General features: G+C 66.3%; 37 protein-coding genes. 14 read left to right on the top strand and 23 right to left on the bottom strand.

The annotated features are described in order from the left end of the window. Nucleotides 1-116: 116 nt before the first annotated feature. From FMZ75_RS17230 to FMZ75_RS17220, 3 genes are all read right to left on the bottom strand, one after another. Nucleotides 117-1,493 (bottom strand): glycosyltransferase family 1 protein, encoded by a 1,377-nt coding sequence (locus FMZ75_RS17230; protein ID WP_166144556.1) that lies wholly within the window; start codon nucleotides 1,491-1,493, stop codon nucleotides 117-119. A gap of 429 nt (nucleotides 1,494-1,922) precedes the next feature. Then, the gene (locus tag FMZ75_RS17225; protein ID WP_166144553.1) at nucleotides 1,923-2,522 is read right to left on the bottom strand and encodes a copper chaperone PCu(A)C; all 600 of its coding nucleotides are present in this window, start codon (nucleotides 2,520-2,522) and stop codon (nucleotides 1,923-1,925) included. A gap of 68 nt (nucleotides 2,523-2,590) precedes the next feature. Continuing rightward, complete coding sequence (locus tag FMZ75_RS17220) at nucleotides 2,591-3,160, bottom strand: hypothetical protein (protein WP_166144549.1); 570 nt, start codon at nucleotides 3,158-3,160, stop codon at nucleotides 2,591-2,593. Nucleotides 3,161-3,390: 230 nt separating this feature from the next. Between FMZ75_RS17220 and FMZ75_RS17215 the strand changes: the two genes are divergently transcribed. Together FMZ75_RS17215 and FMZ75_RS17210 are read left to right on the top strand one after the other, a co-directional pair. Further along, entirely contained in the window at nucleotides 3,391-3,888 is a 498-nt protein-coding gene (locus tag FMZ75_RS17215) for a MarR family winged helix-turn-helix transcriptional regulator (RefSeq protein WP_246729041.1), read from the top strand. Nucleotides 3,889-3,968: 80 nt separating this feature from the next. Continuing rightward, entirely contained in the window at nucleotides 3,969-4,265 is a 297-nt protein-coding gene (locus tag FMZ75_RS17210; protein WP_166144546.1) for a hypothetical protein, read from the top strand. 149 nt (nucleotides 4,266-4,414) lie between these two features. On the opposite strand, the gene FMZ75_RS17205 is transcribed toward FMZ75_RS17210, so the two are convergent. Further along, complete coding sequence (locus tag FMZ75_RS17205; protein ID WP_142862028.1) at nucleotides 4,415-5,113, bottom strand: hypothetical protein; 699 nt, start codon at nucleotides 5,111-5,113, stop codon at nucleotides 4,415-4,417. 218 nt (nucleotides 5,114-5,331) lie between these two features. Here FMZ75_RS17205 and FMZ75_RS17200 point away from each other — a divergent pair, with 218 nt between their 5' ends. Beyond that, entirely contained in the window at nucleotides 5,332-5,793 is a 462-nt protein-coding gene (locus FMZ75_RS17200) for a hypothetical protein (RefSeq protein ID WP_246729040.1), read from the top strand. A gap of 36 nt (nucleotides 5,794-5,829) precedes the next feature. Here FMZ75_RS17200 and FMZ75_RS17195 read toward each other — a convergent pair whose 3' ends face one another. Then, the gene (locus tag FMZ75_RS17195) at nucleotides 5,830-6,927 is read right to left on the bottom strand and encodes a polysaccharide deacetylase family protein (RefSeq protein ID WP_207783491.1); all 1,098 of its coding nucleotides are present in this window, start codon (nucleotides 6,925-6,927) and stop codon (nucleotides 5,830-5,832) included. 97 nt (nucleotides 6,928-7,024) lie between these two features. Here FMZ75_RS17195 and FMZ75_RS17190 point away from each other — a divergent pair, with 97 nt between their 5' ends. Further along, on the top strand, nucleotides 7,025-8,149 hold the full coding sequence (locus tag FMZ75_RS17190) for a GNAT family N-acetyltransferase (protein WP_166144540.1): 1,125 nt from the start codon (nucleotides 7,025-7,027) through the stop codon (nucleotides 8,147-8,149). A 3-nt stretch (nucleotides 8,150-8,152) separates the two neighbouring features. Here the strand turns inward: FMZ75_RS17190 and FMZ75_RS17185 are convergent, their stop codons facing one another. Further along, nucleotides 8,153-10,333, bottom strand: a complete 2,181-nt coding sequence (locus FMZ75_RS17185) for an exopolysaccharide transport family protein (RefSeq protein ID WP_166144537.1) — start codon at nucleotides 10,331-10,333, stop codon at nucleotides 8,153-8,155. 192 nt (nucleotides 10,334-10,525) lie between these two features. On the opposite strand from FMZ75_RS17185, the gene FMZ75_RS17180 reads away from it, so the two are divergent. The 6 genes from FMZ75_RS17180 to FMZ75_RS17155 all read left to right on the top strand — a co-directional run bounded on the left by FMZ75_RS17180 (nucleotide 10,526) and on the right by FMZ75_RS17155 (nucleotide 15,843). Next, on the top strand, nucleotides 10,526-11,092 hold the full coding sequence (locus FMZ75_RS17180; protein ID WP_207783490.1) for a polysaccharide biosynthesis/export family protein: 567 nt from the start codon (nucleotides 10,526-10,528) through the stop codon (nucleotides 11,090-11,092). A 9-nt stretch (nucleotides 11,093-11,101) separates the two neighbouring features. Beyond that, nucleotides 11,102-12,331 carry a glycosyltransferase family 4 protein gene (locus FMZ75_RS17175; protein WP_166144534.1) on the top strand — a complete coding sequence of 410 codons (1,230 nt, stop codon included), beginning with the start codon at nucleotides 11,102-11,104 and terminating at the stop codon, nucleotides 12,329-12,331. A 16-nt stretch (nucleotides 12,332-12,347) separates the two neighbouring features. Next, nucleotides 12,348-13,865, top strand: coding sequence for an undecaprenyl-phosphate glucose phosphotransferase (locus FMZ75_RS17170; protein ID WP_108917955.1), 1,518 nt, complete (start codon nucleotides 12,348-12,350; stop codon nucleotides 13,863-13,865). A gap of 108 nt (nucleotides 13,866-13,973) precedes the next feature. Then, nucleotides 13,974-14,348 (top strand): DUF423 domain-containing protein, encoded by a 375-nt coding sequence (locus tag FMZ75_RS17165; RefSeq protein ID WP_166144531.1) that lies wholly within the window; start codon nucleotides 13,974-13,976, stop codon nucleotides 14,346-14,348. 106 nt (nucleotides 14,349-14,454) lie between these two features. Next, on the top strand, nucleotides 14,455-14,847 hold the full coding sequence (locus FMZ75_RS17160) for a response regulator (protein ID WP_166144528.1): 393 nt from the start codon (nucleotides 14,455-14,457) through the stop codon (nucleotides 14,845-14,847). Between the two features lie 153 nt (nucleotides 14,848-15,000). Continuing rightward, complete coding sequence (locus FMZ75_RS17155; protein WP_166144525.1) at nucleotides 15,001-15,843, top strand: DUF2865 domain-containing protein; 843 nt, start codon at nucleotides 15,001-15,003, stop codon at nucleotides 15,841-15,843. 260 nt (nucleotides 15,844-16,103) lie between these two features. Here the strand turns inward: FMZ75_RS17155 and FMZ75_RS17150 are convergent, their stop codons facing one another. After that, nucleotides 16,104-18,356, bottom strand: a complete 2,253-nt coding sequence (locus tag FMZ75_RS17150; protein WP_246729039.1) for a ComEC/Rec2 family competence protein — start codon at nucleotides 18,354-18,356, stop codon at nucleotides 16,104-16,106. Nucleotides 18,357-18,575: 219 nt separating this feature from the next. On the opposite strand from FMZ75_RS17150, the gene gltX reads away from it, so the two are divergent. The 4 genes from gltX to FMZ75_RS17130 all read left to right on the top strand — a co-directional run bounded on the left by gltX (nucleotide 18,576) and on the right by FMZ75_RS17130 (nucleotide 24,325). Next, a complete protein-coding gene (gltX, locus tag FMZ75_RS17145) occupies nucleotides 18,576-20,003 on the top strand; it encodes a glutamate--tRNA ligase (protein WP_166144519.1) in 1,428 nt (475 codons plus the stop codon). 341 nt (nucleotides 20,004-20,344) lie between these two features. Next, nucleotides 20,345-21,631, top strand: a complete 1,287-nt coding sequence (gene gltA / locus FMZ75_RS17140) for a citrate synthase (protein ID WP_108917962.1) — start codon at nucleotides 20,345-20,347, stop codon at nucleotides 21,629-21,631. 144 nt (nucleotides 21,632-21,775) lie between these two features. Then, a complete protein-coding gene (locus FMZ75_RS17135) occupies nucleotides 21,776-22,423 on the top strand; it encodes a hypothetical protein (protein WP_108917963.1) in 648 nt (215 codons plus the stop codon). A 492-nt stretch (nucleotides 22,424-22,915) separates the two neighbouring features. Beyond that, complete coding sequence (locus FMZ75_RS17130) at nucleotides 22,916-24,325, top strand: PAN domain-containing protein (RefSeq protein ID WP_166144516.1); 1,410 nt, start codon at nucleotides 22,916-22,918, stop codon at nucleotides 24,323-24,325. Between the two features lie 202 nt (nucleotides 24,326-24,527). Here FMZ75_RS17130 and FMZ75_RS17125 read toward each other — a convergent pair whose 3' ends face one another. The 16 genes from FMZ75_RS17125 to hpnA all read right to left on the bottom strand — a co-directional run bounded on the left by FMZ75_RS17125 (nucleotide 24,528) and on the right by hpnA (nucleotide 41,111). Further along, the gene (locus tag FMZ75_RS17125; protein WP_108917966.1) at nucleotides 24,528-25,184 is read right to left on the bottom strand and encodes an iron-containing redox enzyme family protein; all 657 of its coding nucleotides are present in this window, start codon (nucleotides 25,182-25,184) and stop codon (nucleotides 24,528-24,530) included. Next, nucleotides 25,177-25,884 (bottom strand): hypothetical protein, encoded by a 708-nt coding sequence (locus FMZ75_RS17120; RefSeq protein ID WP_166144513.1) that lies wholly within the window; start codon nucleotides 25,882-25,884, stop codon nucleotides 25,177-25,179. Before FMZ75_RS17120 ends, FMZ75_RS17125 begins: the two co-directional genes overlap by 8 nt. A gap of 126 nt (nucleotides 25,885-26,010) precedes the next feature. Continuing rightward, nucleotides 26,011-27,093 carry a lipid-A-disaccharide synthase gene (lpxB, locus tag FMZ75_RS17115; protein ID WP_246659749.1) on the bottom strand — a complete coding sequence of 361 codons (1,083 nt, stop codon included), beginning with the start codon at nucleotides 27,091-27,093 and terminating at the stop codon, nucleotides 26,011-26,013. A gap of 73 nt (nucleotides 27,094-27,166) precedes the next feature. Further along, nucleotides 27,167-28,000 carry an acyl-ACP--UDP-N-acetylglucosamine O-acyltransferase gene (gene lpxA, locus FMZ75_RS17110; RefSeq protein ID WP_142862043.1) on the bottom strand — a complete coding sequence of 278 codons (834 nt, stop codon included), beginning with the start codon at nucleotides 27,998-28,000 and terminating at the stop codon, nucleotides 27,167-27,169. 16 nt (nucleotides 28,001-28,016) lie between these two features. Next, entirely contained in the window at nucleotides 28,017-28,478 is a 462-nt protein-coding gene (gene fabZ / locus FMZ75_RS17105) for a 3-hydroxyacyl-ACP dehydratase FabZ (RefSeq protein WP_166144510.1), read from the bottom strand. 75 nt (nucleotides 28,479-28,553) lie between these two features. Beyond that, complete coding sequence (gene lpxD / locus FMZ75_RS17100) at nucleotides 28,554-29,597, bottom strand: UDP-3-O-(3-hydroxymyristoyl)glucosamine N-acyltransferase (protein ID WP_166144507.1); 1,044 nt, start codon at nucleotides 29,595-29,597, stop codon at nucleotides 28,554-28,556. Nucleotides 29,598-29,770: 173 nt separating this feature from the next. Beyond that, entirely contained in the window at nucleotides 29,771-32,260 is a 2,490-nt protein-coding gene (gene bamA / locus FMZ75_RS17095) for an outer membrane protein assembly factor BamA (RefSeq protein ID WP_142862045.1), read from the bottom strand. Between the two features lie 352 nt (nucleotides 32,261-32,612). Continuing rightward, nucleotides 32,613-33,755 carry an RIP metalloprotease RseP gene (rseP, locus tag FMZ75_RS17090; RefSeq protein WP_185966429.1) on the bottom strand — a complete coding sequence of 381 codons (1,143 nt, stop codon included), beginning with the start codon at nucleotides 33,753-33,755 and terminating at the stop codon, nucleotides 32,613-32,615. Nucleotides 33,756-33,831: 76 nt separating this feature from the next. Next, the gene (gene dxr / locus FMZ75_RS17085) at nucleotides 33,832-35,073 is read right to left on the bottom strand and encodes a 1-deoxy-D-xylulose-5-phosphate reductoisomerase (protein WP_166144504.1); all 1,242 of its coding nucleotides are present in this window, start codon (nucleotides 35,071-35,073) and stop codon (nucleotides 33,832-33,834) included. 6 nt (nucleotides 35,074-35,079) lie between these two features. Further along, the gene (locus tag FMZ75_RS17080) at nucleotides 35,080-35,946 is read right to left on the bottom strand and encodes a CDP-archaeol synthase (protein ID WP_142862048.1); all 867 of its coding nucleotides are present in this window, start codon (nucleotides 35,944-35,946) and stop codon (nucleotides 35,080-35,082) included. After that, a complete protein-coding gene (locus tag FMZ75_RS17075; protein ID WP_108917975.1) occupies nucleotides 35,943-36,722 on the bottom strand; it encodes an isoprenyl transferase in 780 nt (259 codons plus the stop codon). Before FMZ75_RS17075 ends, FMZ75_RS17080 begins: the two co-directional genes overlap by 4 nt. 65 nt (nucleotides 36,723-36,787) lie before the next feature. After that, nucleotides 36,788-37,348 carry a ribosome recycling factor gene (gene frr / locus FMZ75_RS17070; protein ID WP_108917976.1) on the bottom strand — a complete coding sequence of 187 codons (561 nt, stop codon included), beginning with the start codon at nucleotides 37,346-37,348 and terminating at the stop codon, nucleotides 36,788-36,790. 134 nt (nucleotides 37,349-37,482) lie between these two features. Further along, complete coding sequence (pyrH, locus tag FMZ75_RS17065) at nucleotides 37,483-38,211, bottom strand: UMP kinase (protein WP_108917977.1); 729 nt, start codon at nucleotides 38,209-38,211, stop codon at nucleotides 37,483-37,485. Nucleotides 38,212-38,304: 93 nt separating this feature from the next. Continuing rightward, on the bottom strand, nucleotides 38,305-39,585 hold the full coding sequence (locus FMZ75_RS17060; RefSeq protein ID WP_166144501.1) for a glycosyltransferase: 1,281 nt from the start codon (nucleotides 39,583-39,585) through the stop codon (nucleotides 38,305-38,307). Further along, nucleotides 39,582-39,920, bottom strand: a complete 339-nt coding sequence (locus tag FMZ75_RS17055) for a hypothetical protein (protein WP_166144498.1) — start codon at nucleotides 39,918-39,920, stop codon at nucleotides 39,582-39,584. The genes FMZ75_RS17060 and FMZ75_RS17055 overlap by 4 nt, the downstream gene beginning before the upstream one ends. 75 nt (nucleotides 39,921-39,995) lie before the next feature. Next, nucleotides 39,996-41,111 carry a hopanoid-associated sugar epimerase gene (hpnA, locus tag FMZ75_RS17050; RefSeq protein ID WP_370464741.1) on the bottom strand — a complete coding sequence of 372 codons (1,116 nt, stop codon included), beginning with the start codon at nucleotides 41,109-41,111 and terminating at the stop codon, nucleotides 39,996-39,998. Between the last annotated feature and the right edge of the window lie 186 nt (nucleotides 41,112-41,297).

Below are 41,297 nucleotides of genomic sequence, written 5' to 3'. Positions count from 1 at the left end.
CGCCCACAACTCCAGCGTCGTCTCGATCGAAGCTCCCGCCATCCCATGACCCCCGAACCGAATCATGGTGGCTCAGTGAGTCAGAAACCGTTAAAATACGCAACTGTAATGTTAGGCTAGCGCGCCTCGAGAGCCTCCTCGAGCCGCAGCGGATAGCCGCCCGTGCGCAAAAGGCCCGCCAGCGTCTCTGCGGAGCCCGCCCAGGACAAAATGTCGCAGGCAGGCGCGGCAGGCGGCGCGGCGAGCGTCTCCTTCAGGCGGGCCAGCAGAGCCTCGCTGTCGCCGGGCGCGAAATAGGAGACCCAATCGCCGCCGACCTCCCGAAAGACGCGAATGTCGCTCGCGATGGCGCGCGCGCCGAAATGCGCGGCCTCGACCAGCGGCAGGCCGAAACCTTCGGCGATCGAGGGAAACACCAGCGCGCGCGTGCGCTCGTACAGATAGCGAAGATCGGCGTCGCTCGCGTCCTGGAGCCAGAACAGGCGCCGTCCGAATTCGGGATGCTCCAAAATGCGCCGCTCGAGCGCGCGCACATTCCAGCCCTTCGAGCCGACGATGACATAGCGGACGTCGGCGCCCTCCCCCCACCAGCGATCGAAGGCGCGAAGCGCGATCGCATGGCCTTTGCGCGGCTCCAACGTGCCGACGCTGAGATAGAGCGGCCGATCGTCACCCGCGGCGGCGATGGCGCGCGGCGACGGCGCAGCGTCGCCGGGCGCGCGAAAATCCGCGCCGAGCGGCCACCAGCCGAGCCGCAAGCCGCGCTTGCAGGGCAGAGCCTTCGTCCGGGTGTAAGCCGCGAAATCATCGATGACGGCCTTGGAAATGCCGACGATCGCATCGCTCTCGCGGACGAGAAGATCGAACCATTCCACAAAAGCCAGATGCGCCGAATGCGTCACCACCGACGGATAGAGAATTGGAATGAGGTCATACAGGCAGCCGATGGTCTCGCCGCCCGCCCGCGCCACCTTGTCGATCATCTGCGAATATTCCGCGGTGAGATGCCAGCCGGCGTCGAGCAGCAGAAATTTGTCGCCGGCCGCAGGCGTCACCTCGTCGGGAAGATTCGCATGGGCGAAATGGGAATAGAGGCGCCCATTCTCCATGAAGACCGGAATTGCGGCGCCGCTCTCGACCATAGCGCGCGCGATTTCCCGCACGACGCGTTGAATGCCGGTGCGGCCGATGGTGCGATGAGTCGCCGTCATATCGACGAGCAGACGCGCGCGCGTCGCCGGCGCCGGAATATCGCCCGACAAGGCCGTGCGCCACGCCCTGGCCGCATCGCCGCCGGGCTTTCGCCAGACGCCGTCATGCAGCCGGCCGAGACCGACGACGCGTGTCACAGTCCAATAGAATTCACGGGCCCGCGCGTAGAGAAATTTCGTGACGTCGTCGACCTCGCTGCGCGCGAGCTCGTCGATCTCCGCCTTCATCTCTCGCAGAAGATAGGCCTCGATTTGGCCATCGCCCGGCGTTCTTTCGACCATATGTCCGCGACCTCGCTGCCGTCGTCGTGACAATAACCGGAGGGCCGAGCAAATCCAAACGCGCTTTCAGCGCCGGCGGGGCCCCGGATGTGCGGGCCTCGAATACGAAGACGCCGACCGTGATCCACTGACGGATCGCGGCCGGCGTGGCGAGAACGAGAGTGTCCCGCTCAACCCCCGTGGGAGATGATGGGGGCGAAGTGGATCAGGGTGACGATCAGCACGATCGCGCCGATGAACCACGCCAGAGACTTGACGATGTCTTTCCCAGAAGTCTGCAGAGCCATTTTCTTCTCCATTAGACGCCGCCGCTCGTTTTTTCGAATTGGCTGCGCGCAGAGGCGTCGAGACGTCGCAGCTTGACCTATCGAATGGCGACATATTGCGTCGCGCGCAAGTTAATTTTTCGAGCAGCGCGATGAAAGCGGCTCACTGCGCCGGCGGCGCCTCGCCGCCGCCCTTCATGTCCTCATGGCCAGAGCGATGATCCTCGCCCTGCGCGGCGCCTTCCTGTGGCGTATCTGTGACGCCGCGGCCATGCGCTTTTTCCCAACGCTCCATCGCCTCGGCGTCATGCGCATGTGCGGCGTCGGGCGCGTCGATGGACGCTTCTATCGGCAGTTCGCCTGCCTTTTCGAACACGAGAGTAACCTCGAACCCCCAGCCGACCGGATTGATCTTCTTGATGCCGGAGAGTCGAATGAAAGAGCCTCCAGGCGCGAGAGCGACTTTCGAGCCATTGGGAAAGAAGATCGCATCCGTCGCGACGGCGAAATGAGGCGCGACATGCAGAGCGAAACCGCCGATCTCGGGAGATTTTACCGCGATGAGACGATCGGCGGCGTCGCCGCGATTGTAGACCGCCATGAAGAGATCGGCCTCGCTCTCGCCGTCCCGCGGCGCGCGCAGCCAGGGGTGCTCGACCTCGAGCCCACCCTTTCTATATTCGTGCGCGCTCGCGACGCCGACGCTCGCCGCCAATGCAGCGCCTCCGGTCAGCAATAGAACGCGCCGTCGATCGATAGACATGCCCGCCTCCTTTTCGGCGAGCCGCAATGTCGCGGCGCGCTCGCAACGACGAAGATGATCCGCCGCGATCAGGCTCGCGGCGGCTTCGTCTTGAAGGAATTCTTGTACCAGAGTCCGAATCCGACCAGTCCCAGCCCCGCAAAAAATGCAGCGATGGTGATGTCGCGGCTCTCTGTCTCGCCGACCGAGAAAGGAAAGCGCGAAACATACTCTTTCGTCCCGTCATCGCTTCGCGCCTTCACCAAGCCGATGAACTTGCCCTTTTTCTTGAAGTCGTATTCGAAATTGAGCGTGCCGGTGCGATATTTCTTCGGCTGCACATAGGTCTCGGTGTTCTGCTCGAGATTCTCGTCGTCGCGCGACTGACCGACGTCGCGCAGAATGCGGATTTCCAAATTCATGTCGCGCAGCTCGTCCTGCACGGCGTCGAGAACGATGATGGTCGGGCCGACATCGGGAATGTCGTCACAAAATTGCTCGCGCGACTTCAGCGGCTGATAGCCGGTGAAATTCATTTGATCGGGTCCGATCTTCATCTTGCATTGGCCTTCGTCGATGCTGACGCCGCCATGCGCCTGCGCCTGCGTCGCCAGACCGATGCTCGCAAAAATCACGGCGGCTGAAATTCGGATGATCATGGATTCCCTCCCGGCTTCGCGCGTCGTTCGCACGCATGTTTTTTTTGCGAGCCGCCGCCGCCCGGCGCTCAATCGTTATACGATGGATATGTATCGTATAGCGATATAAATGCAAGACCGTTCTGAGCCCCCACGGATGCGCGCCCCGGCGGACGCCTTGACCGCGCGCAGGGCGAAGGCCATCATGCGCTTTCGGCCGGGGAAGGCCGGATGCGGGGAGAGCAAAAACAATGTCGACGGCGCTCGAGAGCCGCGCTCAGGAAGCCGACGAAAGCCGTCCCTCCGAGGAAGAGCTTCGCGCGCTCGCGAATTTCCGCTATGCGCTACGGCAATTTCTCGCATTCAGCGAGCAGGCGGCGGCCGACGTCGGCCTCACCATGCAGCGCTATCAGGCTCTGCTCGCCATAAAGACCTTTCGCGCCGGCGCGCATATCAGCGTCGGCGAACTCGCCGAGCAATTGCTGATCCGCGACCACAGCGCCGCGGAGCTGGTGTCGCGTCTCGAGCAGGCCAAGCTCGTCAAACGCAAGAACGACCCTCTCGATCGGCGCCGCTCGCTCCTCGTGCTGACGACGCTCGGCGACCGCCGGCTTTCGCAGCTCGCTTTCGTGCATCTCCGTAAGCTGCGCGCCGATAGAAGCGCCTTTCTGCGTCTCTTCGAGACAGAGCACGCGGGCGACGACGCTGCGCAGGGTATTGCGCCCGACGAGCCTGCGCAACGCCGATGAGACGCGCCGGCCGTCTCGCACTCTCGCTTTCGCTTCTATTCGCATCGCTCTGCGACGCGGCTGCGGCGCAGGAAGCGGCGATGCGCCCCAATTTATTCGTCAAGCGCGGCGCCGTCGTCTGCCAGCGGCGACAAGATTTGATGAAGATCGAGCGCGCGACCAACAGTCTGCGCTATTTCGGCCAGCTCCGCGCGCTCGTCGCCGAGGGACGCTGCCGACGCTCTGTCGAGCGCGAAAAAATCGTCGCGATCGTCGCGATCGAGCAAATCGAGCGGCATTCGATCGCCTCGATCCGAACCGACGAAAAGCCCGACGCCATTCGGTGGATCTCGGCGCACGGCATTCGGCCGATCGAGCGCCGCTGGCGCCGTCGCTAGAATCGCTCTGTGCTTCATCGAACGCAGATCCGAGCTCTCGTTTCGACGCGTCTCCAACGGCGAACCGGCCTCCCGCTTCGGCTGTAAGCGCTGGCGAGCGCCTCCCGGAGCCGTCTCGAGACGACGACTCCGAGTGACGAGCGGCCGGGTCAAGGCTGCGACGACGACCAAGGACGCATGAAACTCAGCACGGTCGCGCTCAGCGTGCTGCCGGTGAGCACGACGGTCGCGCCGAGCGCCAGAAGAGCGACGAGATTGAGCACGAGATCATTGGTGTTTCCCGCGACAGCGAGAACGCCGAGCACGATCGCGGCCAGACCGGCGAGCGCCTGAATGCCCGCAGAGCCAGAGGCCATCTCGCTCGCCAGAAACTCGCCGCTGAGGTTCTGCGATTGCGTGGCTTCGCTCTTCGCCTGCGCGTGGCGCAGCGTGTAGAGATGCCACACCGCATTGCTGCTGAGCACGAGCGCAGTGCCGAAAGCGATCGCCGCGATCGGCGTCAGAACGCCGGAGTTGATGCCGAGAAGCGAGAGCACGCCGAGCACAATTCCCGCCGCTCCGACGAGGAAGACAGCCGAGAGGCCGCCGGCGCCGAAATGTTCGAAATTCCCGGATTTCGCGCCCGCGGGGAAGATGATCTGCGCATATTCGGACAGCATGGCGCCGCCTTGAATGAGCAGAGCGACGCCGAACACGATCGTCGCGATTCCGGCCATGAGCGGCGGATTGACTCCGGCGAGCCCACAAACGGCGAGGACTATTGTTGCGATGCCTCCCACTGCATCGACGAGACCGCCATAAACTGCAGCGTTTTCTTGCGCTGTCGCCTCTCGGAAGGTCATGGACATGAGGACTCTCCATTCCTGCAGCCCGGTTGCAACCCCGCGATCCATCTAGTTGCGCTGGCCGAGCCGGCAAGAGCGACGATCGCGCCGTCGCCGAAAGCGTCGCCGATCCGTGCGCCGACATCGATCGAGGCGCAGGAACCAATCCGCTTTGAACGTGTTCAGGGGAGTTGGGGATTTGTTTTGTCGGGCGGATGGCCCCATTGGCGACGGAGGGCGTGATGAAATACAGAACTCTCGAAGAAATAACTAAACTTGCAGGAGTCGAGCCCGTCGAGGCGCGGCGCGAGCAAGCCTCGCTGCGGCGCGCCCGATTGCAGCGGCTCGCGACTTTGATCGAAGCGCATGTCGGACGCATCCGCCTCTTCTCGATGATGGAATACGTGCCCGTGAAGGAGCGGATCAAGCTGCGGCAGGACGAGTCGCCGCTGTACATCGCCTTTCGTGACGCGCAATTTCGTGAGCAGGGCTTGAAAGGCGACCGTCTCGGCGACGCGATCGATTTCTTCCAGCTGTCCATGCGGGAGGCGCATCATATTTTCTGCGATTGCAATTATTCCGGCGCGATCACGCCCGGCGCAGTCGCCGCCCGCGCGCGCTCGATCGCCGAAAAGAAATCGCTCGGCGAGCTATGGCGCAGCTTCACGCAGCGTCTCGGCCTCTGGAGTCTCGGACCGGCGTAACGCCCGGCGCCGCGCCAAAAGTCAGGCCGCCAAAAGTCAGGCCGTCGCCATGACGCGGCGGCCTGCGTTCATCAGGGCGAAAGGCGCGCCGGACAAAAGAATGTCCAGCGCGGCGAGCGATTGATGCCGTCCGTTCACCGAGAGCCGCGGCAGCGCCAGGAGATGATCGCGGTGCGCGGGAAAAATCATGCCCGGACGCGTCGTCGCCGCGCTCGCGAAGCCGAGCAGCGCGGCGAGTTCGAACTCTCTTCGTCCCGCCGACGTCGGATCGCCGACCGGATAGCAAAAATGCCGAACCGGACGCTCCAGCTCGGATTCTATGCGCAGCCGACTCTCGGTCATCTCATAGATCGCCGCAGCGCAGTCGACCTTGGCGAGCCGGGCGTGGGTGACGGAATGCGCGCCGATCGTCGCCAGCTCATGACGCGAAAGCGCGCGCAGCTCGCTCCATCCGAGGCACAGGCGCCGCGTCAGCGCCAGAGGCTCGAGCCGCGCTTCGGCGGAGAGCGCGGTGACGACGCGCAGCAGCTCCGCCTCGTCCCCGGCGCGCAATTGCGCATAGATTTCTGCGAAAGCGGCGCGCTTTTCTTCCGCCGTCGCCGCGACGCGCGAGACGCGCTTGCCGCCCGCGACGACGTCGACGCGATCGAGACGGCGGATCGCTTCCTCGAGCTCGACCCACCATAGCCGCGCCGACGCATCGGCGTAGCCGGCGGTGATATAGAGCGTGAAAGGCGCGCCATGGCGTTCCAGCACGGGCAGCGCATGTTCGACGAAATCCCGATAGCCGTCGTCGAAGGTGAGCACGGCGAAGGGCGCCGCCGAAGCGCCGTCACGCAGCCGCGTGAGCGCCGTCTCCAGAGAGACGATCGCAACGCCGCGCTGGCGCAGCCATAAGATCAGCGCGTTCAAGAACTCCGGGGTGATCTCCAGCGGCTGATTGGGCTCGAAAGCCTGCTCGAGCCGCGGCCGCACGCGATGAAACATCAAAATCGCGCCGAGTCCGCGCGTAAACGGCTCGGCCAGCCGATGAGCGCCGCTCGCGCGGAAAAACTCCATCCCCGCCTCGATCGCAAATCGACGCCATTTCGTCACAGCCGCGCCTCCCGCGCTATTTTTCTCATCCCGCACCATCTCGAGGTCTCGTTGACCTTTCCTTGCTAGTGTCGCGAAGAAGCGCAAACATCAGCAATGCGGCGGCGGTATGGTTAACGCAAGAGCAGAAAACGTCATGGAGCTTTCGCGGTTCGAAGCGGCGGTCGACGACGTCTCGCTCGACGTCTTCTCTTCTTTCGAAGACGCGCGCGACGATTGGGAGACGCTCTTCGCCAATGCGCCGGCGAGCCCCTATCAATCTTTCGGCTTCGCGCGCGGTTGGTTTCAGGCCTTCGGGCACGCCCGCGGTCTCGAGCCGATGATCGTCGTCGCGCGCAACTCCGCCGGCGCGCGCCCGCTCGCGCTTCTCGCGCTCGGCGTTTCGCGCCACGGGCCGCTGCGGATCGCGCAATTCCTCGGCGGCAAGGAGAGCAATTTCAATCTCGGTCTCTTCGCCGCCGACGCGCGCCTCGACGCGGCCGCGATCCGCGCCGCGTTGCGCCGCGCCGCGCATTCGGCGGGCGTCGATCTCTATCGCCTCGGCAATCAGCCGCTCGCCTTCGATGGCGTCGCCAATCCGCTCGCTTTGCTCGGCGCGACTCCGAGCCCGAGCTTCGCCTATGGGACGAGCCTGCCCGTGACAGTGAGCGAGCTCGACGCGCGCTTCTCGAGCGATGCGCGCAAGAAGCTCCGCAAGAAGCAGGCGCGGCTCGAGAAAATGGGCGCGCTCGTCTTCGAGCATCGCGCGACGGGCGCGCGCGCGGGAGAGATTCTCGAGGCGCTTCTCGCGCAAAAGGCCGAGCGATTGCAGGACCCCTCCTTCGCGAAGGACGCCATGCGCGACTTCGTGCTCGGTCTCTGCGGCGGCGCGCTCGAGGCTCACGCTGTGACACTCGACGGACGCATCATCGCGACCTATGCCGGCATCACCCATCGCGGGCGCTTTTCGGCGATGCTCAATTCCTTCGTGGCGGATGAAGAAATCGCGCGTTCGTCGCCTGGCGATCTGCTGCTGCATTCGCTGCTGCGCGATCTCGTCGCGCGCGGCGTCACGCGCTTCGATCTCGGCGTCGGCGAAGCGCGCTATAAGAACGCCGTCTGCGACGAGACCATCGCGCTGGTCGACGTCCTCGTTCCCGTGACGCCGCTCGGCGCGCTCGCCGCGCCGATCCTTTCCGCGCTCACGCGCGCAAAACGCGCCGTGAAGCAGAATCCGCGCCTCCTCGCTTCGCTCACGCGGCTGCGCCGCCTCGCGCGTTAGGGCTCAGGCGGCGGAAGCGTCGGCGGCGGCGCTCTCCTCCTCGAGCAGGTAAGCGTCGGAGACGCCGGCCTGCGCCAGCTCGTCGATCACTGCCTCCGCAGCGGGCTCGGCGCCGCTCACCAGCACAATGTCGAATGAGGGCGCGAGAAACATCGCGCGCTCATAATCGCGCGTCGCGAAAACGATGAAATCATAAGTCTGCGCCAGCGCCTCGAGCACGGGCTCGACGTCTTGATCATACTCCGCGGCGGAGCGGCCGCCCGGCATGACATGCAGGCGCGACTCCTGATCGCGATGAATCGCCTCGCCGAAGGTCGCGGCTCCGCTGGCGAGATCGGCGAGTCCGGGCGGCCGCGCGCGCTCGAGATCGGGAATGAGCCGATCATAAAGTCGCCCTTGCGCCTGCGCATCGGCCGCCACGATTATGGCGAGGCCGCGCCGCGCCAGAGCGCGAGACAATGTCACGGCGCTGTCGAAGCTGCATTCGGCGTCGGCGCAGCCGACCATCAGAACTTTCACCGAAAGCGTCGCCATGCGCGCCGCGTCGATCTTGCCGACGATGCCCGAACGAAATGTCCGCGGCGAGCGATTCTCGAGCTCCGGCGTGCGCCGCTCGGGAGCGAGGGCGAGGTTCGTCTGTGGCTCCTCCTCCTCTTCCGGCTCGTCGAAAACAGGCTCGCGCCGACGCGCCGCGATGCGAATCTGCGACGGCGCCTCGAGCGCCTCCTCCTCGGGCGGAGCCGGAAGCGGCGCCGGCCCGAGGAGGCGCGCGCGTCCGCTGAGCAGCTCGATCGCGACGATCGAGCCGGCCGAGAGAACAAAGGCGGCGATCGTCGCGAAGGCGGTGATCGGAACCTTTTTCGGGAAGGAGGGAATCGGCGGCGCCACGGCGCGCTGAATGACGCGCGCGTCGGCGGGCGAGGCCTTCGGCCCTTCGCGCGCCAGCGCTTCTTGATATTTTGCCGAATCCGCCTCGAGCTGGTCTTTGAGCACGCGCGCGGCGCGCTCGAGCTCGCGCAATTGCACCTCATCCGCGCCCGCCGCGCCGGCGACACGCTTTTGCTCCTCCATCGCGCGGGCCAGATTTTCGACGCGCGCGGAAGCGATATGGGCCTCATTCTCCAGCGTGCGCGCAGTGCGCTCGGCGGCTCGGCGCCAATCGGCGTCGAGATCGGCGAGTTGCGCCTGCAGCTCCTTTATGCGCGGATGGCCGGGCAGCAGCGTGCGCGATTCGAGCGCGAGCTGAGCGCGCAGCGACACGCGCTGCTCGCCGATGCGGCGGATCATCTCATTATTGGCGACATCGGGAATCTCGCCGACGCGATTTTGCCGCAGCATGTCGCGCACAAGCCTGCCCTTGGCCTCGGCGTCCGCCTGGGCGGTGCGCGAAATGGAGAGCTGATTGGCGAGATCGCCGAGCTGCTGCGTGGCGATCGTCATATTGTTCGTGCCGGCGAAGAGGCCCGAACGCGAGCGGAAAGCCTCCACCTTGGCCTCGGCTCTGCTCAGTCGCTCGCGCAGATCGGCGACCAGCGGGCTCAGCGATTGCGCGGCGTCGCGCGCATTCTCGCGCTTCGCCTCGCGCTGAATGTCGATATAGAAGGAGGCGATTGCGTTGGCCGCCCGCGCCGCGAGATCGGGATCGCGGGACGAAAATTCGATCTGCAGCACGCGCGTCTTGGTCGGCGAGAGCACGAGCAATTTGTCGAAATATGCGTCCAACATGCGCTCTTCCGGCGCGAGCTTGGACGGATCCCGGCTCAGCCCCAGCATGACGCCGATCTTCGCGCCGAGCCCGAGGCCATTGGCGATCGGATCGAACTCCGTATTGCCCTGGAGATCGAGCGACTTCAGCACGCGGCGCGCGAGATCGCGCGAGGTGAGCATTTGAATCTGGCTCTGCACCGCCTCGGCGTCCGGCGCCGCGGTGGGATCGGCGCGCTCCTTGTCGGCGCGCGTCAGATAGCTCTCCTGATTCTCGAGCAGGACGCGCGCTTCGGCCGTGTAGCGCGGCTTGACGACATTGACGAAGACGAGAGCGCCGAGAAAAGCCGCGAGCGTCACGCCGATCACGATGCGACGGCGCCGCGACAAGGCGCCGGCGATCTGCCCGAGATCGATCTCGCCATTCGAGATCTCGCCCCGGACGCTTCCCGCGTCGTCGTGAGAGTGGCCGAAACTCATCTGCGAACTCCTTGTAGCGCACAGACCATGTACAGAGATTATGGTTTCCGCGCGGTTAACCACGGCGACACGGCGCCCTCGGCGTGGCGATCCGCGTGACGGAGCGTCCAATCAGGCTTTGTTAACCATAGGCCGTTAAAAAATTTCCGCGGAACGTCGTTCTTAAGCTGTTCCTCGAGCCCGAGATTCTAAATGCCGAGATATGGCTTTCTCCTATTCTGGCTGATGATGTGCGCGACATTGTCGAGCTGCGCCCTGCCCGGCGCCTATGTTCCAGAGCTGCTGGCGTCCTCGACCGAGGAGCCCTACACGCTCGCGGCCGGCGACCGGCTTCGCGTCATCGTGTTCGGCCAGGACGCGATCTCCAACAGCTACACTGTCGACGGCTCCGGCCATATTGCGATGCCGCTCATCGGCATCGTGCCGGCGGCCGGCCTCACGACCCAGATGCTGCAACATGAAATCGCCGCACGTTTGCGCAACGGATTCATCCGCGACCCCCGCGTCTCGGTGGAAGTCGAGGCGTATCGGCCTTTCTTCGTGCTCGGAGAAGTGATGACCGCCGGACAATTTCCATTCGTCGAGGGTCTCACCGTGCAGAAGGCCATCGCCATAGCCGGCGGCTTCAGCCCGCGCGGCTATCAAGGCGAGGTGGATCTGACGCGCGACTTCGGCGGCGTCTCGGCCACTGGCCGCGTGCCCCTGCTGCAAGCGGTTCGGCCCGGAGACACGATCACGGTTCGCGAGCGGATATTTTGAAGACGGAAGATGCGAGACGAGCGGCAGAGCCTTTCGAGCGACGATAAAGCCCTAGGGCGGCTGCGCATCGTGCATGTGATGCGCGCGCCGATCGGCGGGCTCTTTCGTCATGTCGTCGATCTCGCCGGCGCGCAGGCGGCCCGCGGCCATGCGGTGGGGATCATCGCCGATTCCTCCACTGGCGGCGAGCGCGCGGAGGCGACCTTGCGAAGGCTCGAGCCCGCGCTCGAGCTCGGCGTCACGCGGCTCTGCATTCGCCGTCTGCCGAGCTGGAGCGATCCGATCGTCGCCTTTCGCATCGCCACGGCGCTGAAACGGCTCGCGCCCGATGTCGTGCATGGCCATGGCGCGAAAGGCGGGCTCTATGCGCGCCTGCCCGCTCTGCTGCCGTTTTTTCCGTCGCCGCCGCATCGACATATTCGCGTCTACACGCCGCATGGCGGCAGCCTCCATTTCGATCCGGACGCGCTCGTCAATCGCCTCTATCTCTCGGTCGAGCGCGCGCTCGAGCGGGTGACGAATTTCATCCCCTTCGAAAGCGCCTATGCGCAGAAGCGCTTCGCCGAGGCGATCGGCTTTTCCGGCTCCATGACGCGCGTCGTGCCCAATGGACTGCGTCCGGAGGAATTCGAGCCCATCGCGCCCAGCGACGATGCGGCGGATTTTCTCTATGTCGGCGAGTGGCGCCGCTTCAAAGGCGTCGACACGCTGATCGAAGCGCTGGCGCTCATACGCGACGAGACCGGCGCGGCGCCGCGGCTCGCCCTCGTCGGTTCAGGACCGGACGAAGCGGCGTTGCGCGCGCTCGCCGAAGCGCGCGGCGTCAGCGAGCGGCTCTCCTTCGCGCCGCCCATGCCGGCCCGCGAGGCGCTGCGAACGGGACGCATATTGGTGGTGCCGAGCCGCGCAGAATCGCTTCCCTATATCGTGCTCGAGGCGATCGCCGCGCGCACGCCGCTCATCGCCACCAATGTCGGCGGCATTCCCGAAATCTTCGGCGATCACGCGGATCGTCTCGTTGCGAGCGACGATCCGCGCGCGCTCGCCCGCGCAATGATCGCCGCCGGCCGCACGGATGCGGCGCAGCGACGTCTCGCCGCCGATCAACTCGCTGATCGAGTAGCAGAAAATTTCTCTTTGAGTGCGATGGACGAGTCGGTGCTGCGCGGCTATCGCGACGCGCTGGAGGCCGTAGGACATCGCTACGCCGCGGAGGCCGTCCTACCGCAGCGAGCCTGATGAGTGGAGTAGCGTCATGTGTGCTTTCGCCCTACGCGACATAAAGGCGGCGCCGCCCGTCAATGACGACAGTCGCGCGGCCTCGAGGCTCGCGGAAATCTCCGCCGACGCCCGGCCGACTCCGGCCTATTCGCCGATCGTCCTCGCCGGCCTCGTCCGCAGTCTCGAATTTCTGCTGATCACCGCGGTCGGCTTCGCCGTGCATCGGCTGCATGTCGCGCCCGGCTATGGCTATGGCGTCGAATATTTCGTCGTCATTCCGGGCATGGCGCTGCTCTCGGTCCTCGCCTGGCAGGCGTTCGACCTCTATACGCCCGCCGCATTTCGCGCGCCGATCGGCCATGGCTCGAAGCTCGCCGCCGGCTGGACCCTGGTCTTTCTCGCCGCTCTGGCCGCGATCTTCTTTTTGAAGCTCGACAACGCCCTGTCACGCGTCTGGCTGCTCGGCTGGTATGCGGGCGGGCTCGGCGTGCTGGCGGCGGAGCGCTTCGCCGTCTCGGCGATCGTGCGCACGCTGACGCAGCAGGGCAAGCTCGACCGCCGCACCGTCATCGTCGGCGGCGGCCCGATGGCCGAGCCGGTGCTGCGCGATCTCGCCGCCGCGCAGCAGGACAGCGATCTGCGCATTCTCGGAATCTTCGACGATCGCCGCGACGATCGCTCGCCGGACGTCGTCGCCGGCTATCCCAAGCTCGGCACGATCGACGATCTCGTCGAATTCGCGCGCCATACGCGGCTCGATCTCGTCATCTTCACGCTGCCGATCTCGGCGGAGGCGCGGCTGCTGCAAATGCTGCGCAAGCTCTGGGTGCTGCCGATCGACATTCGCCTCGCCGCCCACACCAACAAGCTGCGCTTTCGCCCGCGCTCCTATTCCTACATCGGCAATGTCCCGGTGCTGGACGTCTTCGACAAGCCGATCGCCGATTGGGACGTGCTGGCCAAATCCGCCTTCGACAAAGTCGTCGGCGCGCTCTGCCTCATTCTCTTCGCCCCGGTGATGGCGGCGGTGGCGCTCGCCATCAAGCTCGATTCGCGCGGCCCCGTGCTGTTCCGCCAGACGCGCTACGGCTTCAACAATGAACGCATAGAGGTCTATAAATTCCGCTCGATGTATGCGGACAAGCTCGACCCGGCGGCGGCCAAGCTCGTCACCAAGGGCGATCCGCGCGTCACCCGCGTCGGCCGCTTCATCCGCAAGACCTCGCTCGACGAATTGCCGCAGCTCTTCAATGTCGTGTTCAAGGGCAATCTGTCGCTGGTCGGCCCCCGCCCGCACGCCATGCACGCGAGAGCCGCCGAGCATCTCTACGACGAGGTCGTCGACGGCTATTTCGCCCGCCATCGCGTCAAGCCCGGCCTCACCGGCTGGGCGCAGATCAATGGCTGGCGCGGCGAGACCGACACGCCGGAGAAGATTCAAAAGCGCGTCGAATGCGACCTCTATTACATAGAGAACTGGTCGATCCTGCTCGACATCTATATTCTCGCGCTCACGCCGATCGCGCTGCTGAAGACCGAGAACGCCTACTGACCCCAAAGCCTCGCCGCGGCGCGCGAAGGGATCCACGGCCACGATCGCGCGGAACTTCAACATGAGCAGAATTTTCCTTATTCTGCTTTAGTTTACCAAGAGAAGCTGATGCAGCGCTCGAATCTTCTCATCGTCGCTTTCGCCGCGCTCGAAGGAGCGGCTGGCGTCGCTCTCTCCGCCGCGGCGGCGCATATTTCGAGCGCCGCCAACCTCGACACGGCGAGCCGCTTCCTGATGATCCACGCCGCAGCGGCGCTCGGTCTCGGCGCGCTGCTCGCGGCGAAGCCGCCGCTGGGGCGCTGGCTGACGGGCGTCGGCTTCGCCCTCCTCGCCGGCGTCGCGCTGTTTTCCGGCGATCTCGTCGCCCGTGCTTTCGCCGGCGATCGGCTGTTCCCCTATGCCGCGCCGATCGGCGGCTCGCTGACGATCGTGAGCTGGCTGGCTCTGGCGATCTGGGCGCTCGCCGCCCTGCGCGCGAAATAGCGGCGGCGGCGCCGCAAGCGGGATGAGGCTATCCCGATCTGGACAGGCGCCGGAATCGCCCCCACCATCCGCGAGACTGAAAGCCTTGGCGTGGGGGCGAAGGGCGATGGAACATTGGCGCGCGGAGGCGGCGCTCGGTCGGCGCGTGCTCGTCGTCGAGGACGAGCCGCTGATCGCGTTGGCGCTCGAGGAGATGCTCGCCGAGCATGGCTACCGCGTCGTGGCCTCGGCCCAGACCGTCGCCGTCGCACTACGACACGTCGCCGAGACGCAATTCGACGTCGCTCTGCTCGACCTTCGCATCGGGGCCGAGAGCGTCGAGCCGGTCGCCGATCGGCTCGACGCGATGGGCGCGGCTTTCGTCTTCGCGACCGGCTATGGCCGTTCGGCCCTGCCGCCGGCGCATTCGGCGCGCCCGATCGTCGAAAAGCCGTTCCGCACCGAGGCGCTGATCGCCGCCCTCGCCGCAGCTGCGCGCCGCGCCGCCCAAAAAGCCTAAAAGACCAAGACGCCGAGACGAGGCTTGTCTCTCGCGATCACGCTCCATGTAAGGGGGGAGTTGCGTCAAAACGGGTGCCGCGTCATGTCTTCGCGTAAAAGCGGCGATCGGGAAGCTCCCCGTCGTCGCCTCGCCGCCCTCGGCGGCCTGATCTTGAGTTTTTTCCTCATGGGGCTCGAGCCTCGTCCCGCTTTCGCCCAGGATTTTTTCCAGCAATTGTTCGGCGGCGGAGGCGGCGGCTATTCGGACTATGGCGGCGGCTCTTATCCGAGCTATCGGCGTCACGCCCACGCTAGGCGCCATGGCTATGCCCCGCAGGAGCGGCGCGTCTATGTCCCGCAAGCGCGACGGGGCGAGCCGCAGCTGCGCGCGCGTCGAGCCGCCCCCGGCGGCGAGCCGCAACGCGCGGTCTACGCCGAAGCGGCGGGCGGCGGGCGCTCTTACTGCGTGCGTGAATGCGACGGTTATTTCTTTCCCGTCGGCCTCTATTCCAGCTCCAGCGACACGGCCAGCCATCAGCGCGCCTGTGGGCGTCTGTGCCCAGGCGCGCGGACGACGCTCTATGTGATGCGCGGCGGCTCCGACAATATAGAGGAGGCCCTGGCGGCGCGCGGCGGCGCCAGCTATTCGCGGCTGATGGCCTCTCTCCAGCGCAAGAGCGAAGGCAAGGGCGAAGGAGAGAAGGACAAGGAATGTTCCTGCCACGCCGGCCAGTCTAGCGAGAGCTCGATCGAGGCCATCTATCTCGATCCGACGCTGCGCCGCGGCGACGCCGTCATGACGGCGCATGGCGTCGAAATTTTCCACGGCGCCAGCCGCTATCCCTATTCGAAGAACGACTTCCGCCCCCTCGCCCGCTCGCCCGATCTCGACGAACCGGTCCGCCGCCGCCTCGCCGCGATGGAGCGCGCCAGCAAGCCCGGCCGGCCGAGCGTCGAACGTCGCGCCGCGCGGCCGCTCGACGAGCGCCGCAGCCAGTCGGGTGGACGCAGATAGGGCGGCAGCTTCTCTCCTTTCAGCAAGATTTCATTTGGAGAGCTACGTGGCGGATGGCGTTCATGTGAACGCGAGCTATGCGCTCGAATTCATCCCGTTCATGCTCGGCGAACTCGGCAGAACCGTCGCGTCGAGCCGACGGGGCCGCTGATTTCGCGACAGCTTTTTCGAGCATGGCGCCTGGTCCAGAACGCGATAATCGACGGGATCGCGCCTCTGGCGACGCGCGTCGCGTCGAAATGGTTCGATGATCCGCAGCCTCAATCCATTGGCGCGGCATCGTCTGACGCGAGATCGCCGGGCGCCGGCGGCGCGCTCGCCGGCCGTCGCCGCGGCGCCCGCGACCAGGGCCGATCCTCGCCGGGGCTGCGGGCGGTTCGCCATTGCGCCGCCTCGCCGGAGAAGCGCAATGTCACAGCGCCCGTCTCCGCCAGCTTGCGGCGATCGAGAAGGATCGGCGCGCCGCAGCCCTCGGGCGCGTAAAAGGGCGCGATGACGATCGCCGCTTTGCCGCAATCCTCGATCAGCGCCTTGCGATCCGTCACCAGCGCGACGGCGCGGCCGTCGATCGCTCTCGCCACGCAGCCGAACTCGTCGCAGGAGACGCCGCCGCGCGCGTCCGCTGGCGCTCTGACGTCGGCGTCGGCGCGCAGCCATTGCTCGCCGACGAAGGAGAGCTTCCCGCGGCCGAGCAGAGCGAGCTCCCCCGAGGGCAGCCGCAGAGCCGCGGCGTCGCCGCTCGGCGCGACGGCGAGATCGAAGCCCTCGCCATTCGCCGCGCCGAACAGGCCGAGCGCGGCGAAGGGAATGGCCATCGCCCGGAACAGCCACGTCCGCCACAGAACGAGCGATAGAACCGCGAGCGACAGGAAAACCATCGCGAAAGGCGCGAAACTCTTGACCGGCAAGCTCGACCCCGGAGCGGCGGCGATGAGCCGCGCTATGGCCGTCACCAGATCGATGCCGAAGCCGACATAGCGCCAGACCGGGCCGTCGAGACCGAAAGGATAGAGAAAGGCGCCGACGAGCGCTCCCGGCACGGCGAAGAATTCGATGATGGCGAGCGTCAGCGGATTGCCGATCAGCACATAGGGGCTCAATTCGTGGAAATCGCCCGCCATGAAGGAAGCCGTCGCCGAAGTGGCGCAGAGCGTCGCGAAAATCGGCGCCGCCGGCCCATGCAGCAATAATTCGCCCGCGCTCTCCCGCCAGCGCACGAAACGGGAGGGCGCGCGGCCGAAGGGCGGCGTCTCGCGCCGGCGCTCGATCGTCGCGCCACGCGCCTCATAGACGGCGACGAGCGCCGCCACCGCCGCGAAAGAGAGCTGGAAGCTCGCGCCGAGCAGCGCCTCCGGCTGGAAGGCGACGATGACGCCGACCGCCAGAGCGAGATTGCGCATCGACAATGAGGGGCGGTCGAAGAGGACCGCGACCAGCATGATCGTCGTCATGATGAGCGCGCGCTCCGTGCCGACGCGCGAGCCCGTGCCGATGTCGTAGAGAACAGCGCCGACGATGGCGAGCGCGGCCGCCCATTTCTTGATCGGATAATTCAGCGCCAGCGCGCGCGAGAGCGCCAGCAGCCGCCGAAAGCCGACGAAGAAAATGCCGGCGACCAGAGTCATCTGCACGCCGGAAATGGTGATGATGTGAAAAATGCCGGCGCGGCGGATCAGCTCTTTCGCCTCCTCGCTCAGAAAATCGCGCTTGCCCGTCACCATTGCGGCGGCGATGGCGCCGGTGTCGCCGCCGAGCGCGCGATAGACCCGCGCCGAAAGATCATTGCGCAGCCGATCGACGGCCGCGAAAAATCGCAGCGACAAAGGCGCCGGATCGGGCGGCGGCATGACGTCGATGCGGCCGAGCGCATTGCCGACGCCCCCGAGCCCCGCGAAATAGGCGTCGCGCGAGAAATCATAGCCGCCCGGCAGAGCGGCGTGAGCCGGCGGCAAGACGCGCGCTTTGAGGGCGATGAAATCGCCGGCCGAAAATTTCGTATCGCCGCGCGTCGTCAAGCGAACGCGCAGCGGGACGACGTCGCCCGGCAATCCCTCCGCGCTGGCGAGGCGCAGAATGAAACGCGCGCCATTGGGGCGCGGATCGAGCTCCTCGACGAAGCCGGTGAGAAAGCCGACGCCCGCGCGCGGAACAATGGGGGCGTCGACGCGCGCGGCGCGCCAGACGGAGGCGAAAAATCCGCCGGCGACACAGGCGAGGACGAGAAAGAGAGCGCCTGCGCGATGCGCGCGCGCGAGGAAGGCGAGCGCCGAGAGGATTGCGAGGGCGGCCGCCGAGACAGCGAAGGAGGGCTCGCGATCGGCCGCGAAATAGAGGAGCGCGCCGGCGCCAGCGGCGACCGGCAGCCAGAGAAACGGCCGCCGCAGCGAAATTTCTTCGTCCAGCGCCGCGCGGGCGGCGGCCGAAAGCGACGCGACGACGATCACGAAAGCGGGGCGGAAGACGCCCCTCGCCCGATCGGCCGCGCCGGCGACGGCTTTCGCGCTCCAACTCAAGAAAGGCCTCGGATGTCGCTGCTCGAATGAAGTCGAGCTCATGCTATATCCGAAACCGGCGCCGGCGCGAGCGCCGCGACGTCAAAGGCGCGTCGTCGGATCGGTCACGAGGCGGCCCGCGCCGAGGCGAGCGCGCCCCGCCCCGCGCAGTTCCCCCCTGGCCCGCAGCGTGCTAGACGGGCCTCCACTCGAAATTCTCAGGAATCACCAGCCGCGCTCATGTCTCAAGTCGTCACGCGCTTCGCCCCCTCTCCCACCGGCTTCCTCCATATCGGCGGCGCGCGCACGGCGCTGTTCAATTGGCTCTACGCCAAGCGTCACGGCGGGCGCTTTCTGCTGCGCATAGAAGACACAGATCGCGAGCGCTCCACCCAGGGCGCCATAGACGCCATTCTCGATGGAATGCGCTGGCTCGGCCTCGATTGGGACGGAGACGTCACCTACCAATTCGCGCGCGCGCCGCGCCATCGCGAGATCGCCGAGGAGCTGCTCGCCAAAGGCAAGGCCTATCGCTGCTACGCCAGCGCGCAGGAACTGGAGGAGATGCGCGAGACCGCGCGCGCCGAGGGCCGCCCGCCGCGCTATGACGGGCGCTGGCGTGATCGCGACGCCAGCGAGGCGCCGGCGGGCGTCGCGCCGGTCATTCGGCTCAAGACTCCGCAAGAGGGCGAGACCGCGATCGAGGACGCCGTGCAAGGCCGCGTCGTCTTCCCGAACAAGGATATCGACGATTTCGTGCTGCTGCGCTCGGATGGCGCGCCGACCTATATGCTCGCCGTCGTCGTCGACGATCACGATATGGGCGTCACGCAGATCATCCGCGGCGACGATCACCTCACCAACGCCGCGCGGCAAAAGCACATTTACGACGCGCTGGGATGGGAGGCGCCGAGGCTCGCCCATATTCCGCTCATTCACGGGCCGGACGGGGCGAAGCTGTCGAAGCGCCATGGCGCGCTCGGCGTGGACGCCTATCGGGCGATGGGCTATCTGCCGGCGGCGCTGCGCAATTATCTCTTGCGTCTCGGCTGGAGCCAGGGCGACCGCGAATTCTTCTCGACGCAGGAGATGATCGAGGCTTTCGATCTCGAGAGCATTCATCGCTCGCCGGCGCGCTTCGATTTCGTGAAGCTCGAGAATATGAACGGCCATTATCTGCGCAGCAGCGAGGATGCGGAGCTGCTCGCGGAGCTGATCGCGACCCTGCCCTATCTCGAGGGCGGCGCGGCGCTCGCCGCCAAGCTGGACGAGACGCGCAAGGCGCAGCTCGCCGCGGCCATGCCCGGCCTCAAGGCGCGCGCCAAGACGCTCAACGAGCTGATCGACGGCGCGGCGTTTCTCTTCGCCGAGCGGCCGCTGACGCTCGACGCCAAGGCCGCCGCGCTGCTGTCGCCGGCGGCGCGGGCGCATCTTTCCGTGCTGACGGAAAAGCTCGCCACGCTCGAAGAATGGAGCGCCGCTGCGACCGAGAATATCGTGCGCGAGACGGCGGCTGCGCAGGGCGTGAAGCTCGGCGATCTCGCGCAGCCTTTGCGCGCCGCGCTCACCGGACGCACCACCTCGCCCGGCATTTTCGACGTGCTGGCGATCCTCGGCGAGGAGGAGAGCCTCGCCCGCCTGCGCGATCAGGCGGCGCAACGCGCTTGAACCGCCTGCGGGGGATGCTATAGTTTGTGCAACGCACAAGACGCCTCCGCACGACCCTATGCGCCGCGCCGCGGCGTCTCGCCCGCCACGCGCCCGGTCCTCGCGGCGCAGCGACCGACGCAATTCCGCCGGCTATAGCAGGAGGGTTTTGAATTTAAAGCGTTTGACATTCGTTCGACGGGACCCGGCGGTCGCGCGGGCGCAAAGCGCGCCGCAGATTCGAACGAAGCTCGCTCGTCGGTCCGATCCGCGGGGAAGCGCGGCCCGGGCATGGCGCAGAATATGCTGCGGTGTTTCGCCGAAAGCCGCAAATTACACGGATAACGCGAGAAGGTGGGGCCATGACGAAAAAAGAAGCGTCCTTTCACACCGGCGAAAAAACCGTGAGCCTTCCGATCATGGAAGGAACGATCGGCCCCAGCGTCGCCGATATTCGCAAGCTCTACGGCGATACGGGCATGTTCACCTATGACCCGGGCTTCACCTCCACGGCGAGCTGCGAGTCGAAGATCACCTATATCGACGGCGACGAGGGCGTGCTGCTCTATCGCGGCTATCCGATCGACCAGCTCGCCGAGCACGGCGATTTTCTCGAGACCTGCTATCTGCTGCTCTACGGCGAATTGCCGACGGCGACGCAAAAGGCCGATTTCGACTATCGCATCACGCGCCACACCATGGTGCATGAGCAGATGGCGCGCTTCTTCCAGGGCTTCCGCCGCGACGCGCATCCGATGGCGGTGATGGTCGCGTCGGTCGGCGCGCTCTCGGCCTTCTATCACGACTCGACGAATATCGCCGATCCGGTCGAGCGCATGGTCGCCTCGACGCGCATGATCGCCAAGATCCCGACACTGGCGGCCATGGCCTACAAATATTCGATCGGCCAGCCCTTCGTCTATCCGAAGAACGATCTCGACTACACGTCGAACTTCCTGCGCATGTGCTTCGCCGTTCCTTGCGAGGAATATAAGGTCAATCCGGTGATGTCGCGGGCGCTCGACCGCTTCTTCATGCTGCACGCCGATCACGAGCAGAACGCCTCCACCTCCACCGTGCGTCTCGCCGGCTCCTCGGGCGCCAATCCTTTCGCCTGCGTCGCGGCGGGCATCGCCTCGCTGTGGGGCCCGGCGCATGGCGGCGCCAATGAGGCGGTGCTGAAAATGCTCGCCGAGATCGGCACGCCGGACCGCATTCCGATCTATATCGCCAAGGCGAAGGACAAGAACGACCCGTTCCGCCTGATGGGCTTCGGCCATCGCGTCTACAAGAACTACGATCCGCGCGCGAAGATCATGCAGCGCACGACGCGCGAGGTGCTGGCCGAGCTCGGCGTGAAGGACGATCTCCTCGACGTGGCGATCGAGCTGGAGCGCATCGCTCTGCACGACGAATATTTCATCGAGAAGAAGCTCTATCCCAACATCGACTTCTATTCCGGCATCACGCTGAAGGCGATGGGCCTGCCGACCACCATGTTCACCGTGCTCTTCGCGGTGGCGCGTACGGTCGGCTGGATCGCGCAATGGAAGGAGATGATCGAGGATCCGGGCTCCAAGATCGGCCGTCCGCGTCAGCTCTACACGGGCGAGAAGCAGCGCGACTATCTGCCGATGTCCAAGCGCTGATCTTTGGCGCTGACGTCCGAGCGCCGATCCTTTTCTCCGCGGCCTTCGCGTCGAAGATGCGATGGCCGAAAGACCCTGTGCGCGAGCGCACAGATTTCCGGCTCCGCTCCCGCCATTGTCTCCTCACCAAACGGGGAGGCGAAAATGATCGAGACGGGGTCCTATGAATTGCTCTCTTTCGAGGAGGCGCGCCAGAAGCTACGCTTCGATCGCGAGATAAGCCTCGGTCTCTTCGACCTCTCCTCTTTCCGCATCGCCTATTGTTCCGGCGACTTCGTCTATGTCGGCGACATAGAGCTCTATCAGTGGATGTGGTGCGACAAGATCGCGGGCCTCGTCGTCGATGGCGACATGACGATCGAAGGCGATCTCATGGACAATTCCTTCGACGGCGCCGCGGCCTTCGTGCTGGCGCGCGGCAATCTCAGAGCGCGCACCGTCACGCTCGGCGGCGCCGAGGTGGTCGTGCGCGGCGACCTGCGCGCGGAAGGCCCCGTCTTCAATAGCTCGACCGCGGGCCGCTGCGAGATCGGAGGCTCGCTCCACGCCAGCCATCTCGTCACCGACGATCATGCGACCGTCGTCGCCGGCCGCGCGCCGGCGCGCTCCTTCGCGCTCGGCTATGTCGATCCGACGATGAGCGAGAAGCTGCGCCCGGCGAAGTCATATCTCGATCTGTTGACGCCGGAGGCGGCGGAGGAATTCGACGCGCAGTTCCGCGGCGCCGGCCCGGAAATCGTCATGCGCATCGTCGCGGCGATACGCGCCGGCCGTTCGGTGCTGCGCGTCTGACGGTCCAAATCGCGAAATATCGAGAGCGAGCCCGAAGGCTCGCTCCCCCCGCCTCTCTTCCGCGAATCTCGAGGCTCGCGCGTCGGAGCGCCGGCTCGGCGCTGATTCGGCGCGAGCCGGCGCGAGCCGGCGCGACTCGAAAAAGACATGTTCCTCGCCGCCAATGGCGCCGTTCGCCTCACGATTCGAACAGTCGCTCTTTTTCACCCTGCGCGCGTTTTTTCATCGCGTTTCAATCATCGATTTCAGCCCCAGCGAATCGCGAACGGCGCCGCGCGCGCGATTCGCGACGATCGGATCATTCGCCATGAGCCAAACGCCTCCGCCCCGCGAGCGGCCAAATCCCCCACGCCCCGCGGCGGCGCCTGTGAACTCCATTGTCGCCGCCGCGACGACGGCGCATGATTTGGACGCGCGACGCAAATTCGTATTAGAAACCGAACGCGATCGGGCGATCGCGCATCGGCCGACGAGACGATTCGGGAGACGACGATGGGGGCTGTGAACGATTTGGCGCGGAACGAGGCGAGCCGCCCCGATGCGCGACGTTCATGGGACGAGGTCGAGGCGCTCTATCGCGAAGAATGCGCGGCCATGCTGCGCGACGCGCGCCGTCATTACGAGCAGCGCGCAGCGCGCGAGCAGACGACGATCGAAAATGTGCTCGCCGCTTTCGCGCGCGATTTCGACGCCTGGCTCGATCGCGAGCGGCGCGGGATTTCCTCGCCCAAGCCGAACCTCTCCACATTGTTCGAAATCTGGCTGGAGCGCGGCGCTCGGCGGCTGGAGCCGCCGAGCGCGAGCCCGGAAGCCGACGCGCGATCGCAGGAGCTGGAGCAGCGCCTCGACGAAGGCGCACGACATATTCAGCAATTGGAGGAGCGGCTCGCCGAAGCTCAGCGCCGCGCCGCGCAAAGGGCGGCGGAGACGGCCGCCGCCATCGCCGCCGCGCCCGCGGCGCCGCGCCGCCTCGGCCGCGTCCTTCTCGCCATGGCTCTCGGCCTTTTCGTCGCCCTACTCGGAGCGGCGCAATGGGCGCGGCAATCGGCGGCGACGCCGCCCGCGCTGCGCGCGGCGCTCACAGGTTTCGACGCCTCCCTGAGCGAGCTGGAAGCGCGCGGCCGCGCGGCGCTCGGCGGTCTCGCAGCCGATCGGGCGCGCGAGGAGGCGCTGACGGCGCTGCTCCGCGAGGACAGGGCCTATGTGATCGCGCGCGCGGTCGCCGCCGACCCGCAGCTCGCCCGCGAAAGGATCGACGCGCTGGAGCCGAGCAGCCCGGCGCCCGTGGCGCAAGCGCCGTCCGAGCTTGCGCCGAAGGAACCGGCCGCCGCTTTGCCCCGAACCCCGCCCGCGGAGCCTGCCGCGCCGGACGTCGCGGCTCTCGCGCCGGAGGAGGAGCCCGAGCGGCTGCCTCCCGCCGTCATCGGTCTGCAAAAGCCTGCAACATTTCGTGGTTTCGAAAATCGCGACATCGTCGGGCCGACGTTCGTCACGCTGCGCAAGCTCGATCAGCCCGCCTGCGTCGCCGCTTGTCGGAGCCGCGACAATTGCCAGGCCTATTCCTTCGACCGTTGGAATCGCATTTGCCGCTTGAAGGCGACGGCGGGCGCTTTTGCGCTCAATCCGCGCATGACCAGCGGATTGCGCGATGATTTGCGCATCCCGCGCGCTCCCGCCGGCGCGCTCTCCATGGAGCGCTATCCCTCCAAGGCGTTTCCGGGCGCGGGCTATAAGACGACGTCGCTCGAAGGGCCCGACGCCTGCGAGACCGCCTGCCGCGCCGAGGACGCCTGCATCGCCTTCACTTTCCGTCTCGACGAGAGCGCCTGTCATTTGTTCGAGAAGACCGGAGAATATTTCTCCAACGAGCTGGCCGACAGCGGAGGCAAGCGCCAGGATTGACGGGATCGGCGATCGAAACGACGCAATCCTCTCGCCCATCATCTTTTTTTCACGCGGCCTCTCCCACATATGGGGGATGCGCGGAGGGCCTGAGCCGAGCTATTCGGGTAGCGTTCTGCGATGATTTTTGTGTTTCGAGGGAGGCCGCGCGTCCGGAAGCGCGACCTCCCTTTTTTGCGGCGCGTCGAAGCCGCCGCCTCCGTCAGGCCGGCGCCGCCGCGCCGCAGAGTTCCGTCGCCAGGGGGAAGGCTCCGCCATGATCGCGCGCGATCTGCCGTAGCATCAGCCCATAGAATTCGGCGGATTGGATCATATTGATCCCGATATCGGCTTTCTGGCCTTCGTCCAGAGTCTCGATCCGCTCGAAATCTGTCGCCAGATGGTCGATATCCGCGAGCGTGTGAACGCGGAGAAAACGCGCGCAACCGTCGCCATGCGCTCGAACGACGCGGCGATACAGCTCCGGTCCGCCGATCGCCGCGAGCCCTTCCAGGACGATGACATAGCCGTAGAAGGCGGTCGAGCCCAAATGCTCGATCTTGAAATATTGCGTCTCGTACAGAGCCCTCGTGACCGCCCGTTCGGGATATGTCTCCACCTCCGCGCCGAGGCCGCGCAAATCCTCGAGCGCCAACAGCTCATGGGAGTCCTCCTCACCGAGATGCTGGATGAAGCCGCGGTGAAGGACAGCGCTTTCGGCCGGACAACGACTCGCCGCCAGCGCCAGAAGCCGCGTCGAGTGACTCGTGAAATAAAAGGTCTGGGCCAGGAAATCGGCATAGGCCTGCGGCGCTTCCCAGGGAAAAGCCGAGGCGTCGTCCATCAATCGGTCGATGAGACGATGAAGCTCGTCACGCATGTCTCGCTCCTTTGTGCAATTCCGAATTTTGGTCTGTGTGTCGCTTGAAGTCCCACAGATATCGAACGGCGCCGGCGACAGGCTCCTCGCCTTCGGTCACTTTTTGCGGAAAGAAAGCGATGAGATCGATCGGCGCATTGTGGCGGATGATGCCGGGGACCAGAGGCGTCCCGCCCAATCGGTAGCACGCGCGATGCACGCCGCGATCCGTCCGCGGCGCGCCCAGCATCGCATGTGCGCCCGACTCCAGCATTCGACGAATCATGAGCCCGATGATGACGTCCATCATCGGCAGACCCAGCGCGCCGCCACGGGCCGAGGGATGGAGGGTGAGGCGGCTGGCGATAATGATGCGGCTCCCGTGCGACGCCACATTTTCGAGAGCGTCGACGGGCCAAGCGCCGAGCTGAGAATCGTCGCGCGCGCTCTGGAGCTCGAGATTCGTCCAGCGCATGAGCCCCATGGCGAGGCACTCCCGCTCACGGAAAATGCAGAGAATTTCGTTCTGCCGGCAAAACTCGTCCGAGTAGAGCCGCTCGGCCCCCTCCAATTCCCGAAAAGTCTCGAGCCACACCGTCCGCCATGTGGCGTAGGCGCTGTTGTAATCGCGCAATTGCTCCGGCAACGGGTCGGAGCCGGGCAGAGAAACGACTCTGAGCGACTTCAATACGCCGAACGCGCTCACCTCGTTTCGAGGCATGTTTCATACTCCAAATCACGAAGACCCGGCGCTGAACCTGGCCACGCATTTAAATACAACTTTTGGTTGTATACAATACAAATAACAATCAAATGTGCGGAGGCGTCGAGGAGAGGACGGCGATCGCTACGGCTTTGTGATATGAGTCAATATGCGTTCGGCGGCGCGTGCGCTGGGGCTGTCGCCGGCGGCGAGAACATGCTCGCGCACTTTGGCGAGGCCTCGCCGCTGTGCGCCACGCTCGACGCCGTCGCGAATGAGCGGCTCGAGAGCCGCGGCGAGCGCCGTCGGCGTCGCCCGCCCTTGCAGGAATTCCGGGACGAGCCGCTCGCCGAGCACGAGATTGGGCAATACGATGCTGTCGACGCTCACCAGAATGCGCAAAGGCCATTCGATCGGCGCGACCTTATAGGCGACGGCCATGGGAACATCGGCGAGCGCCAGCTCCAGAGTCGCGGCGCCGGAGGCGACCAGAGCGGCGCGCGCGCGGCGAAAAGCCGGGAATTTTTGATCCTGCGACAGAAGATGCGGCCGCAGTCGCCATGATGTGAGACCGCGTTCGATCTCCTCCGCGACATGCGGCACGACCGGCAGAGCGACATCGAATGGCCCACATGTTTTCGCGAGCATGTCCATCGTCTCGCCGAAAACCGGCATGAGCCGGGCGACCTCGGCGCGGCGCGAGCCGGGCAGCGCGAGAAGCAGCGGCGGCTCCGCCTCCCGCATCGCCAATTCGGCGGGGGAAGGCGTGAGCGTCTCGAGACAGTCGAGCAGCGGATGGCCGACATAGACGCAGGCGGGACCGCCGAGCCGCCGATGCGCCGCCGGCTCGAAGGGCAGCAGAGCGAGCACCTCGTCGACATAGGCGCGCATCGCCCGCGCGCGGCCCGGCCGCCAGGCCCAGACGGTCGGGCTCACATAATCGAGGATGGGCAGCGCCGGCCGAGCGCGCCGCACCCGCCGTGCGACGCGATGCGTGAAATCCGGCGCGTCGATGAGCACGAGGCAATCGGGCTCTGCCGCGAGCGCCGCGCGGGAGGCGCGATCGATCCGCTCGAGCAGCTGCGGCAGACGGCGCAACGGCGACAGCAGACCCATTACGGCGATATCGGCGAGCGGGAACAGGCTCGCGAGCCCTTCGCGCGCCATCGCCTCGCCGCCGACGCCCGAAAAGCGCATGTCCGGCCGCAGGGCGCGCAGCGCGCGCATCAGCAGCGCGCCCAGGAGATCGCCGGAGGCTTCCCCGGCGATGAGAAACACATGCGGCGGCGCTTCCACCGCCCTAGCCCCGCGCCGGGCGCGGCGCGCAGAGCGGCCGCTCCCGCTCGGCGCGCAGAAAAGCGATCAGCGCCTCCACATCCTCGGCGCCGGAGAAATCCCGTGCGACGGTCTCGATGCGCGCGGCCAGCGTCTCGGCGCCCGCCCCCTGTGGGAACAGGCGGCGGAAGGCCTCGCGCAAAAGGGCGAGGCGCGCGTCGGAAAAGCCGCGCCGGCGCAGGCCGACGAGATTGAGCCCGAACAAATGCGCGCGATTGCCGCCGGCGAGGCCGAAGGGAACGAGATCGCCCTCGAGCCCGGAGAGGCCGGCGACGAAGGCCTGCGCGCCGATGCGCACGCGCTGATGCACCACGGTCGCGCCGCCGATCGCGGCGTGATCGCCGATCCGGACATGGCCGCCGAGCAGCACTGTGTTGGAGAGCGTGACGCCGTCGCCGATCCGGCAATCATGACCGACATGAGAATAAGCGAGAAAGGCGCAATCGTCGCCGACGCGCGTCTCTCCGCCGCCAGCCGGCGTTCCCGCGTTTATGGTGACGCCCTCGCGGACGAGGCAGCCGCGGCCGATCACGAGCGTCCCCGCCTCCCCGCGCGATTTCAAATCCTGCGCCGCGGCGCCGAGCGCGGCGAAAGGATGAATCTCGGCGTCCGCGCCGATGCGCGTGCGCCCCGTCAAAACGACATGGGAGACGAGATGGGCGCGATCGCCGAGCTCGACCTCGCCGCCGATATGGCAGAACGGCCCGATGACGACGCCCTCGCCGAGACGCGCGCCCGCCTCGAGGACAGCAGAGGGATGGACGACGGCGGAGGGATGAATGCGCGCGCTCGAGGTCATGGACCCGCCCCAGCGCTCAGGCGCCGATCATCACGCTCAGCTCGGCCTCGCAGACCAGCGCGCCATCGACCAGCGCCCGGCAGGCGTACCAATAAATGTCGCGCTTGCGGGCCTTTTTGGCGACATGGAATTCGACGCGGTCGCCGGGAATAACCGGGCGGCGGAATTTCGCCTTGTCGATGGTGGTGAAGAAGACCTTGCGCTGCGAACCCTTGGGTTGCATCCGCGCGGCGATGACGCCCGCCGTCTGCGCCATGGCCTCCACCAGCAGCACCCCGGGAAACACGGGATTCTCCGGGAAATGGCCCTGAAACTGCGGCTCGTTGAAGGTGACGTTCTTGATTCCGACGCCGCTCTCGTCGCCGCGAATATCGACGACACGGTCGATGAGGAGAAGCGGGTAACGATGCGGCAGCAGCTCCAAAATCTGATGGATGCCCAGGGATTCCGGCGCCTCGGCCGTCGTTTCTTCGTTCATTTTTTCCTCCGCTGCGGCGTCCGGTCGTCTCTTCGTCCGGCCCGTCTCATTCCCTTCCGACGTCCTGCGCCGGTTTCATTTCGTCTCGCGACGCGCCAGGCGGTCGAGCAGCAGCTCGCCCCGCAAATGGCGACGCACGGGACGCGCCGGCGCGCCGCTCCAGCGCGCGCCGGCCGGCACGTCGCGGGTCACGCCGGATTTGGCGGCGATCTGCGCGCCCTCGCCGATGGCGATATGGCCGCCGATCGCCGATTGGCCGCCGAGGACGACGAAATCGCCCAGCTCGCAGGAGCCGGCGAGGCCGGATTGCGCGACGATGACGCAGCGGCGCCCGATGACGACGTTGTGGCCGATCTGGACCAGATTGTCGATCTTGGTCCCCTCCCCGATGATCGTGTCGCGCGTCGCGCCGCGGTCGATGGTCGTATTGGCGCCGATCTCGACATCGTCCTGAACGATGACGCGGCCGATCTGCGGCGCCTTCACATGGCCGCGCGGCGAAAGCGCGAAACCGAAGCCGTCCTGGCCGAGACGCGCGCCGGGATGAAGAATGACGCGATCGCCGATGAGCGCGCAGACGACGCTGACATTGGCGCCGATCGAGCAGTCGCGCCCGATGCGGACATCCGGGCCGATCACCGCTTGCGGGCCGATCACACTGCCGGCGCCGATCTCCGCGCGGGGACCGATGACGGCGCCGGGATCGACCGAGACGCCCGGCTCCAGCCGCGCTGTCGGGTGGACGATCGCGCCGGGCGAGACGCCGCTCGCCGAGAACAGCGACTGCGGCCGCAGCGAATCGGGAAAGAGCCGCGCCATGACTCTCGCCATGGCCTTGTGCGGCTCCGTCGTCACCAGCGGGATGACCCCGCTCGGCAGCGAGTCGAGATCGCGCGCGCGCAGCAGGCAGGCCGTCGCTCGGCACAGACGCAGCGCCGCCGCATAGCGTCTGCGGTCGTAGAAGGCCAGTTCGCCCGGCCGCGCCAGATCGAGCGGCGCGACGCCGATGATGATCTCGGCCGCGCCGGCTCGGCTCTCGTCGATGCGAGCGCCGGCGATCTCGGCGACCTCGGCCGGCGTCAGCGGCCGGTCGAGGCGGAAAAACCCAGCGGCGCCCATGCCGCGCTCCTCCCCGTCGCGCCCGGCTCGCAGCCGGGACGAAAACCGAAGAGAACGTCGGCCGGCCCGGAGGCGGTTCGGCGCTCTCTCAAGAAAACGATCCCCGAGCGGCCTCGCCGCTCGGGGATCGCAAATTCTAGTCGCTGTGTCGAAGGCGCGCCAGCGCGACGCCTTTAGAAATTGGTGCCGCCGGAGAAGCGGAAGCGCTGCGTCACGTCGCCATAGGCCTTGGACAACACCACCGCATAGTCGAAGCGGATCGGCCCGAGCGGCGATTGCCACAGCGCCGAGGCGCCGACCGAGGAGCGGATCTGCGCCTTGTCGCCCGAGACGACGATGCAAGTGCCCTGGCCATAGGTAGGAGCCGTATAGGGATAGACGCAGGGCAGGTTGGCGACGCCATACAATGAATCGCTGAAGTTGGTCTGGCCTTTGTATCCCCACAGCGTGCCGGCGTCGGCGAACAGCGCGCCGCGCAGGCCGATGTCCTTCGGCAGGCCCCAGATCGGGAACTGCACTTCGAGCGAGCCGCCGATATAATTGCTGCCGCCGAGCGAGTTGCCGCGCGAGCTGGTCCAGTTGGAAATATCGCGCGGGCCGAGGCCGCCCGGCGCGAAGCCGCGCACCAGAGTCGGGCCGAGATTGAAATTGTCCATCACCCGCATCTTATAGTCGCCGAGCGCGAACATATTGCCGCCCTGCACGCGGGCGATGCCGACCACATCGTCCACGAAGGGAATCTCGTGGAAATAACGCAGGTCGCCGGTCGTGCGCACATAGCGGCTGTCCCCACCGAGGCCGGCGATGTCCTGCGACGCCTGCGCATGGATGCCGTTCTTCGGATTACGGAAGTTATCCAGCGAATTATAGGACAGCGTGTAGCCGACGAGCGAGGTCAGACGCGTTCCCACCGATTCCTTGATGGCCAGCGAGGCCTCGCCATTGGATTGGCAATTGTAGAGGACGTTGAGATCGGCCTGCGTCGGCGCGTAGATATAACCATATCCCGGCGTATATCCCGGCAGCGGCGACTGACAGTCGTTGTAGGGCCGGTTGCTGTCGTTGGGGATGGAGATCGTCGTGGTGTAGAGCGAGTAGCGCGGCGCGAGGCTGATCTCCTCGGTGATCGGAATGCCGAAGCGCAGCGTGCCGCCGATCGAGGTGGTCGAATAGTAGGAGTAGTTATAAGCGTCCGACTTCTTCGCGAAGAGATCGAAGCCCGCCGAGAAGCGCTGATCGAGGAAGTAGGGCTCGGTGAAGCTGAAAGATATGCCGCGGGCGCGCTGGCCGGCCTGCACCGAGAGGCGCGTCGCCTGGCCGCGGCCGAGGAAGTTGCTCTCCGACACGGAGACTTCGCCGATGAAGCCTTCCGTCGTCGAATAGCCGCCCGACACGCCGAAATTGCCGGTCGCCTGATCCTCGACGTCCACATTGACGACGACGCGATCGGCCGCCGAGCCCGGCTCGTTGGTGACGCGGACCTTCTTGAAGAAGCCGAGGCCGTTGAGGCGGCGTTCGGCGCGATCGATCAGCACGCGATTATAGGCGTCGCCCTCGCCGATCTCGAACTCGCGACGAATGACGTAATCGCGCGTGCGCGTGTTGCCGCGAATATTGATGCGCTCGATATAGACGCGCGGACCCTCGTCGACCACGAAGCGGATCGCCACCGTCTGAGCGGCGGGATTGCGCTCGCCGCGCGGGCGCGCCTGCGAGAAGGCGTAGCCCTTCTTGGCGATCTCGCGGGTCAGCGATTCGACCGTCTTCTCCACAGCGTCGCCATTATAGACGTCGCCGGGCGAAAGACGCAGATAGGGTTGCAGAGAGGCCGGATCGATATCGGGCAGATGCGATTCGACATCGACATTGGAGACGCGATATTGCGGCCCCTCCTCCACCACGACCGTGATGACATAGCCGCCCTGGGCCGGATCGAACACGGCGTCGGAGCTGACGACATGGAAGTCGGCGTAGCCGTTCTTCAGATAGAAGCGCCGCACCAATTCGAGATCGGAGGCGATGCGGTCGGGATCATAGACGTCGCTCGTCTTGATGAACGACAGGAAGTTCATCTCCGTCGTTTCCATCAGATCGACGAGACGGCCGGTCGAGAAGACCGTGTTGCCGACGAATTTGATCTCCTTGACGCCGGTCTTGTCGCCCTCCTCCACGGTGAAGACGACATCGATGCGCCCATTGGGCAGTTGCACCGTGCGATAGGTGATCTTGGCGCCGGCGCGGCCGGAGCGCTTATAGATTTCGAGCAGGCGGGCGATGTCCTGCTGCACGACCGTCTGATTGAAGGAGCCATGCGCGCGCGTGCGCACTTCCGAGGTCAGCGTCTCCGTCTTGACCTTGCTGTTGCCTTCGAAGACGACGCGATTGATGAGATTGGTCTCCGCGACGTGGATGACCACGCGTCCCTTCTCATGGGTGGCGCTCACATTGGAGAAGCGCCCGCTGTTGCGCAGCGCCTCCAGCCCCTTTTCGATCTCCTCCGGACTCGTGCCGGAGAAATAGGAGCGGATCACGTCGGAATCGCCGCGGGCGTTGCCGACGACGACGATATCCTGCGCGAGAGAGGGAAGAGAGAAACCGAGGACCGCCGACACCACGGCCGCCAAGAGATAGGAACGATTCCGAAAAGCCTCGATGGACCGCATTGTCAATCCTAAGTCCTCGTCGCACCGTCGCCCGCCGAAGCGGCGCGGCTCACGAACTGGGACGACGCACGCACGCCACCGCACGCCGTCCGATCCGATGTTCACCTTCTACAAGGTTTACCGTTTACTGCAAATGCCGAACGCCGCGAGTTTCCCCGTTTTGCCCGACCCGTTGCCGCGAAGCCACGATTTATAGTCAGCGTCGCGTTAACGTGAGGAACCCGCGGCGCAGACCGCGAGTCCCCGGGTGACGATCCTCCCCAGAATGATGGCGAAAAGCGGTCATAACCGCTCGTATCGTCGAATTCGCCCGCAATTTCCGTGGGCAGAAACAAACGAGACGTGGAAACGCTCAATCGATTCCCGCTCCGGTGACGCGACGCAGCAACCTGGCGATGTCGTTATAGGTGGAGAACACCATCAGCGTGCACACCATGGCGAGCCCGACTCGGAACGCGTATTCTTGCGTACGTTCCGCCAGCGCGCGGCCGCGCACTGCCTCGATCGCGTAGAACAAGAGATGTCCGCCGTCGAGCAGCGGCACCGGCGCGAGATTGAGCAGGCCGATCGAGATCGACAGAATAGCGATGAGATTGAAGAGCGGGCCGACGCCCACTTTGTCGATCGCCTTGGCCATTTGGCCCGAGACCTGCGCGATGCCGATAGGGCCGGACAATTGGTCGGTCGCCTCGCGGCCGACGACGAGGCCGCCGAGATAGGAGCCGGTCCGCTCGATGATCGTCCAGGTCTCTGTGACGGCGAGAACGAAGGATTGGCCGAGGCCGTAGCGCTCCTCGCGCTGATCGGCCGGATCATTGCTGGCCTGCAGGCCGATCATGCCGATCTTGGTCTTGCCGAGCGCGGTCTCGATCTCGCGCAATTGCGGGGTCGCCTGCAGCGTCACATTCTGCTCGGCGCGGCGAACGACGATGCTCAGCGGCTTGCCGGTGGCGGAGGAGACGATCTCCTGCATCTTGCCGAAGCTGTCGATCGGCTCGCCGTCTATGGTGAGGACCAGATCGCCCTTCTGAAAGCCGGCCTGCTCGGCCGCGCCGCCGGCCTGCACGGCGGCCACTTTGGGCAGCAGCACATTGCGGCCGAGAGAAGCGTAGAGAACGGTGAAAATGACGATCGCCAGCACGAAATTGGCGAGCGGCCCCGCCACCACGATCGCTGCGCGCTTCCACACCGTTTGGCCGAAGAAAGTGACCTTGCGCTCCTCCTCCGGCATGGCTTCGATGCGCTCGGGATCGGGCACGCTGGCGCCATTGGCGTCGCCGTGGAATTTCACATAGCCGCCGAGCGGGATCGCCGCCACTCGCCAGCGCGTGCCGTAACGGTCATGAAAGGCCCAGAGCTCCGGCCCGAAGCCGATCGAGAAAGCATCGATCTTGACCCCGCACCAGCGGCCGACGAGGAAATGGCCGAGCTCGTGGAAGAAGACCACCATCGTCAGCACGAAGACGAAGGGGACGACATAGATGAGGATCGTCATGAGCAAGTCCAGCAAAGCGATACTCCCGGCGAACGCTACGACCCGAGAGTCCGCCTTTCTGGCGGCGCCCTCTTGGTTACTGAAGCGTTAACATGCCCGAAGCCTGGTTCACCGCCAAGGCGCCGCGCGATCTTTCTCTCACAATATGGTCAATGGCGAGGGCGTCCTCAACAGTCGCCGGCTCACGCGCCGTGCCGTCCTGGAGCGCGGCCTCCAGCGCATCGGCGACATGAGCGGCGATTCCGGAAAAGCCGATGCGGCCGGAAAGGAAGGCCTCCACCGCTATCTCATTGGCCGCATTGAGCACTGTGGGGAGGCCGCCACCCGCCCGCATCGCATCGAGCGCCAGGCCGAGCGCCGGAAAACGCTCGAGGTCGGGCTTTTCGAAAGTCAGCGCGCCGAGGGCGACGAGATCGAGCCGCGGCGCCGGCGTCTCGATTCGCTCGGGATAGGCGAGGCAATGGGCGATCGGCACGCGCATGTCCGGCCGGGCGAGCCCGGCCGTCACCGAGCCGTCGGCGAAACTCACGAGGCCATGCACGATGGATTGGGGATGCACGATCACGTCGAGCTTTTCCGCCGGCACGCCGAAAATATGATGCGCCTCGATGAGCTCGAGGCCTTTGTTCATCAAAGTGGCCGAATCGATCGTGTTCTTCGGCCCCATCGCCCAATTGGGATGGTTGAGCGCCTGCTCCACAGTGGCGGCGGCGATCGCCTCCTTGCTCCAGCTGCGGAACGGACCGCCCGAGGCGGTGATGGTCATTTTCTCGATTCGCGAGACATCCTCGCCGCCGAGCGCCTGGAAAATGGCGTTATGCTCGCTGTCGATCGGCAGCAGGCGCGCGTTTTTGTCATGCGCCATGCGCATGAAGGGCGCGCCGGCGCAGACGAGGCATTCCTTATTGGCGAGGGCGACCGCGCGTCCGAGCGAGAGAGCGGCGTGGGTCGGCTCGACGCCGGCGGCGCCGACAATGGCCGAGACAACGAGATCGGCCTCGCGCGTCGCCGCCTCGATCACGGCCTCGCGCCCGGCCGCGACCTGGATATTGGTCCCGGACAGCGCCTCCTTCAGCGCCGCATAGCCGTCCTCGTCGCGGATGGCGACGAATTCGGCCTTCACCGCCAGCGCCGTCCGCGCCAGAGCGGCATGGTCGCGCCCGCCGGCGATCGCCACGACGGAATAACTCTCCGGATCGCGCATGAGCAGATCGACCGTCGAGCGCCCGATCGAACCGGTCGCGCCGAGCAGCACGATGCGCTTGGGCGCGCGGCCGCGCGGCCGAGTGAATTGTTCCGATCCCGCCCCAGTCGTCATAGTCGCCTACCAGATGAAAATTCCGGCGGCCAGGGACTCCTGGCCGCGCAATCCGCCGAGCATGGCCGCGAAGGCGCTGGCGAAGATGAAGCCGTCGACGCGATCCATCACGCCGCCGTGACCGGGGATGAGCCGGCTCGAATCCTTGACGCCGAAACGGCGCTTGATCCAGGATTCGAAGAGATCGCCGGCCTGCGCCAGCGCCGCCGCGACGAGGCCGACGAAAAACAGCGGCAAGGTCGCCGCCGCGCTCCAGCGGCTGAGATAGACGACGCAAAGGCCGAGAAGCGCTCCGCTGGCAACGCCGACCAATGTTCCCGACCAGGTCTTGCCGGGCGAGACGCGCGGCCACAGCTTGGCGCCGCCGATCAGCCTTCCGCCGAAATAGGCCATCACATCGGTTCCCCAAACGACGGCGAACAGCCAGGCGATGGAGATCGCGCCATAGTCGGGCGAATGGCGCAGCACATTGGTGGAGACGATCAGCGAGCCGGCGTAGAGCAGGCCGGCCGGGGCCCAGAGACGGCGTCCCGGCCCCGCCAGAATCGCGAGAATGGCCGAGAAGGCCGCGAGAGAGGCCAAAGCCGCCGGACCGCCGCCATGGGCGGCGAAAGCCGTCGCAGCCGCGAGCGAAGCGCCGCCGAGAGCAAATCGCGCGAGCGCCATTTCGCCGCCGACGATGCTCTGCCATTCCCAGGAGACGGCGAAGCCGGCGAGCAGCCAGAATAATGCGAAGGCGTCGCCGCCGACATAGAGCGCGACCAGCGCGGTCGCGATGAGCGCCGCCGCCGAGCCGATGCGCGGCCCGAGATCGGCGAAACGCGCGCCCCTGTCGCCGGCTCCGGCGCGGGGCGACCTCGACGGCTCTCTCATGAAGCGGTCTTCGCTCTGCGATCGGCGGTCGCCAATCCGCCGAAGCGTCGATCGCGCTGCGCATATTCGTCGATCGCCGCCTCGAAATCGGCTCGGCTGAAGTCCGGCCAATGGACCGGCACGAACAGCAATTCCGCATAGGCGGCCTGCCACAGCATGAAATTGGACAGGCGCTGCTCGCCGCTGGTGCGGATGATGAGGTCGGGATCGGGCATGTCGGCCGTATCGAGGCGCCGGGCGATGGCCTCGGCGTCTATGTCCTGCGGGCGCAGGCGGCCGGCGACGGCCTCCTCGGCGAGCGCGCGCGCCGCGGCCGCTATCTCCTGCCGCGCGCCGTAATTGAAGGCGACGACCAGAGTGAGGCCGGTGTTGGCGGCGGTCGACTGCTCGGCCTCTAGCAGAAGACCGGCGATTTCGGCGGCGAGATCCTCACGCGAGCCGATGACCCGCACGCGGACGTTGTTGGCCTGCAGCTCGGCGAGGTCATTGCGGATGAAGCGATGCAGCAGCGCGAGCAGGCTCTGCACCTCCTCGGGCGGCCGCGACCAGTTCTCCACAGAAAAGGAATAGACGGTCAGATAATCGACCCCGAATTCGATCGCGGCCCGCACCGTCTTGCGCAGAGCGTCGACTCCGCGCCGATGGCCCTCGAATCGCGGCAGGCCGCGCGCCGCCGCCCAGCGGCCATTGCCGTCCATGATCAAGGCGACATGACGCGGCGCCGCTCTCGGCGCCAGAACCGGCGCCCCCAACTCCAATATGCCACCGTCTCCCATTTCTTCTGCGCCACCCTCAAAGCTCGAGCCGCAAAAACGGCTCGTCGCGACAATGAAAAGACAAATCAAACCTGCATGATCTCTTTTTCTTTTTGCGCGAGCATCGCATCGATCTCGCGCACCGATTCGTCGGTCGCCTTCTGCACCTCGGCCTCGTGACGCTTGGAGTCGTCCTCGGGCAGGGCGTGATCCTTCAGCAGCTTTTTCAATATGTCGATGCCGTCGCGCCGCACATGACGCACGGAAACGCGCGCGTCCTCGGCATATTTATGCGCGACCTTGACCAGCTCCTTGCGGCGCTGCTCGTTGAGCTCGGGCGTGCGAATGCGCAGCACCTGCCCCTCCACCGTCGGCGAAAGGCCGAGATTGGAATCGCGTATCGCCTTGTCGACCGCGCCGACGAGCGCCTTGTCCCACACTTGCACGGCCAACATGCGCGACTCCGGCACGCTGATCGTCGCCACTTGGTTGAGCGGCGTCGCCTGGCCATACGCCTCGACATGGATCGGCTCCAAGAGGCTCGCCGAGGCGCGTCCGGTGCGAAGCCCGCCGAGCTCGTGCTTGAGGGTCGCCAGCGCGCCCTGCATACGGCGTTTCAGTTCGGGCAGATCGAAAGTCTGAGCCATAGGAAACTTTGCCTATTCGTGAAGTCTGTCGGTTCGAACGAGCGGGCCCGCGCCGGCTCCGAGGTCGGAGCATTCTCTTAGAACAGAATCCGCCGAGGCGGAAATCGCCGGCCGCATCCGAGGGGGTCGTCCCGTCAGGGAACGACGTGAGTGGCCCGCCCTCGTCCTTCCAGCACGGCGCGGATCGCCCCCTCTTCCGCGATGGAGAAGACGATTATGGGAATCTTGTTCTCGCGAGCAAGAGCGAAGGCGGCCGTATCCATCACGGCGAGGCTCTTGGCGATGGCCTCGTCATGGGTGAGCCGCTCATAGCGCCGGGCGGAAGGATCGCGCTTGGGGTCGGCGGTATAGACGCCATCGACCTGAGTCGCCTTCAGCACGGCGTCGGCCGAGAGCTCGGCGGCGCGCACCACGGCGGGCGTGTCGGTGGTGAAAAAAGGCAGGCCGGTGCCGCCGGCGGCGATGACGATGCGGCCTTTGGCGAGATGGTGCAGCGCCGCTCGCCGCGAATAGGATTCGCACAGCGAGGGCATGGGCACGGCCGAGAGCGCTCGCGCCTGGCGCCCCTGCGCCTCGATCGCCTGCTCGAGCGCGAGCCCGTTCATCACCGTCGCCAGCATTCCGATCGAATCGGCGCGCGCCCGCTCTATGCCTTTGTCGGCGCCTTGAATGCCGCGAAAGAAATTGCCGCCGCCGACGACGACGGCGATTTGCGCGCCGAATTCGGCGGCGGAGGCGAGATCGGCGGCGATGCGCTCCAATGTCGGCGCATGAAGACCATGCGGCGCGTCGCCCATCAGCGCCTCGCCCGAGAGCTTGACGACGACCCTCTTCCATTTCGGCGGGTTCGACGGCTCCGTCATCTGCGCCTCTCTTTCGCTGGCCGGCCTTGCTCCGACCTTAATAGGAAACCGCCGCCGCCCCGGCAAGGCGCGTCGCCACGCAGGGAGCCGCCTTCACAAAGCGCCGAGGAATTCGTCGATGATTCTGAAAAAGGAGGCCGCGTCGCGGCGCGGGAAACCCTCGAGCCGACGCAAGGCCGCGATGCGGCGCGGCGAATCGGCGTCGCAATAGGCGAGGATGGCGTCGCGCCAGCCGGGACCGTCGAGCGGATCGACATAATCGAGCGAATTGGCGGCGATCTCGCGAAATGTCTCTAAGTCGGAGGCGATGATCGGCGCGCCGCTGGTCGCGGCCTCGGCGATGGGAAGGCCGAACCCTTCCGCGAAGGAGGGCGCGAGCGCGGCGCGGGCGCCGGCGAGCAGCCGCCGCATGGCCGGCGTCGACAGGCCCGAGGCTTCCACCACATGGGGGCGCAACGCCGCACAGCGCTCCAGCATCGCGAGCACGTTCTGATTGTGCCAGCCGCGCTTGCCGACGAGGACCAGCTTGGGCGCGCGCGCGCCCTCGCGCTCGACGAGCTCGCGCCAGACATTGAGCAGCATCATATGGTTCTTGCGCGGCTCGATCGTGCTGCAGAGGACGAAATAAGGCGTATCGGCGAGCCGCGGATCGGCGAGCGCCTTTCGCTCGAAGGCGGGAGCGACCGGAAGGCCGGCGACGCAGACGGAGAGATCCCTCCTGCCCTGCTCTTCCGCATATTCCCTGACCCGACGCGCGACGGAGGCGGAGGCGACGACGACCCCCGCCGCCCGCCGCACGATATTGCCCATGACGAGGCGATGCTTGTCGCGCTCGGCCGGGCGGAAGAATTCGGGCGCGTCCAGCGGCAGCAGATCGGCGACGAAGAAGACGGGCCTCACGTCCGGCCGCGACTCCAGCCAGCGCAAATGCCACTCCTTATGCACGGGGAACTGGCTCGCGTTGAAAAAGACGGCGCCCGGCGGCGCCTCCGAGGGCGGCCGTCCGAGGCGCAGGGCCCAGCGGCGCATGGCGCGCCAATTCTCGGGAACGACGCCCCAATCGCGTCTCGCGATCCGCGGCGCCGTCCGTCCCGCGGGCGCCGCGCCGAGCGCGGCGACGAGGCGCTCGTATATTTTGTCCTCGCCGAAATCGATGAACTCGTTCCAATAGGTCTCTATGTCGGTGAGCGAGCGCAGCCCGGCCTCGGCGGCGGCGAGGCGCGGCCCGAGCGCCGCGGCGGCGAGCGCGACGCCGCCTGCGCCCGAGAGAAAATGCCGCGCCAGAATAAAATCGACCCGATCGATGCCATTGGGCGTCGGATTGAGCGCGCGCGTCACGAGGCGCGTGACGTCATAGACGACAGGCCGCGTCATTTGCGGCATCGCTCGCCCCGCTCGCGGCATCGCCAATGGTCGATCACATCGTTCGACTCGCGGATCACGCGCTCACTCTCCTTGGTGAGACATTCGCGATAATGGAACACAGAGGCGATATAGGCCTCCACCTCGCGCCCACAGGCGTCGGCGGGCCGGCCAGGCATGAAGACGCAGGGCGGCGATCCCGGCGGCACGCAGAGATTGAAGCCGGGAGAGGCCTGCGGAAACGCCGGCGCAGGAAGAAAAAGCGCCGCCGCCGACAAGGCGAGGCGCGAGAAAGACAAGAAGCGCCGCGCCGCTCCGCGCGCGGACGGTCGCCGATCGATGATCATCCGACGCTCGTGATGAAAAGTGACACGGGGCGAAGAATTGCCCCGTCGCGGGGCTGCGCGCAAGGGCGCAGGCGCCTATTCGCCGAGCGCGTCGCCGGGGGCCCGGCGCGCGGCCTGCGGCGGCCCGCGCTTGGCGCGGTCGCGCGCGCCGAACCATTCGACCGCATCGGCGAGCGCATGGCGGTAGGGTCGGGAACGATAGCCGAGCTCGCGCCGCGCCTTGGAATCGTCGAAGAACATCGTCACCGCCGAGAGGCGCAGGCTCTCGACATTGAGGAAAGGCTCGCGGCCGGTGAGGCGCGCCAGCGCCTCATTGGCGTGGGCGACCGGCAGCAGCGGCCAGCGCGGCAGCCGCATCAGCGGCGGGCGGCCGCCGCTGAATTTCGCGACCTCCGCGAGCAGCTCGGAGAGCTCGACATTCTCGCCGCCGAGGATGTAGCGTTCGCCGATGCGCCCCAGGCGCAGCGCGGCGAGATGGCCGGCGGCGACATCGGCGACATGAACGACGGCGAGGCCGGTGTCGACATAGGCCGGCATATTGCCGCGCATCGCCTCGAGCACGATGCGTCCGGTCGGCGTGGGGCGCACGTCGCCGGGCCCGAGCGGCGCGGAGGGATTGACGATGACGGCCGGCAGAGCGTCGCGCTCGACCATTTCCTCGACCAGACGTTCGGACAGGAGCTTGCTGCGCTTATAGGCGCCGAGCCGATCGCAGACCGCGAGCCGCCGCGTCTCGTCGCAGAGGCCGGAAGCGTCGGGCGCGAGCGTCGCGACGCTACTCGTATGGACGATGCGCTCGACGCCGGCGCGCAGCGCCTCCTCCATGACGATGCGCGTGCCCTCGAGATTGGTGCGCATGACGATAGTCGGATCGGGCGCCCACAGCCGGTAGTCGGCGGCGACATGGAAGAGATAGCGAACGCCGCGAAGCGCAGCGCGCAGACTATCGCGATCGGTCACGTCGCCTTCGAAAACTTCGTATTGGGGGCGGAGATTGGCGCGCGGGCTCGTCGGCCGCACGAAGGCGCGCACGCGAAACCCCTCTTCGTGCAGCAGGGCGGCGACCGCCCCTCCGATGAAACCGCTCGCGCCTGTGACGAGGGCGATGTCCCGCATGTCGCTCGTCATGGCCAAAGCGTCGATCGACTCCGCTGCGCCGGCGCCCGAAGCGCCGTTCTCACTCCGCAGCATCTGGGACGCGCTCCTCCAAAAGCAAGCGCCGCAGCTCCAAGGTCGTGAGCCGCCAAAACCGAGCCCGCCGACATGCGCGCGCCGTCAGCCGGCGGAGGCGCTGGGGAGCTCGTTTTCGAGCGGCTCTGCGGGCTCGGCCGGGGCCGGCTCGGCCGTCGGGCGGCGCGCCGCCGGCAGGCGGTGTAC

This window comes from Methylosinus sp. RM1 (assembly GCF_011378635.1).
Classification (GTDB): domain Bacteria; phylum Pseudomonadota; class Alphaproteobacteria; order Rhizobiales; family Beijerinckiaceae; genus Methylosinus; species Methylosinus sporium.
The sequence above is the reverse complement of the archived record's forward strand: the minus strand, read 5'-3'. Positions and strand labels throughout refer to the sequence as shown.

Bases quoted from the DNA above. Each gene is read 5' to 3' on its own strand.
- FMZ75_RS17075 (WP_108917975.1), bottom strand. From the start codon at position 36,722: ATGGGAGACGGTGGCATATTGGAGTTGGGGGCGCCGGTTCTGGCGCCG.
- FMZ75_RS17125 (WP_108917966.1), bottom strand. From the start codon at position 25,184: ATGCGTGACGAGCTTCATCGTCTCATCGACCGATTGATGGACGACGCC.
- FMZ75_RS17170 (WP_108917955.1), top strand. From the start codon at position 12,348: ATGTGTGCTTTCGCCCTACGCGACATAAAGGCGGCGCCGCCCGTCAAT.
- FMZ75_RS17200 (WP_246729040.1), top strand. From the start codon at position 5,332: ATGAAATACAGAACTCTCGAAGAAATAACTAAACTTGCAGGAGTCGAG.
- FMZ75_RS17175 (WP_166144534.1), top strand. From the start codon at position 11,102: ATGCGAGACGAGCGGCAGAGCCTTTCGAGCGACGATAAAGCCCTAGGG.
- lpxD (WP_166144507.1), bottom strand. From the start codon at position 29,597: ATGGGCGCCGCTGGGTTTTTCCGCCTCGACCGGCCGCTGACGCCGGCC.
- gltX (WP_166144519.1), top strand. From the start codon at position 18,576: ATGTCTCAAGTCGTCACGCGCTTCGCCCCCTCTCCCACCGGCTTCCTC.
- rseP (WP_185966429.1), bottom strand. From the start codon at position 33,755: ATGACGATCCTCATCTATGTCGTCCCCTTCGTCTTCGTGCTGACGATG.
- lpxB (WP_246659749.1), bottom strand. From the start codon at position 27,093: ATGCGCGCGCTGCGCGCCCTGCGGCCGGACATGCGCTTTTCGGGCGTC.
- FMZ75_RS17185 (WP_166144537.1), bottom strand. From the start codon at position 10,333: ATGAGTTTCGGCCACTCTCACGACGACGCGGGAAGCGTCCGGGGCGAG.
- FMZ75_RS17120 (WP_166144513.1), bottom strand. From the start codon at position 25,884: ATGCCTCGAAACGAGGTGAGCGCGTTCGGCGTATTGAAGTCGCTCAGA.
- FMZ75_RS17225 (WP_166144553.1), bottom strand. From the start codon at position 2,522: ATGTCTATCGATCGACGGCGCGTTCTATTGCTGACCGGAGGCGCTGCA.
- FMZ75_RS17165 (WP_166144531.1), top strand. From the start codon at position 13,974: ATGCAGCGCTCGAATCTTCTCATCGTCGCTTTCGCCGCGCTCGAAGGA.
- fabZ (WP_166144510.1), bottom strand. From the start codon at position 28,478: ATGAACGAAGAAACGACGGCCGAGGCGCCGGAATCCCTGGGCATCCAT.
- FMZ75_RS17230 (WP_166144556.1), bottom strand. From the start codon at position 1,493: ATGGTCGAAAGAACGCCGGGCGATGGCCAAATCGAGGCCTATCTTCTG.
- FMZ75_RS17210 (WP_166144546.1), top strand. From the start codon at position 3,969: ATGCGCCCCAATTTATTCGTCAAGCGCGGCGCCGTCGTCTGCCAGCGG.
- gltA (WP_108917962.1), top strand. From the start codon at position 20,345: ATGACGAAAAAAGAAGCGTCCTTTCACACCGGCGAAAAAACCGTGAGC.
- FMZ75_RS17215 (WP_246729041.1), top strand. From the start codon at position 3,391: ATGTCGACGGCGCTCGAGAGCCGCGCTCAGGAAGCCGACGAAAGCCGT.
- FMZ75_RS17130 (WP_166144516.1), top strand. From the start codon at position 22,916: ATGGGGGCTGTGAACGATTTGGCGCGGAACGAGGCGAGCCGCCCCGAT.
- bamA (WP_142862045.1), bottom strand. From the start codon at position 32,260: ATGCGGTCCATCGAGGCTTTTCGGAATCGTTCCTATCTCTTGGCGGCC.
- FMZ75_RS17205 (WP_142862028.1), bottom strand. From the start codon at position 5,113: ATGTCCATGACCTTCCGAGAGGCGACAGCGCAAGAAAACGCTGCAGTT.
- frr (WP_108917976.1), bottom strand. From the start codon at position 37,348: ATGGCTCAGACTTTCGATCTGCCCGAACTGAAACGCCGTATGCAGGGC.
- hpnA (WP_370464741.1), bottom strand. From the start codon at position 41,111: ATGCTGCGGAGTGAGAACGGCGCTTCGGGCGCCGGCGCAGCGGAGTCG.
- dxr (WP_166144504.1), bottom strand. From the start codon at position 35,073: ATGACGACTGGGGCGGGATCGGAACAATTCACTCGGCCGCGCGGCCGC.
- pyrH (WP_108917977.1), bottom strand. From the start codon at position 38,211: ATGACGGAGCCGTCGAACCCGCCGAAATGGAAGAGGGTCGTCGTCAAG.
- lpxA (WP_142862043.1), bottom strand. From the start codon at position 28,000: ATGACCTCGAGCGCGCGCATTCATCCCTCCGCCGTCGTCCATCCCTCT.
- FMZ75_RS17135 (WP_108917963.1), top strand. From the start codon at position 21,776: ATGATCGAGACGGGGTCCTATGAATTGCTCTCTTTCGAGGAGGCGCGC.
- FMZ75_RS17190 (WP_166144540.1), top strand. From the start codon at position 7,025: ATGGAGCTTTCGCGGTTCGAAGCGGCGGTCGACGACGTCTCGCTCGAC.
- FMZ75_RS17060 (WP_166144501.1), bottom strand. From the start codon at position 39,585: ATGACGCGGCCTGTCGTCTATGACGTCACGCGCCTCGTGACGCGCGCG.
- FMZ75_RS17220 (WP_166144549.1), bottom strand. From the start codon at position 3,160: ATGATCATCCGAATTTCAGCCGCCGTGATTTTTGCGAGCATCGGTCTG.
- FMZ75_RS17180 (WP_207783490.1), top strand. From the start codon at position 10,526: ATGCCGAGATATGGCTTTCTCCTATTCTGGCTGATGATGTGCGCGACA.
- FMZ75_RS17195 (WP_207783491.1), bottom strand. From the start codon at position 6,927: ATGGTGCGGGATGAGAAAAATAGCGCGGGAGGCGCGGCTGTGACGAAA.
- FMZ75_RS17080 (WP_142862048.1), bottom strand. From the start codon at position 35,946: ATGAGAGAGCCGTCGAGGTCGCCCCGCGCCGGAGCCGGCGACAGGGGC.
- FMZ75_RS17055 (WP_166144498.1), bottom strand. From the start codon at position 39,920: ATGATCATCGATCGGCGACCGTCCGCGCGCGGAGCGGCGCGGCGCTTC.
- FMZ75_RS17160 (WP_166144528.1), top strand. From the start codon at position 14,455: ATGGAACATTGGCGCGCGGAGGCGGCGCTCGGTCGGCGCGTGCTCGTC.